The organism is Rhodococcus sp. ARP2, from assembly GCF_001029585.1.
Taxonomy (GTDB): domain Bacteria; phylum Actinomycetota; class Actinomycetes; order Mycobacteriales; family Mycobacteriaceae; genus Rhodococcus_F; species Rhodococcus_F erythropolis.
This window is the reverse complement of the sequence record NZ_LEKE01000001.1, coordinates 56,628-114,298: the sequence shown is the minus strand read 5'-3', so window position 1 is coordinate 114,298 and position 57,671 is coordinate 56,628. Positions and strand designations below refer to the sequence as shown.

General features: G+C 62.8%; 58 protein-coding genes, 1 tRNA gene and 1 other RNA gene (1 of these 60 only partly in view). 23 read left to right on the top strand and 37 right to left on the bottom strand.

The genetic code is table 11. From position 1 onward, the window contains the following. Positions 1–72: 72 nt before the first annotated feature. The 3 genes from ABX74_RS00590 to ABX74_RS00580 form a co-directional block, all read right to left on the bottom strand. Positions 73–345 (bottom strand): hypothetical protein, encoded by a 273-nt coding sequence (locus ABX74_RS00590; protein ID WP_223257792.1) that lies wholly within the window; start codon positions 343–345, stop codon positions 73–75. Positions 346–665: 320 nt separating this feature from the next. Next, on the bottom strand, positions 666–1,124 hold the full coding sequence (locus ABX74_RS00585; protein WP_003941615.1) for a DUF5994 family protein: 459 nt from the start codon (positions 1,122–1,124) through the stop codon (positions 666–668). Between the two features lie 96 nt (positions 1,125–1,220). Continuing rightward, positions 1,221–1,529, bottom strand: a complete 309-nt coding sequence (locus tag ABX74_RS00580) for a pyridoxamine 5'-phosphate oxidase family protein (protein WP_019748929.1) — start codon at positions 1,527–1,529, stop codon at positions 1,221–1,223. A 183-nt stretch (positions 1,530–1,712) separates the two neighbouring features. On the opposite strand from ABX74_RS00580, the gene ABX74_RS00575 reads away from it, so the two are divergent. From ABX74_RS00575 to ABX74_RS00555, 5 genes are all read left to right on the top strand, one after another. Continuing rightward, positions 1,713–2,900 (top strand): inorganic phosphate transporter, encoded by a 1,188-nt coding sequence (locus ABX74_RS00575; protein ID WP_047887988.1) that lies wholly within the window; start codon positions 1,713–1,715, stop codon positions 2,898–2,900. 14 nt (positions 2,901–2,914) lie between these two features. Further along, complete coding sequence (locus ABX74_RS00570; protein WP_003941641.1) at positions 2,915–3,196, top strand: hypothetical protein; 282 nt, start codon at positions 2,915–2,917, stop codon at positions 3,194–3,196. A gap of 34 nt (positions 3,197–3,230) precedes the next feature. Beyond that, the gene (locus ABX74_RS00565) at positions 3,231–3,557 is read left to right on the top strand and encodes a DUF3349 domain-containing protein (protein WP_020908123.1); all 327 of its coding nucleotides are present in this window, start codon (positions 3,231–3,233) and stop codon (positions 3,555–3,557) included. Positions 3,558–3,568: 11 nt separating this feature from the next. Then, positions 3,569–3,934, top strand: coding sequence for a DUF3349 domain-containing protein (locus ABX74_RS00560; protein WP_020908124.1), 366 nt, complete (start codon positions 3,569–3,571; stop codon positions 3,932–3,934). A gap of 150 nt (positions 3,935–4,084) precedes the next feature. Next, positions 4,085–5,128: an alpha/beta hydrolase gene (locus ABX74_RS00555; protein ID WP_020969902.1), complete on the top strand. Its 1,044-nt coding sequence runs from the start codon at positions 4,085–4,087 to the stop codon at positions 5,126–5,128. Positions 5,129–5,200: 72 nt separating this feature from the next. Here the strand turns inward: ABX74_RS00555 and ABX74_RS00550 are convergent, their stop codons facing one another. Beyond that, entirely contained in the window at positions 5,201–5,593 is a 393-nt protein-coding gene (locus tag ABX74_RS00550) for a VOC family protein (RefSeq protein WP_019748934.1), read from the bottom strand. A 56-nt stretch (positions 5,594–5,649) separates the two neighbouring features. Between ABX74_RS00550 and ABX74_RS00545 the strand changes: the two genes are divergently transcribed. Both ABX74_RS00545 and ABX74_RS00540 read left to right on the top strand, forming a co-directional pair. Beyond that, on the top strand, positions 5,650–6,429 hold the full coding sequence (locus tag ABX74_RS00545; protein WP_202022306.1) for a helix-turn-helix domain-containing protein: 780 nt from the start codon (positions 5,650–5,652) through the stop codon (positions 6,427–6,429). Between the two features lie 2 nt (positions 6,430–6,431). Next, positions 6,432–6,782 (top strand): inorganic pyrophosphatase, encoded by a 351-nt coding sequence (locus ABX74_RS00540; RefSeq protein WP_047887987.1) that lies wholly within the window; start codon positions 6,432–6,434, stop codon positions 6,780–6,782. Here ABX74_RS00540 and ABX74_RS00535 read toward each other — a convergent pair. The 3 genes from ABX74_RS00535 to ABX74_RS00525 are packed head-to-tail and all read right to left on the bottom strand — an operon-like array spanning position 6,775 to position 9,693. Continuing rightward, complete coding sequence (locus ABX74_RS00535; RefSeq protein ID WP_047887986.1) at positions 6,775–7,884, bottom strand: LLM class flavin-dependent oxidoreductase; 1,110 nt, start codon at positions 7,882–7,884, stop codon at positions 6,775–6,777. The genes ABX74_RS00540 and ABX74_RS00535 overlap by 8 nt on opposite strands. Further along, complete coding sequence (thiM, locus tag ABX74_RS00530; protein ID WP_047887985.1) at positions 7,884–8,729, bottom strand: hydroxyethylthiazole kinase; 846 nt, start codon at positions 8,727–8,729, stop codon at positions 7,884–7,886. The genes ABX74_RS00535 and thiM overlap by 1 nt, the downstream gene beginning before the upstream one ends. A gap of 43 nt (positions 8,730–8,772) precedes the next feature. Beyond that, positions 8,773–9,693 carry a sulfurtransferase gene (locus ABX74_RS00525; RefSeq protein WP_082148433.1) on the bottom strand — a complete coding sequence of 307 codons (921 nt, stop codon included), beginning with the start codon at positions 9,691–9,693 and terminating at the stop codon, positions 8,773–8,775. Between the two features lie 128 nt (positions 9,694–9,821). Between ABX74_RS00525 and ABX74_RS00520 the strand changes: the two genes are divergently transcribed. Next, on the top strand, positions 9,822–10,508 hold the full coding sequence (locus tag ABX74_RS00520; RefSeq protein ID WP_021344625.1) for a GntR family transcriptional regulator: 687 nt from the start codon (positions 9,822–9,824) through the stop codon (positions 10,506–10,508). A gap of 48 nt (positions 10,509–10,556) precedes the next feature. Here ABX74_RS00520 and ABX74_RS00515 read toward each other — a convergent pair whose 3' ends face one another. The 4 genes from ABX74_RS00515 to ABX74_RS00500 all read right to left on the bottom strand — a co-directional run bounded on the left by ABX74_RS00515 (position 10,557) and on the right by ABX74_RS00500 (position 14,310). Next, entirely contained in the window at positions 10,557–11,078 is a 522-nt protein-coding gene (locus ABX74_RS00515) for a hypothetical protein (RefSeq protein ID WP_021344626.1), read from the bottom strand. 18 nt (positions 11,079–11,096) lie between these two features. Beyond that, positions 11,097–12,128, bottom strand: coding sequence for a cupin domain-containing protein (locus ABX74_RS00510; protein ID WP_047887984.1), 1,032 nt, complete (start codon positions 12,126–12,128; stop codon positions 11,097–11,099). Positions 12,129–12,171: 43 nt separating this feature from the next. Continuing rightward, on the bottom strand, positions 12,172–12,993 hold the full coding sequence (locus tag ABX74_RS00505) for an alpha/beta fold hydrolase (protein ID WP_047887983.1): 822 nt from the start codon (positions 12,991–12,993) through the stop codon (positions 12,172–12,174). Positions 12,994–13,182: 189 nt separating this feature from the next. Further along, positions 13,183–14,310, bottom strand: coding sequence for an NDMA-dependent alcohol dehydrogenase (locus ABX74_RS00500; RefSeq protein WP_047888015.1), 1,128 nt, complete (start codon positions 14,308–14,310; stop codon positions 13,183–13,185). A 166-nt stretch (positions 14,311–14,476) separates the two neighbouring features. On the opposite strand from ABX74_RS00500, the gene ABX74_RS00495 reads away from it, so the two are divergent. Next, complete coding sequence (locus ABX74_RS00495; protein WP_029255610.1) at positions 14,477–15,337, top strand: spermidine synthase; 861 nt, start codon at positions 14,477–14,479, stop codon at positions 15,335–15,337. Positions 15,338–15,346: 9 nt separating this feature from the next. On the opposite strand, the gene ABX74_RS00490 is transcribed toward ABX74_RS00495, so the two are convergent. The 3 genes from ABX74_RS00490 to ABX74_RS00480 all read right to left on the bottom strand — a co-directional run bounded on the left by ABX74_RS00490 (position 15,347) and on the right by ABX74_RS00480 (position 21,377). After that, complete coding sequence (locus tag ABX74_RS00490; protein ID WP_019748946.1) at positions 15,347–18,361, bottom strand: bifunctional [glutamine synthetase] adenylyltransferase/[glutamine synthetase]-adenylyl-L-tyrosine phosphorylase; 3,015 nt, start codon at positions 18,359–18,361, stop codon at positions 15,347–15,349. Further along, entirely contained in the window at positions 18,358–19,698 is a 1,341-nt protein-coding gene (locus tag ABX74_RS00485) for a glutamine synthetase family protein (protein ID WP_003941637.1), read from the bottom strand. The genes ABX74_RS00490 and ABX74_RS00485 overlap by 4 nt, the downstream gene beginning before the upstream one ends. A 107-nt stretch (positions 19,699–19,805) precedes the next feature. After that, a complete protein-coding gene (locus ABX74_RS00480; RefSeq protein WP_047887982.1) occupies positions 19,806–21,377 on the bottom strand; it encodes an alpha/beta hydrolase in 1,572 nt (523 codons plus the stop codon). A gap of 207 nt (positions 21,378–21,584) precedes the next feature. On the opposite strand from ABX74_RS00480, the gene panB reads away from it, so the two are divergent. Genes panB through pip form a run of 3 tightly spaced genes read left to right on the top strand, consistent with a single transcriptional unit; the run spans position 21,585 to position 23,911 of the window. Continuing rightward, a complete protein-coding gene (panB, locus tag ABX74_RS00475) occupies positions 21,585–22,436 on the top strand; it encodes a 3-methyl-2-oxobutanoate hydroxymethyltransferase (RefSeq protein ID WP_003941624.1) in 852 nt (283 codons plus the stop codon). A gap of 51 nt (positions 22,437–22,487) precedes the next feature. After that, positions 22,488–22,928 carry a hypothetical protein gene (locus tag ABX74_RS00470; RefSeq protein ID WP_020969914.1) on the top strand — a complete coding sequence of 147 codons (441 nt, stop codon included), beginning with the start codon at positions 22,488–22,490 and terminating at the stop codon, positions 22,926–22,928. Next, positions 22,928–23,911, top strand: coding sequence for a prolyl aminopeptidase (gene pip, locus ABX74_RS00465; protein ID WP_047887981.1), 984 nt, complete (start codon positions 22,928–22,930; stop codon positions 23,909–23,911). Before ABX74_RS00470 ends, pip begins: the two co-directional genes overlap by 1 nt. A 4-nt stretch (positions 23,912–23,915) precedes the next feature. Here pip and ABX74_RS00460 read toward each other — a convergent pair whose 3' ends face one another. The 3 genes from ABX74_RS00460 to rnpB all read right to left on the bottom strand — a co-directional run bounded on the left by ABX74_RS00460 (position 23,916) and on the right by rnpB (position 26,337). Next, positions 23,916–25,325: an RNB domain-containing ribonuclease gene (locus ABX74_RS00460; protein WP_047887980.1), complete on the bottom strand. Its 1,410-nt coding sequence runs from the start codon at positions 25,323–25,325 to the stop codon at positions 23,916–23,918. Between the two features lie 92 nt (positions 25,326–25,417). After that, positions 25,418–25,603, bottom strand: a complete 186-nt coding sequence (locus ABX74_RS00455; RefSeq protein ID WP_007735457.1) for a hypothetical protein — start codon at positions 25,601–25,603, stop codon at positions 25,418–25,420. 319 nt (positions 25,604–25,922) lie between these two features. Further along, positions 25,923–26,337: RNase P RNA component class A (gene rnpB, locus ABX74_RS29625), an RNA gene on the bottom strand. 54 nt (positions 26,338–26,391) lie between these two features. Here rnpB and ABX74_RS00450 point away from each other — a divergent pair. Together ABX74_RS00450 and ABX74_RS00445 are read left to right on the top strand one after the other, a co-directional pair. Further along, complete coding sequence (locus ABX74_RS00450) at positions 26,392–26,919, top strand: DUF1697 domain-containing protein (RefSeq protein ID WP_047887979.1); 528 nt, start codon at positions 26,392–26,394, stop codon at positions 26,917–26,919. A 28-nt stretch (positions 26,920–26,947) separates the two neighbouring features. Next, positions 26,948–28,183, top strand: a complete 1,236-nt coding sequence (locus tag ABX74_RS00445) for an SLC13 family permease (RefSeq protein ID WP_047887978.1) — start codon at positions 26,948–26,950, stop codon at positions 28,181–28,183. A 28-nt stretch (positions 28,184–28,211) separates the two neighbouring features. Here the strand turns inward: ABX74_RS00445 and ABX74_RS00440 are convergent, their stop codons facing one another. The 4 genes from ABX74_RS00440 to cobC all read right to left on the bottom strand — a co-directional run bounded on the left by ABX74_RS00440 (position 28,212) and on the right by cobC (position 32,343). Further along, the gene (locus ABX74_RS00440) at positions 28,212–29,336 is read right to left on the bottom strand and encodes a bifunctional RNase H/acid phosphatase (RefSeq protein WP_020969918.1); all 1,125 of its coding nucleotides are present in this window, start codon (positions 29,334–29,336) and stop codon (positions 28,212–28,214) included. Next, the gene (locus tag ABX74_RS00435) at positions 29,333–30,070 is read right to left on the bottom strand and encodes a zinc ribbon domain-containing protein (RefSeq protein WP_020908144.1); all 738 of its coding nucleotides are present in this window, start codon (positions 30,068–30,070) and stop codon (positions 29,333–29,335) included. The genes ABX74_RS00440 and ABX74_RS00435 overlap by 4 nt, the downstream gene beginning before the upstream one ends. 108 nt (positions 30,071–30,178) lie before the next feature. Further along, positions 30,179–31,312 carry a Nif3-like dinuclear metal center hexameric protein gene (locus tag ABX74_RS00430; RefSeq protein ID WP_019748956.1) on the bottom strand — a complete coding sequence of 378 codons (1,134 nt, stop codon included), beginning with the start codon at positions 31,310–31,312 and terminating at the stop codon, positions 30,179–30,181. Beyond that, positions 31,309–32,343: an Rv2231c family pyridoxal phosphate-dependent protein CobC gene (cobC, locus tag ABX74_RS00425; RefSeq protein ID WP_047887977.1), complete on the bottom strand. Its 1,035-nt coding sequence runs from the start codon at positions 32,341–32,343 to the stop codon at positions 31,309–31,311. Before cobC ends, ABX74_RS00430 begins: the two co-directional genes overlap by 4 nt. A 56-nt stretch (positions 32,344–32,399) precedes the next feature. On the opposite strand from cobC, the gene ABX74_RS00420 reads away from it, so the two are divergent. Genes ABX74_RS00420 through ABX74_RS00410 form a run of 3 tightly spaced genes read left to right on the top strand, consistent with a single transcriptional unit; the run spans position 32,400 to position 34,560 of the window. Then, a complete protein-coding gene (locus tag ABX74_RS00420; protein ID WP_019748958.1) occupies positions 32,400–33,095 on the top strand; it encodes an HAD hydrolase-like protein in 696 nt (231 codons plus the stop codon). Then, positions 33,082–33,573 (top strand): low molecular weight protein-tyrosine-phosphatase, encoded by a 492-nt coding sequence (locus ABX74_RS00415; RefSeq protein ID WP_047887976.1) that lies wholly within the window; start codon positions 33,082–33,084, stop codon positions 33,571–33,573. The genes ABX74_RS00420 and ABX74_RS00415 overlap by 14 nt, the downstream gene beginning before the upstream one ends. A 48-nt stretch (positions 33,574–33,621) precedes the next feature. After that, complete coding sequence (locus tag ABX74_RS00410; protein ID WP_047887975.1) at positions 33,622–34,560, top strand: SURF1 family protein; 939 nt, start codon at positions 33,622–33,624, stop codon at positions 34,558–34,560. Here ABX74_RS00410 and ABX74_RS00405 read toward each other — a convergent pair. From ABX74_RS00405 to ABX74_RS00380, 6 genes are all read right to left on the bottom strand, one after another. Then, positions 34,501–35,520 carry a cobalamin biosynthesis protein gene (locus ABX74_RS00405; RefSeq protein ID WP_082148436.1) on the bottom strand — a complete coding sequence of 340 codons (1,020 nt, stop codon included), beginning with the start codon at positions 35,518–35,520 and terminating at the stop codon, positions 34,501–34,503. The two genes, ABX74_RS00410 and ABX74_RS00405, sit on opposite strands and share 60 nt — an antisense overlap. Positions 35,521–35,585: 65 nt before the next feature. Continuing rightward, positions 35,586–35,810 (bottom strand): hypothetical protein, encoded by a 225-nt coding sequence (locus ABX74_RS00400; RefSeq protein WP_003941648.1) that lies wholly within the window; start codon positions 35,808–35,810, stop codon positions 35,586–35,588. Between the two features lie 93 nt (positions 35,811–35,903). After that, positions 35,904–35,975, bottom strand: a tRNA-Val gene (locus tag ABX74_RS00395). Between the two features lie 32 nt (positions 35,976–36,007). Continuing rightward, positions 36,008–36,472 carry a peroxiredoxin gene (locus ABX74_RS00390; protein ID WP_003941619.1) on the bottom strand — a complete coding sequence of 155 codons (465 nt, stop codon included), beginning with the start codon at positions 36,470–36,472 and terminating at the stop codon, positions 36,008–36,010. Positions 36,473–36,507: 35 nt separating this feature from the next. Beyond that, entirely contained in the window at positions 36,508–36,933 is a 426-nt protein-coding gene (locus tag ABX74_RS00385) for a DUF3052 domain-containing protein (protein WP_003941575.1), read from the bottom strand. 177 nt (positions 36,934–37,110) lie between these two features. Further along, positions 37,111–37,524, bottom strand: coding sequence for a hypothetical protein (locus tag ABX74_RS00380; RefSeq protein WP_223257791.1), 414 nt, complete (start codon positions 37,522–37,524; stop codon positions 37,111–37,113). Between the two features lie 380 nt (positions 37,525–37,904). On the opposite strand from ABX74_RS00380, the gene aceE reads away from it, so the two are divergent. The 6 genes from aceE (at position 37,905) to ABX74_RS00350 (ending at position 46,384) form a co-directional block, all read left to right on the top strand. Next, positions 37,905–40,760 carry a pyruvate dehydrogenase (acetyl-transferring), homodimeric type gene (gene aceE, locus ABX74_RS00375; RefSeq protein WP_047887974.1) on the top strand — a complete coding sequence of 952 codons (2,856 nt, stop codon included), beginning with the start codon at positions 37,905–37,907 and terminating at the stop codon, positions 40,758–40,760. Positions 40,761–40,859: 99 nt separating this feature from the next. Beyond that, positions 40,860–42,188 carry a PucR family transcriptional regulator gene (locus ABX74_RS00370; protein ID WP_019748966.1) on the top strand — a complete coding sequence of 443 codons (1,329 nt, stop codon included), beginning with the start codon at positions 40,860–40,862 and terminating at the stop codon, positions 42,186–42,188. Between the two features lie 127 nt (positions 42,189–42,315). After that, positions 42,316–43,224 (top strand): ACP S-malonyltransferase, encoded by a 909-nt coding sequence (locus ABX74_RS00365; RefSeq protein WP_020908154.1) that lies wholly within the window; start codon positions 42,316–42,318, stop codon positions 43,222–43,224. Between the two features lie 84 nt (positions 43,225–43,308). Continuing rightward, the gene (acpM, locus tag ABX74_RS00360; RefSeq protein WP_003941649.1) at positions 43,309–43,584 is read left to right on the top strand and encodes a meromycolate extension acyl carrier protein AcpM; all 276 of its coding nucleotides are present in this window, start codon (positions 43,309–43,311) and stop codon (positions 43,582–43,584) included. 7 nt (positions 43,585–43,591) lie between these two features. Next, positions 43,592–44,842 (top strand): KasA/KasB family beta-ketoacyl-ACP synthase, encoded by a 1,251-nt coding sequence (locus ABX74_RS00355; RefSeq protein ID WP_003941591.1) that lies wholly within the window; start codon positions 43,592–43,594, stop codon positions 44,840–44,842. Between the two features lie 108 nt (positions 44,843–44,950). After that, entirely contained in the window at positions 44,951–46,384 is a 1,434-nt protein-coding gene (locus ABX74_RS00350; protein WP_003941597.1) for an acyl-CoA carboxylase subunit beta, read from the top strand. 125 nt (positions 46,385–46,509) lie between these two features. Here ABX74_RS00350 and ABX74_RS00345 read toward each other — a convergent pair whose 3' ends face one another. The 10 genes from ABX74_RS00345 to ABX74_RS00300 all read right to left on the bottom strand — a co-directional run. Beyond that, positions 46,510–47,019, bottom strand: a complete 510-nt coding sequence (locus ABX74_RS00345; RefSeq protein ID WP_003941617.1) for a DUF3145 domain-containing protein — start codon at positions 47,017–47,019, stop codon at positions 46,510–46,512. 128 nt (positions 47,020–47,147) lie between these two features. Then, positions 47,148–47,987 carry a serine hydrolase domain-containing protein gene (locus ABX74_RS00340; RefSeq protein ID WP_047887973.1) on the bottom strand — a complete coding sequence of 280 codons (840 nt, stop codon included), beginning with the start codon at positions 47,985–47,987 and terminating at the stop codon, positions 47,148–47,150. 36 nt (positions 47,988–48,023) lie between these two features. Beyond that, complete coding sequence (locus ABX74_RS00335; protein WP_019748970.1) at positions 48,024–49,151, bottom strand: NDMA-dependent alcohol dehydrogenase; 1,128 nt, start codon at positions 49,149–49,151, stop codon at positions 48,024–48,026. 310 nt (positions 49,152–49,461) lie between these two features. Beyond that, entirely contained in the window at positions 49,462–50,766 is a 1,305-nt protein-coding gene (locus ABX74_RS00330; protein ID WP_047887972.1) for an HNH endonuclease signature motif containing protein, read from the bottom strand. Positions 50,767–50,830: 64 nt separating this feature from the next. Beyond that, entirely contained in the window at positions 50,831–51,505 is a 675-nt protein-coding gene (locus ABX74_RS00325; RefSeq protein WP_019748972.1) for a response regulator, read from the bottom strand. Next, positions 51,502–52,704 carry a sensor histidine kinase gene (locus tag ABX74_RS00320; protein ID WP_047887971.1) on the bottom strand — a complete coding sequence of 401 codons (1,203 nt, stop codon included), beginning with the start codon at positions 52,702–52,704 and terminating at the stop codon, positions 51,502–51,504. Before ABX74_RS00320 ends, ABX74_RS00325 begins: the two co-directional genes overlap by 4 nt. An 18-nt stretch (positions 52,705–52,722) precedes the next feature. Beyond that, positions 52,723–54,939, bottom strand: a complete 2,217-nt coding sequence (locus ABX74_RS00315; RefSeq protein WP_047887970.1) for an MMPL family transporter — start codon at positions 54,937–54,939, stop codon at positions 52,723–52,725. A 95-nt stretch (positions 54,940–55,034) separates the two neighbouring features. Beyond that, positions 55,035–55,952, bottom strand: coding sequence for a carbohydrate kinase family protein (locus ABX74_RS00310; RefSeq protein ID WP_019748975.1), 918 nt, complete (start codon positions 55,950–55,952; stop codon positions 55,035–55,037). A gap of 95 nt (positions 55,953–56,047) precedes the next feature. Continuing rightward, complete coding sequence (locus ABX74_RS00305; RefSeq protein WP_019748976.1) at positions 56,048–57,142, bottom strand: ABC transporter ATP-binding protein; 1,095 nt, start codon at positions 57,140–57,142, stop codon at positions 56,048–56,050. Positions 57,143–57,169: 27 nt separating this feature from the next. Next, positions 57,170–57,671: the 3' portion of a carbohydrate ABC transporter permease gene (locus tag ABX74_RS00300; protein WP_020969937.1), read on the bottom strand. Its footprint extends 365 nt past the window's final position; 502 of the gene's 867 nt are visible here — the last part of the coding sequence; its start codon lies off the right edge, out of view; the stop codon is at positions 57,170–57,172.

Below are 57,671 nucleotides of genomic sequence, written 5' to 3'. Positions count from 1 at the left end.
CAAATCGCCTCGGATCCAACAAGTTACCGGGCTCCGGAAGCGCGTCTACCTCTCCGACTCCACTTTCGCGAGTTAACGAGAGCGTCGGAAAACAAGCCATGCACTCAACCCGGCGATGGGCACAAGCCAAATCCCGAAAAAGAAGGCGACTGCTCGCCACACACCGATTCGCCCGGACACGGAAACCACATCGGCCGTTCCGACAAGGCACAGGGAAATCCATATCAAGGCGAGAATGAATCCGCCGCCGTACAGAAGAACGAACGCCCCGAATCCGTCCATGCAGTCCATTCCACTGTCGGCGCAGTCCTGAAGCCCCGCCGCACCGAGTAGAGAAATGTTCACAGTGGCGATGCTACGGACCAGGGCGTCCCGAACTTCCGAACGACCCGGCGGATTCGGCGATGCGAACCCCGCTCAGCCCGAACAAAGTAGAAGCCCCACCCCCGTGGGGAGGGCGGGGCTTCATTCGATCCGGCGCTCACGCACAGTGGGAGGGTGGTGGACATGCCGGACCGACGACACGGCAGGGAGTCAAGCTGCCGCGCCCAAGCGCTGACCTGAAGGAATGCGCCTGAGATTGTGGTTACGAGAACCATCAAACCAGACAAACTGGACGCATGTTCAGGAATCGAAAGATTCGACCCCGCACGTCAGAAAAGATCTCACTGCACCCGATAGGTTTCGCTACGGCCAGGATCAACCAACCGCCGCATGATCTCGTACGCACGGTCCGGATCCGTGTACGGCGGAATCATCATCAGAACGAGTTGACGACCATAGATGTCGTCGAGATACATCAAATCGTGAGGCTGGCCAGGGTACGGACCCCGCACTTCCAGTCCGTCGACCTCGTCGATACGACGCTGCGCGCTGCTGATCGTGTTCCAGTCGAACGCAACCCGCGCGATCGGCCCCAACCTCAGCGAAAGTGCGGATATCAGATCGTGAAGCTCCGCCGTGACGTTGGTGGTCCATGGGAACCATGCGCCGTCTACCGATGCCTTGACGGCGCCTTGACCACGAAGCAGGAACCGCGGAGTCCGCGTCGGCGACGGGAAAGGTTGCCCGACATGGCGCTGCGGCGCTTCCATTGCATAGTCGAGAGTGCTGATGTGCGCCATGACGAGGCTCCTTAACGGAGGATTCGTGGAACCGTCAGGCAGAGGCGCCCGGTCGTGGGTTCCATACTTTCAGGCTACTCCGCTGCGCAATCCCGACTACGCATCGACGGAAATGATCACGCCGGTGTCGCCGTACGGGAACGGACCATTACCGATGTGACCGAGGGTGTTGAAGAATTTCGAAATAGGCACCATCACACCGTATTTCGCGTTCACTTTGCTGCGGATCTCGTCGAATTCAGGTCCGCCGCTCACCAAGTGAGCGGTCCCGGCAACCAGCAAAGAGCCGTCGGCAACCTTTCCGTGGTTGTTGCACGGCACGACGGTGACGCGTGGGTTGTTCCGCAGCCGCTTGGCCTTACCCGATTTCGAGGAAGTCCAGAACCCGATACGTCCGTCCGGCAATTGGCGTATGCCTCCACAAACTCCATGACCATGCACACGAATGAACTTTCTATGCCTCGCGCGTTTCGAAACGGACAATTATCCGGACGAAGATGAACAACAGGTGCCGAGTGATGGAAATGTCGCGGAACGACCACGTCTCAGGTCGATTTGTGGCCCGCAGGTGTTGGAACATGACTTCTCGTGAATGCGGAACTCATCGTTCTCCTCGTCGTCGTCGTAACCGCTCTGGGGTTCGACTTCACCAACGGTTTTCATGACACTGGCAACGCTATGGCCACGTCGATTGCAACCGGCGCCCTCAAGCCCAAGGTGGCAGTCGCTCTGTCTGCTTCCTTGAACCTGGTCGGAGCTTTCCTCTCGGTAGAGGTTGCTGCCACCGTGGCCAAGGGCGTGGTGAACCTCGGAAATGTGGGTGGCCAAGCGCTGCTCACCATCGTCTTCGCCGGCCTTGTCGGCGGCATCATCTGGAACCTGGCAACGTGGTTGCTCGGCATCCCCTCGAGTTCCTCACACGCACTGTTCGGCGGCCTGATCGGCGCCGCCATCGCGTCCCTCGGAATGAGCGGTGTCGCCTGGAGCGGCGTGCTCAGCAAGGTTGTCATCCCCGCAGTTCTCGCTCCCGTCGTAGCCGGCTTGGTTGCAGCGGCCGGAACCTGGCTCATCTACCGCATCACCTCCAACGTCGGTGAGGAAACCAAGGACAAGGGTTTCCGACTCGGCCAGATCGGTTCGGCTTCACTCGTTTCCCTCGCCCACGGCACCAACGACGCTCAGAAGACAATGGGCGTCATCTTCCTCGCCTTGGTCGCCCATGGAACCATCTCCGCCGACGCGGACATGCCGTTCTGGGTCAAGCTCACCTGCGCACTCGCGATCGCTGCCGGAACCTACCTCGGCGGGTGGCGAGTCATCCGCACACTCGGCAAGGGCCTGGTCGAGATCGCCGCGCCGCAGGGCATGGCGGCCGAAGCATCTTCTGCTGCCATCATTCTCACCTCCAGCCACCTCGGTCTTCCACTCTCGACCACCCATGTGGCGACGGGTTCCATCATGGGAACCGGTCTGGGACGCAAGGGCGCCGAGGTTCGTTGGGGCGTCGCCGGACGCATGGCGGTCGCCTGGTTGATCACTCTCCCGTCCGCTGCGATCGTCGGCGCTCTGTGCTGGGGACTGGCCAACACCGTCGGCGGCCTGCCCGGTGTCCTGGTCGTCTTCGCTGTGCTCATCGCATTGGCCGGTTGGATGTATCTGCGCTCCCGCAAGGAGCCCATCGATCCGAGCAACGTCAACGCCGAGTGGGACGGCGGCCTGGTGCCTGCAGAGGTCCCCGGTCCGGACGCCCGCGTCACCACCGACGTCAAAGCCTGAAAGAGGGAATCGACATGGATATCTTGAAAAACACCGTCGACTCGCTCTGGCAGGTCGTACTTGTCGGCCTCTTGCTTGGCGCCGGACTTCCGGCGATCTTCGCAATCGGCCTGAAGTCCCTCGATGCCGGGCAACGTGGCAGTGGCGGCGGGAGCACTGCCGTCGCGGCTCGCAGTCCGTTGGCCGTGGCAGGCGCAGTGGTGTGCTTCGCGGTAGTGCTCATCGCAATCGTCACCGGAATCCTCTTCATCATGCAGGGCTTCCTCAGCCACACATTCGGCATCGAGATCTTCTGATCCCTTGCGCCCTCACGAGCGGAAAGACATCACCGTGACTGCACCGACTCCATCCCTTCCTCAGTCCATTCTGGAATGGCTTCGCGCCGGCTACCCCGAAGGCATACCGCCCAAGGACCGCATTCCGCTGGTCGCATTGCTACGACGCAAGCTCTCGGACGCGCAAATTCGAGACATTGCCATCGGCGCTGCACTCGCAGAACTGAGCGACGTCAACAGCGACCAGGTGATCTCTAGCGACGAGATCAGCGCTCAGATCGCCGATCTGACGAGTCAGACTCCCTCGGACGAGGACATCGCGCGCGTTGCCTCCGTCCTGGCCGCCGCCGGGTGGCCCCTCGCTGATCTCGACAACGACTGAAGCTCGATTCGTTGAGTCTTCCACCACTTCTGGCTTCGATACTCGGCTGGCTGCGTGCCGGGTATCCGAACGGCGTGCCGGAGCAGGACTACGTCCCTTTGATGGCCCTGCTCCGGCGACAACTGTCCGACGACGAGATCGCCGTTCTTGCCGACGATCTCGTCGCCGACTTTCCGGTTCCGGTCGATCCGATCGACTTTCCCGGTTCGGTCGATCCGATCGACTTTCCCGGTTCGGTCGATCCGATCGACATCGGCGTCCTCATCACCAAGGTCACCGACGATATTCCGCACGAATCGGACGTCGCCCGGGTACGTGAACACCTGATTCGTGGAGGGTGGCAAATCGACGCGCAACCTCCGGTCGACGACGCATGACGGCACTACCTGAATCAGACCAGTTTGATAACGAAACGGTAACGGAGCCGTCGACGTCAATACAGACCACTTAGTGTCATCAGGAATTCCGTGCCTCGGGGGGCTCGGTCGGATTTCGGTGTGCAAGCACCTTTGGGGCGGGAGTAATACATGCACGAGGCTCACACAGATTTGGCGAAGAACCCAGATATTTCGAACCCGGATGATTCGAGAAACCGCATTTCGAAACGAATCAAGCGTCGGATCCTCGGCCTCGCCGCGACAGCACTCGCACTCCCCCTGACCGCAGGCCTGATCAGCGGATCAGTAGCGACCGCAGCGCCCGCGCGCACCGCCCCGGCCGGTGGATACGAGGAAGTGTTCGTCGACTCCTCGATGGGGCCGATCAAGGTTCAGATCCAGTGGGCTTCGCGCGGCGGCAACGCGGCGCTCTATCTTCTCGACGGTCTACGAGCACGCGACGACCGAAACGCATGGAGTTTCGAGACCAACGCTCTCGAGCAGTATCGCGGCGACAACGTCACCCTGGTCATGCCGGTCGGCGGGCAGTCCAGCTTTTACTCCGACTGGTATGCGAACAGCAATTTGAATCGCCAGCCGGTCACGTACAAATGGGAAACCTTCCTCACCCAGGAACTTCCCGCATATCTGGAATCGCGCGGCGTCTCCCGAACCAACAACGGTGTGCTCGGATTGTCCATGGGTGGCAGCGCGGCACTGACGCTCGCCGCCTATCACCGCGATCAGTTCAAGTTCGCCGGATCGCTCTCGGGATACCTCAACATCTCAGCTCCCGGCATGCGTGAAGCAATCCGCGTGGCCATGGTCAGCGCAGGGTCCTTCAATGTCGATGCCATGTGGGGACCGCCATGGAACCCCGCTTGGCTCCGCAACGACCCCTTCGTGTTTGCACCCGAGCTGGCTGGGCTCTCTCTGTACATCTCCGCCGCGAGCGGCCTACCCGGGCAGTTCGATCAACCGCGTCGTCCCGTCGACTTCGTGAATACCGGTAGCGCCATCGGCCTCGAAGCCCTTGCCCTGATGAACTCACGGGCATTCCAGCTGCGCATGAACTCCCTGGGAATTCCGGCAACGTACAGCTTCCCGGCCAACGGCACTCACTCGTGGCCGTACTGGGGCGCGGAACTGTGGAAGGCCCGAGGCCAGATCCTCGACACCCTCAACGCTTGGTGAACTGACAACGACTCGATCACCGACAATCGCAGGCCCCGACCGAATTTCGGTCGGGGTCTGCGTCGTTCGAAATCAGAGCGCGGCAAAGAGATCCACGGTATTGCCGTCGGGATCGAGAAGAACGGCGTAACGCTGGCCCCACACGGCATCAAATGGCTCTTTGTGTCCGGGGAAGTCGGCTGTGATGCGCTGATACGCCTCGTCGACTGCAGCGGGTGTCCCGAAATCGAAGGCCAAAGCGACGGGGTGTCGACCTTCCCCGACAACGAAGTCAGGATCGAAGCTCGCGATGGTGGACAGCGCGTCCCAGGCCAGCCGAAGCCCACTGTCGAAAGTGAACTCCACGTGTGGAGCGTCAGCGGGTGTTTCCGGAATGTCGAGCCCGAGGGTTCGGTAGAACGCGAGGGAACGCGCGAGATCGTTGGTGACGATTCCGACGAGATCGAGTCTCGGAGAGACGGACACGGTATTTCTCCTGTTTCGGGTCGAGAAGTGATCGGCGAGTGTGTGACGATGATCTGATGACCGGCACTGACACCCTCGCTCTTGACGGTAGTCGGACGGTAGCGTCGAGTCTTGAACAAAACGGCCACACCTATGTCGAGACTCGGATCACCGGTTCGGCCGGCCTCTTCAGTTGCGCGTGGAAAAGCACTACTGACCCCCATGCGCCCACGGAGGCAAAGCGGATTCTTCCCGATCTCTGCGCAGACTTCATCGTCGACAGCACCGGAAAGTCGTGGCTCGTCGGACCCGCAACCGGTGCCGATCTGGTTTCGGTCGCCGCCGGTACAACCATGTGGGGCATCCGGATCAATCCGCCGGCTCTGCGGAGCCTGCTCGGCACAGCGGCCGACGCGGTGCAGGATTCGAAGATCGCCTTCGACGACATCCTCACTTCCAGACAAGCGCGGGTACTTGCCGACGCCCTTAGCCACGAGGCAGTCGACGCTCACCTACTGGGCCAGTTGTGGCGCGGACTGGAACCCGACCACGGAATCGAGCGTGGTTACTCCGCGCTCATCTCCTCCCCTTCGACTCCGATACGAGAGATCGCCGCAGACCTCGGTGTTTCCGAACGTCATTTTCGACGCTCGATCACGTCGTCGATCGGGCTGTCCCCCAAAATGATTCAGAAAGTGCAACGTATCCAGGACGTGTTGACTCTCAGCCGCGATGCAAATCTCACGCTGTCGTCGCTGGCCGGTCGCGCCGGCTACGCCGACCAAGCCCACCTCGCGCGCGATACGCGAGCGCTGACAGGCCTGACACCGACTCAGCTACTGCGCGAGCACCGATAACGATGAGCGAAGACCTGTTCTCCGCCCTCGATCACCTGACTGCCACGTCAACTGTCGTGATCGATCGCCCCCGAGGGTCGGCACACCCGCGTTACCCCGCTGCGATTTATCCGCTCGATTACGGCTATCTCGACGGGACCGTCAGCGCGGACGGCGACGGGATCGATCTGTTCCGAGGCTCTGCCGTCGGCAACGGCGTTGTTGCCATGGCCGTTATTGCCGACATCGACAAGAAGGACGTGGAAGTCAAGATCCTTCTCGACTGCACTGCCGATGAAATCGGCACTGCCGCAGCATTTCTCCGCGACACTTTGGGTCTCGGTACCACTGTCTTGCGGCGCGAAGTCAGCTGAGTTCGTCGAATCGCGGAACAAGATGCTCCGCAACCCACTTCGCTTCCTCGATCAGCGGCCAACCTGCCAGGATCAGTGCAGTCAAACCGGTTCGGCCGCGAAGCGTGCGTACCGAGTCCGTGATCGAATCGGGATCGCCGACGTAGTACACCGCCGATGACCCGGTGCCGAAGATGTCGAGAGGCGACCACGCTGTGATACCCGCGTACAGCCCGTCACCGACGTACAACTCCTCCGGTTCCGGAAGTCGGCCGGAAGCAATCTTGTCGGCCCAGCCCTGTCGCTGTGCGTCGCGAGCGGTGAAAGTCTTGAGGTCTTGCTTCCCCTGAGTACGACGACGCACTGCGTTGTCCAAGACATGAGCGATCTGCTCGACGCCCGTCTTCTCGAACAACGAACGGAACCGGTCGTGCGCCTGCGCCTTGGTGGGGCGAACGATCACCCCGGTCAGCGCACCGAAGTCGGTGAACTCGCGCCCGGCTGCCTCCGCCGCCGCCCGTGCGGCAGAGAATTTGTCTTCGATGAACGAAGTCTCGCGCAACATCGCCAGATAGGTGTCGAGCACCTTGCCTGAATTCGCCAGGCCTGCAGGCGAATCACCGGTACCCCACAGCGGAACCTGATGCCCAGCGGGCGCATCGATACGCAGTGGTGTGTTGGGAAAGTTCGACTCCGTGCCTTCGGCGTAGATGCGGCGGAAGTCCGCCCAGTACTGCTCCCCCAACTCGTAACGCTCGTCGTGGGGCACGTTCATGTCGTACTTGGTCAGGATGTTTTCGCGTCCGTTGACCGAGTTGATCAACAGTCGGCCACCGCTGAAGGCGTCGAAAGTCAATGCCTTCTCCGCCAGCAGTCGCGCCGGCGTCATGTTCGCGTAGACGGCGACAAGGAACTTCATGCGCGTGGTGTGCGCTGCCGCCCACGTCGCCGAAATGAACGGATCGTTCGGCCAGGTGGCAACAAGCGCACCTTCGAATCCGCCGTCGTCGATGGTCTTCGCGAGCTCGATCTGCCTGGCCCCGTCCACGGGGAACAGCCCAGCGGGGCTCCACGGGTAGTCCCCGTCGGCCTGGGTGAGATACCAGAATGTCTTGACGCCCATCAGTTCTGCACTCCAGCCGGCAGGTCGAACGATTCGATTCGGGCACGTGAGCGGATGGTGTCCGCATTCACGGTGTAGAGCGCGTCGAGGTACGCGACCGCGAAAGAACCAGGACCTGAGGCATTTTCCTCGGCGATCTCCGATGCCACGGCAACATGCGTATGCGCGGCAACCAATCCGTCAAGCGCGGTCGGCGTCACGGCGAGGTAGGCAGCGACCAGGCCTCCCAGAGAGCAACCGGTACTGGTCACGCGCGGCAACAGAGCGCTGCCACCGGAGACTCGGATGCCCCGAACGTCGCCGCCACGATCGCGGCCGACGATGTAGTCGACCGGGCCCGATGCCGACACGGCACCCGCATGCTTCAGAAGTGACAGAGAGGCGGGCACTGCGTCGGCGGAGTCGGAGGCACTGTCGACGCCGCGGGTGTCACCGCCGAGTCCGGCCAGAGCGATGATCTCCGATGCGTTCCCGCGGATGGCGCTGGGGTGAAAGCGCAGCAGATCCACAGCGATACCGCTCCGCCAGGGTAGTCCGCCGACACCGACTGGATCCAAAACCCATGGCGTACCGGCAGTTCGGGCCGCTTCTGCGGCAATCAGGAAGGCTTCGGCTGTCCCGTCGTCCGGCGTTCCGAGGTTGACGAGCACTCCCCCGGCGATGGCAGCGAACCCACCCGCTTCATGAACGTTGTCGATGTGAGCGTTGCTTGCGCCGGCAGCGAGCAGAACATTGGTCAAGAAGTTCGCCGAAACGATGTTCGTCAGCGACTGGACGAGCGGTACCTGATCGCGGAGTGCGTCGATCGCCGACGCGACGGTTTCGACAGAGACAGTGTCAGACATGAGAATTCCTTCAGGACGGGAGGTATTTGGGGACTGCGGCGATTCAGGACCGCGGACATCGCACATCCGGATTCGCGCCACCGGGCTCACTGCCGACAACCATCGGCAAAACCGGATCTGCAGTCCATTCCTCTAACGAACCGTCGTAGACTTTGACGTCCGCGTGGCCGCTGCGGATCAGCGCAAGTGCGGTCAAACACGCCGAAACTCCGCCACCGCAATAGATCACGACAGGGCCGGTGGCGGTTGGTAGAACGTCGGCCGATTTCGACAAGACTTTCTCGACCGGAAGCATCCGGGAGTCGGAGTCGAGAAGACTCTTCGCGGACAGATTCACGCTTGACGGAATGTGTCCGCGTCGCGAGTATCGCGTCTTCTCGGTTCCCTCGTACTGCTCAGGCGCGAGAGCGCACACCAGCGTTCCGGCTTCGCCTCCGCTGGACAGCGACGCAACGCGAGGTAAATCGACCCACAGACCCAGATCCGTCACGCTCCAACGCGTCGACGCCGACGTGTGGGTTTCGTCGTCGCCGCTCGCGAGCGCGAAGCCGCGTCGAGTCCATTCGGCGAGGCCACCGTCGAGAACTCTTGCTTCGATGCCGGCGTTGCGAAACACCCACCAGAGCCGTGATGCCCAGGTGGTCGATCCCTGGTCGTAGATCACGATTGTCGCGCCCGGCTCGATACCACTGGATTGGAGATCGGAAACCAACTGCTCCGTTGACGGGCGTGTGAAATGCAGCGCCGCTTCCCTTTCGGAGAAGACGTCCATGAGGTCGACATGTCGCGAACCCGGGATGTGCGAGGAGACCCAGCCGCCGTATCCGGATTCCGGGCGGTAGTCGCCGTCAAATCGCGCGGGAGGAAAATGAACCGTCGCGTCGAGCACGGCGACGCCTCCCTCACGCCACATCGCGTCGAGTTCAGCGGCACTCACCAGCGGCGACGCGGTCTCTCCAGCCACTTCGGACCCTCTCCCTCGGAAACGAACAAGCACGAACCTAAATGAGTACTAGCGTATACGCAAGTACTCACTCGTCGTCGATGGCATAATCGAACGCGCTCTACTTGCATGCACAGGAATGGGGACACATGGATCTCGACGCCGATACGAGCACCACCGATCTGCTGGTGCCGGAGGCTGCGCTCGGCCGGTCCGATCAGACCTCGCGGCAGTACCTGCGCCTGCGAGCCGACATCCTGGCCGGCAAGTTCCCCCAGGGCGCTCCGCTGCACGAGACTCAATTGTGCGAATCGTACGGCGCATCCCGCACCCCGATCCGGGAAGCACTCAACTGGCTCGCACACGACGGACTACTCGAACGAGCCGCTCGCGGTTTTCGTGTCCGTTCCGGCACACCCGAGGACGTCATCGAGATCTACGCGGCGCGGGTAGCTCTCGAATCGGAAGCGGCAGGCGCCGCGGCACTACGCCACAGCGATCTCGACCTTGCTCGCCTGGACGGATTACACGAGTTCTGCTGCACTGCAACCGAAGGCACCGAGGCGCGTTCCGGGAACTTCAAGTTTCACGAGGCCCTCTGGCAGGCCGCCCACAATTCCACGATCACGGCACTGCTGATCCGCCTCACCACCCAATTGCGAATCTACGACAGCGGCCCGCCGTCGAACTACGGCGAACCGGACCTGCTCAATTCGGAACATCAAGAGATCCTGAACGCCATCCGCGCCAGGGACGAATCGTCCGCGCGTGGCCACATGCGCAACCATCTCGAGCGCAGTCGCGACCAGCGGATAAGGATGTTCGCCAGCCGCTGACTTCAGACAGCCCCGAGTTCTGCACACTGACGCCTACGCCGCCGTCAGTCAGGCGGGGAGCGTGCCGATCTCGACGTCGTACACGCTCTCGGCCGGGCTCGACATCACTCGGTCCGCCATCTCCTGTTTGAGCACTGTCAGCCGTGACTCGTCTTCGGCTGTCCGGTCAGTCTGGCGGGAGAGAGTGATCAACTCGTCGACGACAAATCCCTCCCGAACAGTCAGCGTGGCGCTCGCGCCGCGATAGCCGACCCGAAAGACATACAGTGCGAGCGTATTTCCTCGTTCAGGCCGGGCCAGGGAACTGTCGACGGTGTACCGCCCTTCGGTCACTGCGCGCGTGACCAACTCGAACGCGTCGCGCACTCCTGGTCCGCCGTGTGCAGTGGTGACGACCAACTCGCGACGCTCGACGGAGCCTTCCCCGCCGAGCACACCGAGTGCGCGCTCGAGGACTTTGTAGGCATGCGCCACGCCTCCCGGCGCCTGCGGCCCGTGATAGCGCAGAGCATCGTCGTACGTGAAGTCGAGCGTCGTACCGTGATCGGTCACGATCAGCGAGTCGGTCATGATGGGCGTCCTTGCCGGTCAGTGCTGGCGGTCGATCGGATTGTTACGCGAGACAATGAGCGGATCGACCGGCGTGAAAGGAAATTGCGGCAGATCGCGTTCCGGAACACCGAACGAGGCCGAGAGAACGCCGCGCGAGAACGCGGAAGCCGTTGCACGGTAGCCTATGTCGCCCGGCGTCGGCTGGTCGAAGAAGATGAGGAAGTTGATGTCCTCGTCACCTAGAACCTCGATGTGATGGGGATAGGCACGCGGAACGAAATACACCTGACCGGGCTCCAGTAGGTAGGTGTCGAGCGAACCGTCCGGATCGAGGACCGTCATCCGCCCGTGACCACGATGCACGTATCCCATTTCGGCAGTGACGGGATGCCAGTGTGGCTCACGCATTCCACTCTCGCGAATAGTCAACGAGTACATCGAAAGATCCTCCAGCGCCGCCCAATACTGCTTGCGTGCCACTTTCGCCTGTCCGTACGGGTATGCGAGGGGCGCGATCTGGCCGTCGAGATCGAAGAGATGCGCGTTGGGAAAGCCGGCGGTATCGGGAACGACGGCGGCGCCGTCCCGCCGAACTATCTGGGACGCATCGGCCCTACCGAAGACGTCGAAGGCTGACGCGGCGAGGTCGTAGGTATTGCCGAGCACCGCGTTCGACATTGCGCTGACGCTACTCTGCAACGAAAAGTGCTGCGGGAGTGAAGTACGCAGGGCAGCGATGATCTCCGCCTCCTCCTCTCCGACATTCTCGATGTGATAAATCGCGCCGGATTCGACGTGATACATCTGCCCCGTTCGCACCACGAAACTGGCGAACTCGTCGGCATTGCCCAACATCGAGACGAGCACGGTTCCGCTGGTGACGTAGGCGATCTGGTTCGCGTTGACGTTCCATTGTGGTTCGCGGATCGCACCGGGGCCGAGAACAATTCGTTTGATCGACAGACCGGACAGGATCGGCAACGAACTCGTGTCGAGTTGCGAGATCGATCCGAGTTCGTTCTCGAAGACACTGGGACCATCGCGCAGCGAGGCAACGTGTGTGGACATGGCCTTTGATCCGTTCGACTCTTATCCTTCCGAATCGCTGACGTCAGTCCTCGATGAAGGCAAGAATGTCCCGGTCCAGGGTCTCCTGATACGAGCCGCAAATTCCGTGCGGTGCGCCCGGATACACCTTCAGCGTGCCCTTCTTCACCAGCTTGATCGCCTTCTCCGCCGCTGCGCCGATCGGCACGATCTGATCGTCGTCGCCCTGAGCGATGAGGAACGGAACGTCGATGGCTTCGAGATCGGAGGTCTGATCCGTCTCCGAGAATGCCTTGATGCAGTCGTAGGCCGCGGCGAGGTTGACCAACATCCCCTGTCGCCAGAAGTCGTCCTTCGCCCCTTGCGAGACGTCGGCCCCTTCGCGGTTCGCGCCGTAGAAGCTCTCGCTGAGATCCTTGTAGAACTGCGATCGATCTCGCAGAACTCCCTCACGAATGCCGTCGAACACCTCGATCGGTGTGCCTTCGGGGTTGCCGTCCGACTTGACCATGATCGGCGGAACGGCGCCGGCGGTGATCACCTTGGCCACACGCCCTTTGCCGTGCTGCGCCGCGTAACGGACCACTTCCCCGCCGCCGGTCGAATGGCCCACCAGGATCAGGTCTTTCAGGTCGAGTGTGTCGATCAGCTCAGCCAGGTCCTTGGCATATGTATCCATGTCGTTGCCGGTGTACGTCTTCGACGAGCGACCGTGCCCTCGACGATCGTGCGCGATGGTCCGGTATCCGGCGTCGGCGAACAGCTTCATCTCGACCTGCCACGCGTCAGAACTCAGCGGCCACCCGTGGCTGAGGACGATCGGCCGGCCGACGCCGTGCTCGGTGTAGTAGATCTCGGTTCCGTCGGAAGTGGTGATGTAGGGCATGTTCTGCTCTTCTCTGTCGAGTCGTGGACTGAGGTCCGGACGCGGCGCCCGGTTTCCTCACTCTGCGAGTGCCCACTACGGGGGCAGTCGACTCATCGATCGACAGAAATCTGCATGGGGGCAGACGACTCCGGCCCGACACCACGAAGTGTGGTGTCGGGCCGGACCCTTCAGTCAGAGGGGGAACGATCAGTAATCGTCCTCCGTGTAGACGATCATTCCGCGCAGGTTCTTTCCCTCGAGCATGTCGGCGTAACCCTCGTTGATCTCCTCGAGCTTGTAGGTCTTGGTCACCAACTCGTCGAGTTTGAGTGCGCCGCTTCGGTAGTGATCGAGCAACTTGGGAATCTGGGACCGTGGTCCTACCCCGCCGAAGATAGCTCCCTGCAAACGCTTCTGTAGAAGGGTCAGCTCGAAGAGGCTGAGCGTCACCTGCGAATCCGCGTAGTGCCCCATTCCGACGACCACGACCTGCCCGCCCTTGCCCGTCGCGCTGAGCGCGGGCTGAATGATGTCGCCGTGAATCTCGCCCACGGTGATCACGGTGACGTCGGCCATCTTGCCCCAGGTGATCTCGCCGATCACCGGTAGCGCTTCCGCGAGGGAGGCAAACGTGTGTGTGGCGCCGAATTCCTTTGCCTTGTCACGCTTGAACTCGACGGGATCGATCGCGATCACAAATCGTGCTCCGGCTGACGCCGCACCCTGCACCGAGTTGATTCCGACGCCGCCGACGCCGACGACCACCACCGTGTCACCGACCTTGGCTCCACCGATCGCGGTGGCCGATCCCCAACCGGTGGCAACACCGCAGCCGAGCAAGGCCGCCTTGTCGAGCGGGATGTCCTTCTCGATCTTGATCACCGACGCCTCGTTGACGGTCACGTACGGCGAAAATGTCCCGAGCAGGCACATCTGGATGACCGGCTCGTCGTTGAGGGTGACGCGGTACGTCTTGTCCGAGATCGCCTGCCCGGTCAACAGGCCGGCTCCCTCGTCGCAGATGTTCTGCAAACCCTTCGCGCAAGACGGACAACGTCCGCACGCCGGAATGAAGGCGAGAACCACGTGGTCGCCTTCTTCGACGCTCGCGACACCCGGGCCGACCTTCGTCACTACTCCGGCGCCTTCGTGCCCGCCCAAGGCCGGGTAGAAGGGCAGCGGGCTGGCGCCCGTACGCAAATGTTCGTCCGAATGGCACAGCCCCGATGCGGCGAGTCGGACCTGTACCTCACCCGAGACGGGGTCCCCCAGCTCGACCTCTTCGATCTCCCATGCCTGACCTGGCGCCTTGACTACCGCTGCCTTGACCTTCACCTGCACTCCTCGAAATTCTTCGTGATGCACGGACGACGAAAGAACGCGCCGGCATTTGTGTCGCCGATCACACTCCACCTACGAGTGTGCCTGAAACTACTCGAGAATACCGCCGGTCCGTGCGCCTTTTTGGTACTCGGCGCTACCGGAAACGCGCACGGCTAGTATCAACACAGTGGCCAAGGGAACTCGCAAGACAAGAACTCGCAGCGGTACTCCCGAGCGAGGCGAGTCCGGTCCCGTCGCCGGTACTTTTCCGATCGATACCGGGACGTGCGAGCTTGTCCGCGACCAGTACTCCGACGACAGCTGGATCATCCAGATCAACGGAGTGCCCAGTTCCCACGTGAACGTCGCAGATCCGACGGTGCTCGATTTCGAGTACATGCGGTGGATCGCGCATCTGGTCGATTCCGAACGTGACAAGACCGAGCGTCTGCGGGTTCTGCATCTCGGCGGCGGAGCCTGCTCAATGGCCAGGTACTTCGCCGCCACCTACCCCGACGCGCGTCAGGTGGTTGTCGAAATCGACGGCGCCCTGGCCGAACTGGTGCGCGATTGGTTCGACCTACCGCGCGCACCGCTGCTGCGCATTCGTGTCGGTGAAGCCCGCGCCGTCACCGAAACTCTCACCGAATCCACCCGAGACGTCGTGATTCGAGATGTCTTTGCCGGCAACACAACTCCGACTCCGCTGACGACAGCGCAATTCACCACCCACGTACGACGCGTGCTGGCACCGGGCGGTATCTACATCGTCAACTGCGGCGACACCCCGGATCTTCAGGGCGCGCGCAGTGAAGCCGCAACGATCGGTGCGCAGTTCGAACACATGGCGATCATCGCCGATCCCGCGATGCTCAAGGGCCGCCGCTACGGCAACATGATCATCGCGGGCAGCGACGTACCGATCGGCGGGCAACCCGCGCTCGCGCGCGAGCTACTCGGCGGCGGCGTTCCCGCCCACGTGTGGCAGGACGCCGAAGTCCGCAAGTTCGCCGCGAACGCGCCGGTTCGGCAGGACTGAGCGAAAACGCTACTCCCCGCCGAAGACCCTCTCCACCACAGCTTTTGCCCGTCGCGTGATGCGCAGGTAGTTGTCGAGGAACTCCCCTGCGTCGTCGCCGTATCCGGCAACCTGCGCCACCGCCGCGAGAACACGGCCCGGGCCGGGAAGCTGATCGGTCGGCTTGCCTCGCACCAGAACGAGGCAGTTGCGTGCCTTCGTCGCGGTGATCCAGGCGTCACGCAGCAGTTCGACGTCACCTTCGCTGAGCAGTTCCGCGGCGCCGATGGCGTCGAGAGTCTCGAGCGTCGATGTGTTGTGCAGCGACTCGATCTTGTCGGCGTGGCGCAGCTGCAGTAGTTGCACAGTCCACTCGATGTCGGCCAAGCCACCGCGACCCAGTTTGGTGTGCGTCGCCGGATCGGCTCCGCGCGGGAGCCTTTCGGAATCGACGCGCGCCTTGATGCGCCGGATCTCGCGCACCGCCGCGTCACTGACGCCGCCTTCGGGGTAGCGCGTCTTGTCGATCATGTGCAGGAACCGCAGTCCCAGTTCAGGATCACCGGCAACCGGGTGCGCACGAAGCAGCGCTTGAATCTCCCACGCCTGAGCCCACTTCGCGTAGTACGCGTCGTACGACTCGAGCGTGCGAACCATCGGTCCGTTGCGGCCTTCCGGACGCAATCCGGTGTCGACTTCGAGCGGAGGATCCGTGCTCGGTGCCCCGAGAAGCTTGCGCACCTTGTCGGCAATGCTGTTGGCCCACTTGACCGCAACGGTCTCGTCGACGCCCTCGCGGGGTTCGCACACGAACAGCACGTCCGCATCGGATCCATAGCCGAGTTCGCCGCCGCCGAGTCGGCCCATGCCGATGACGGAGAAACTGGCCGGCGCCTCGGTCCCGAGTTCGGTGACGCTGGCCTTGATCACCGCGGAGAGCGATGCATTGAGCACCGCGGCCCACACCGAGGACAGCGCCTTGCAGACGGCGGGAACATCGAGCATGCCGAGGATGTCGGCCGACGCGATGCGCGCAAGTTCGTGTCGCCGCAGCGAGCGGGCCGCGGCAACAGCACGATTGGGATCACTGTGTCGGCCGGAGGCGGTGAGTATTCCGCGAGCGACGTCCTCGGGCTTCGGCTCGACAAGGCGCGGTCCACTCGGCGAATCCGCGAACAAGCGAATCACGTCGGGAGCCTTGATGAGCAGGTCGGGTAGGTACGCCGACGAGCCAAGCACGGTCATCAGACGCTCGGCCACCGCAGCCTCGTCGCGGAGCAGGCGCAGGAACCACGTCTGGTCGACGAGCGCGTCCGAGAGCCTGCGGTAAGCGAGCAGACCTGCATCGGGATCCGGTGTGTCCGCGAGTGATTCGAGCAGAGTCGGCAACAGGAGCGCTTGAATGCGACCCTTGCGTGAAGCGCCACTCGTCAGTGCAGTCAGATGTCCGAGAGCATGCTCGGGCGCCGTGTAACCCAGAGCGGCCAACTGCCGAACCGCGGCTTCTGGTCCCAGGACAAGTGCTTCCTTGTCCATCCGCGCCACCGATTCGAGAAGCGGGCGGTAGAACAACTTGGCGTGCAGGCGGCGAATCCGATGCGAATTCCGCTTGATCTCGGCGCGCAGGACTCCCAGGGAATCCAGCCGACCGTCTGGCCGCATGTGCGCGGCGCGGGCCAGCCAACGCAGCGCTTCCTCGTCGTCCGGCGGCGGCAGGGTGTGTGTGCGCTTGAGCTTCTGCAACTGCAGACGGTGCTCGAGCAGGCGCAGGAATTCGTACGACGCAGTCAGGTTGGCGGCGTCGTCGCGGCCGACGTATCCACCCGCCGCCAATGCGGTCAGTGCATCGACCGTGCTCTGGACATGCAACGAACTGTCGGCGCGCCCGTGCACCAATTGCAGGAGTTGGACGGCAAATTCGACGTCGCGCAAACTTCCGCGGCCGAGTTTGAGTTCACGCTCACGCAGTTCGGGGGGAACCATTTCCTCGACGCGTCGACGCATGGCCTGGACTTCGGGGACGAAGTCCTCGCGCTCGGAGGCGATCCACACCATCGGGCTCATCGCCTCGGAGTACTGGCGACCGAGCTCCATGTCGCCGGTCATCGGACGAGCCTTGAGCAGTGCCTGGAACTCCCAGGTCTTGGCCCAGCGCTTGTAGTACGTGATGTGGGATTCGAGGGAGCGAACCAGTTCTCCGCGCTTGCCTTCGGGGCGCAGCGCAGCATCGACCTCGAAGAATGCGGAAGTACCGATACGCATCATCTCGCCGGCAACGCGACTGGCCGTCGCATCGGCCGGTTCGGCGACGAACACGACGTCGACGTCGGAGACGTAGTTCAGCTCGCGCGCACCACATTTGCCCATGGCGATCACGGCGAGCCGGATCGGACAACTGCCCTCGGGACACACCGTTGCGATAGCCACCGCCAGTGCGGCGGTCAGGGCAGCGTCCGCGAGATCGGAAAGCTGGTGACCCACAGTCTGATAGGGCACTACTGGTTCGTTCTCGACGGTCGCCGCAAGATCAGCCGCAGCCAGCAGCATCAGCTGGTCCTTGTAGCTCTTACGCAGAGCAACAACAGCTTCCGGCCCGGTCAGGGTGGCGCGGTAGGTCAGCGAGCCTTCGGTAGCGCCCTCGTCGAGGGTGGCGCCCACGGCCTCGAGCAACGCTGCGGTGGCCTCGTCCTTGGTCGGCAGAGCGGTTCCGTCGAGCAATTTCCAGCCGATCGGATCCGCGGCCAGGTGATCGCCGAAGGCCGACGACGCACCCACGAGTGCGAACAAGCGGCCTCGCAGGCTTTTGTCCTTGCGCAATGCCTGATCGAGTTCGCGCCACCCGTCGTCGAGCCCGTCCTTGATCCGCACAAGGGTGCGCAGAGCGAGGTCGGCATTCGCGGCACGCGAAAGCGACCACAAGAGTTCGATGCTCTCGGCGTCGACCCAACCGAGCTGACGCAACTCGTCGGCAGCGGTGGGCTCGACCAGCCCGAGTCGACCCGGTCCTGGAACTGCTGATCTCGCAGCGGGCGGTTTCACCGTCACAGACCGAGGTAGGTCTTGAGCTCGAACGGCGTCACGTGGCTGCGGTATTCCTCCCACTCACGACGCTTGTTGCGCAGGAAGAAATCGAAGACGTGTTCGCCGAGTGCTTCGGCCACCAGTTCCGACTTCTCCATCTCGCGCAGAGCGCTGTCCAAGTTGCTCGGCAGTTCCTTGTAACCCATGGCGCGGCGCTCGGCGGAGGTCAACGACCACACGTCGTCTTCTGCCTCGGGCGGCAAGGTGTAGCCCTTCTCGATGCCGCGAAGACCGGCAGCAAGCAGGACCGCAAAAGTCAGGTACGGGTTGCAGGCCGAGTCTGGGCTTCGGATCTCGACGCGGCGCGAGGACGCCTTGTTGGGCGTGTACATCGGGACGCGAATGAGAGCCGATCGGTTGGACGGGCCCCACGACGCAGCAGTGGGCGCCTCTCCCCCGTGGACGAGTCGCTTGTACGAGTTGACCCACTGGTTCGTGACCGCACTGATCTCGTTGGCGTGCTCGAGGATGCCGGCGATGAACGCCTTGCCGGTCTCGGAGAGCTGCATCGGATCGTCAGGATTGTGGAAGGCGTTCGTGTCGCCCTCGAACAGGCTCATGTGGGTGTGCATCGCGGAGCCGGCCTGATCACTGAACGGCTTGGGCATGAAGCTCGCCCGGACACCTTCACCGATCGCGACCTCCTTCACGACGTATCGGAACGTCATGACGTTGTCGGCCATCGAGAGCGCGTCGGCGTAGCGCAGATCGATCTCCTGCTGACCCGGCGCGGCCTCGTGGTGGCTGAACTCGACCGAGATGCCCATCGACTCGAGTGCGTCGATGGCGTGGCGGCGGAAATTCGGAGCCGAATCGTGCACGGCCTGGTCGAAGTATCCGCCCGAGTCGGCCGGGATCGGCGGAGTGCCGTCGATCGGGCCGTTCTCCAGAAGGAAGAACTCGATTTCCGGGTGGACGTAGCAGCTGAAGCCCAAGTCGCTGGCCTTGCTCAACTGGCGACGCAGTACGTGGCGCGGATCGGCCCACGACGGCGAACCGTCGGGCATCGTGATGTCGCAGAACATGCGCGCGGAATGTTGCGCACCGTCCTTGTGGGCCCACGGCAGGATCTGGAATGTCGAGGCGTCGGGCCGAGCGACGGTGTCGGCTTCGGAGACTCGTGAGAATCCCTCGATGGCGGAACCGTCGAATCCGATTCCCTCCTCGAAGGCGCCTTCGAGTTCGGCGGGGGCGATCGCCACCGATTTGAGGTACCCGAGAACATCGGTGAACCACAAGCGGACAAACCGAATGTCGCGCTCTTCCAGGGTACGAAGCACGAATTCTTTTTGGCGATCCATGCACGCGAGACTAAGCAAGCCACGTTAAATCTGTGTTACATCAGTGGTCCCGGTTAACAGAGTGATTGGTCACCATCGAATAGGCGCAGCGTACGGCGTCGCGCCGGTTAACATGTCAGACCCTCTTCCGGTGCCTTCAAGTAAACGAAGTAGTCGACGACGGCATCGTCGACGCAGGAGTTTCCGTCCAGAACCACCGTGTGTTGGGTTCCGTCGAACGTGATCAGGGCAGCGCCCAACTGCTTGGCGAGATCCACTCCGGCCTGATACGGCGTTGCCGGATCCTGCGTCGTGGAGACGACGACCAACTGAGGCAGGCCGGCATCGGCGAGCGCCTGGGGGTCGAGGGCGTGGGGGCTGCCGGTAGCCGGAACGGGCCAGAACGCGCACAGGTCGAGCGGCGCTTGACCCGTCCCGCGGCCGTCGTCGAGGAACGGCGCCGCCTCGCGGTACCGAGTGTCGGATTCGCCGGCCTCGGCGCGGTCGGTGGTTGCCGGATCGTCCACGCAGCGAATGGCGTTGAACGCGTCGTTGATGTTGGAGTAGCTGCCGTCATCCTCACGGCCTTCGTACATGTCGGCGAGATTGAGCAGCGAGTCGCCGCGTCCGTCGGCCAGACTCGACAGACCCCCACGCAGCGGCGTCCACAACTGTGGCGAATACAGAGCCTGCTGCACGCCCGTGATCGCGTCGGAATAACTCAGCCCGCGCGGATCGGTGGTCTGTGCCGGCTTCTCGATCAACGGATCGACGAGTGCCTGAAAGCGTGCCCGCGCCTGCGCCGGATCATCACCCAGCGGGCAATCCGTTCGCGAGACACAGTCGGCGACAAAGGCGTCGAACGCGCCTTGGAAGCCCTGCCCCTGCAAGACCACTTCGTCGACCGGATCCTGCTCGGGGTCGAGCGCGCCGTCGAGGACCATCGCTCGGACGTTCTGCGGAAAGGTTTCCGCGTACGTGGATCCGAGCCGGGTCCCGTACGAGAACCCGAGGTAGTTCATCTTCGGATCGCCGAGAACGCCCCGAATGACGTCCATATCTCGCACCACCTCGTAGGTACCGACATGAGCGAGGAACTCCGTACCGGTCCGCTCAGCGCACTTGGCGGCGTAGTCCTTGCTGTCCGCCTCGGCGAGAGCGATGCCCTCCGGCGTCATGTCGACGTTGACCTCCGCACGCTCCGCGTCGGTCTCCTCCGGCGTCAAACACCGAACCTGCGGGGTCGATGCCCCGATCCCCCGCGGATCGAAGCCGATCATGTCGAAACGTTCCTGCAGTTCGGTGCCCGAACCCGATGTCGCCATCGACAGCCCGGACCCACCCGGCCCGCCGGGGTTCAGCAACAGTGAGCCGATGCGGTCGCCGGTTGCCTTCGAACGCGAGATCACCACCTTCGCGGTGTCGCCGTTCGGATTCGCGTAGTCGACGGGAACGCTCACCTCGGCGCAGTCGACCCCACGCCCCAGCGGCGCAGTTCCTTCTTCGACAAATTGGTCGCACGACCCCCAGTCGAGCGTCTGCTCGTAGAATTTCTCGAGGCCGGACGGCACCGCGGACGCGGCAGAACCAGCAGGTTCCACTGATTCGGGCGTGCCTTCCGAACTGGTGCAACCGACAACCAACACGAGCACTGCTGCGCTTCCGGCGAGGGCACCGGAGAGGCGAACGAACTTCGACATGCCATTGATGGTGCCAGGAAACCTCGGTAGCCAGCGGTTCGCCTCGGTTCGGCACCTAACTGACAGGCACGCGGCGATGTGACCCATTGCACCCCGTCAACTATTCGTGTCGGCGATGTCCGGTGGCAGACTGAACACGTCATCACCCACACCCGGGGACCCGAAGGCGATCAACGCTCAGGGCCTCGAGGCCAGAAAGGGACAACGATGTCCGAAACACCTCTCTATGGTTCTGTACCCACTGCAAGCTCTACCGATGCACCGAAGCGTAAGACGCGCATTCACCACCTCGCCGAGATGAAGCAGAACGGCGAACGCTGGTCGATGCTCACCGCTTACGACTACTCCACGGCACGCATCTTCGAAGACGCAGGCATCCCGGTGCTGCTCGTCGGCGACTCTGCCGCCAACGTCGTCTACGGCTACGACACCACCGTGCCGATCACCGTCGACGAACTGCTCCCGCTCGTGCGTGGCGTGGTTCGCGGCGCCCCGCACGCACTCGTCGTCGCCGACCTCCCCTTCGGCACCTACGAGGGTTCCGCCGAGCAGGCCCTTGCGACTGCGACACGGTTCATGAAGGAAGGCCTCGCGCACGCCGTCAAACTCGAGGGCGGCGAACGGATGAGCAAGCAGATCGCGGCTATCACCTCGGCCGGCATCCCCGTCATGGCTCACGTCGGATTCACCCCGCAGAGCGTGAACTCGCTCGGCGGATTCCGCGTCCAGGGTCGCGGCGACGCGGCCGAGCAGCTTGTGGCGGACGCCATTGCAGTCCAGGAAGCCGGGGCGTTCTCCGTCGTCATGGAAATGGTTCCGGCCGAGATTGCGGGCCAGGTCAGCCGCAAACTCACCATCCCCACCGTCGGCATCGGGGCCGGTTCCGAATGCGACGCTCAGGTACTCGTCTGGCAGGACATGGCGGGTTACACGAGCGGTAAGACAGCCAAGTTCGTCAAGCGTTTCGGTAACGTCGGTGACGAACTGCGTTCCGCAGCCGCAGCCTATGCATCAGAAGTTCGCACTGGCGCTTTCCCGGCCGCAGAACACAGTTTCTGATCCGAGACCGGCGAACGCCGCCTGTCTCTCAACCAGCCAGGGGTGCGTTCAATGATCGGTAACCGTCGAAGTTCTACTGCCGCAGCTGTAGTCGGCGCGGCAGCTCTCGTCACGGTGCTGAGCGGATGCGCGGGAGGGTCCACCAACTCTCCCGCGCCCAGCAGCACTACGCCCGCGAGTTCCACCAAGACGGCGCCGGCAACAACCTCCGCGTCCGGTTCGACGTTCACCGACGCTCAGGTCCAGCAGTTGTGTTCGGATATGGAAGGGCAGCTGCAGAACTGGCGGACCGTCACCCCGACGCTCGGCAAGGGCGGACTGAACACGATCGTCATCACGTGGGCGACGCAGAACGGCATCAACCTGCTCGATCTCGCCCAAAATCGCGAAAGCATCGACGCGGCAACCTCGGCCGCGTGCCCCGACGTCCGGGGCGGCGCGATTTCCGCACTCGAGATCCCCGATCTCGCCTCCGGGCTGGTGGGCTTCTGATGAGCGAAACGTCAGCACCGCCGTCGGCTCTGCGGAGTCTCTATCCCCCGATCGAACCCTTTGTCATCGGCTTCCTCGACGTCGGTGACGGCCAGAGCATGTACTGGGAAGTCAGCGGAAATCCGGACGGCAAGCCGGTGGTGTTCCTGCACGGTGGCCCCGGTGGCGGTGCACAACCGGCGGTACGCCAGTTCTTCGATCCGGCCGCATACCGCATCGTTCTACTCGACCAGCGCGGCTGCGGGCGATCCACCCCGCACGTTGCCGACGGCGCCGACCTGTCGGTGAACACCACGGACAAGCTGCTGGCCGACATCGAAGCCCTGCGCGAACATCTCTCGATCGACAAGTGGATGGTATTCGGGGGGTCCTGGGGTTCCACGCTTTCCATCGCCTACGCCGAAACGTTTCCCACGCGCGTCACGGAACTGGTTCTGCGCGGGATCTTTCTCCTGCGTCGTAGCGAGATCGACTGGTACTACAACGGCGGCGCGGGAAACATCTTCCCGGAGCGCTGGGACAAATTCCTCGAACCGGTACCCGAGGCGCAGCGCGGCGAAGACCTCGTCGCGGTCTATCACCAACTGCTCCATTCCGAAGACCCCGACGTCGCAGCCCGGGCAGCGATCGCCTGGTCGGCCTGGGAAGGATCGACGAGCTACCTGTACCCCCAGGCGGACAAGATCGAACAGAACTCCGAGACCAGGTTCGCCTTGGCCTTCGCTCGTATCGAGAACCACTACTTCGTCAACGGCGGATTCTTCGACGAGGGTCAGCTCCTACGCAAAAGCTCCGCACTGCACGGCATTCCGGGGACGATCGTCCAGGGCCGCTACGACGTCGTCTGCCCCGCCACCAGCGCCTGGGCGCTGCACAAGGCGTGGCCCGAATCCAAGCTCGTGATCGTCGACGACGCGGGACACTCCGCGATGGAGCCCGGCATCGCACATCACTTGGTGGAAGCCACCGATTCGTACCGGTAGCGCCCTACGCCGGGAACGTGAATTCCACCGTCCGTTTGACCGTGTCGACGGCGGTGAGTCGCACCTTTGCGCGCTCACCGTCATCGGGCGTTCCGACGCATTTCGCAATCACTGCGACCGACGGGACAAACACTTCCGCCGAGCGCTTTCCGTCCTTGGCGCGCATCACCACCGCGTCGAAGACCTCGCCGACCCGACCGTCGAGCAGCGTGGACTCGGTCAGATCGATGCACGCGCGGTCGACCTTGTTCGCCAGTGAGTCGGACCCACTCATGATGTCGGGCAACTCGGGAAGGGCGGTGCGCACCCATTCCGGTACCGGCGTACCAGCTGTGATCGCCAGACACACCTCGGTGCTGAAGCGATCGGACAGCCGGCGCAGTGGAGCCGTCACATGAGCGTAGGGCGCTCCGATCCCCGCATGCACCGTCAACTCCGGTAGCTGGCCGTCGAAGGCCGCGTAGTCTGCGCCGCGCAGCAACGACGGCGCAACCGACATCAGCGCCATCGTCGACGGCTCGTTGGAATCGAGTCCGGCAAGAATCTGCCCGACGCTTCGACCCTCCGGCCACGTGATACCCAGCGCCACTGCAGTTCTCCGCAGGGTGCGAACCGCGGACTCCTCGGCCGGCGGCAGCGTGCGAAGCAGCCCGATACCTGCGTCGATCATCATGCGGCCGGCACACATCCCGGTCAGCAGCGACACTTCTGCGTTCCAGTCGTCCGCTTCGGTGCGTGGCTCGAGCTCGATCCGCCAGCGAGCCGAGGACTCGCCCTCTGGCTGATCCCGAACCACTGACTGCTCGGGCAGTTTCAGCTCGATGGCGCCCCTGGCAACCGCCGAGGCACTGCGCAATCGTCCGAACTCCGGTAGTGCGGCGATCGACGGATGCAAGGTGCCCGCGTCGGCGTCACGTTGCACGGTCGAATAATCCAGACGCGCCACCGATTTCACCAGAGCGCGTCTCACCTGCCATGACGTGGGCTCGGCCTGGGCGTCCAACTCGATACGCCACAGTGCGGCGGGGCGAACCACGTCCGGCAGCAGACTCGCCGATCCCTCCGACAACGCCCGAGGATGAAGCGGAACGGAACCGTCCGGGAGATAGAAGGTTTGGCCACGCTTGCGGGTTTCGACGTCGAGCGCACCGCCCGGCGTCACCACCGCCGCGACGTCGGCGATCGCGTAGTGCACGACGTACCCGGTCGAGGTCTTCTCGATGTGCACTGCCTGGTCGAGGTCCATCGATCCGGGAGGGTCGATGGTCACGAAGGCGATACCCGTTTCGTCGACACGCCCGGCACCGAAACGATCCACGGCATTCTCGGCCTCGGCCTGCGCCGCGGCCGAGAATGCTCCCGGCAAGTCGAACTCCGCCCGAACCACTCCGAAGTCGATTCCCTGCACCATCATTCGACTTGCGGGCACGCATCCTCCACGATCGGTTCGGGCCGGTGTAGCTGCTGTACCGGTCCCAGTTGTTCGAGTCCCAGTTGTTCCAAGTCTCAGTTGTTCCAGTCTTCGTCTGCCCGATCGGCGGCTTTGTTGCGTTCGGCAGCGATCTTCAATGCATGCTCGGCAGAGTCCCGATCAGGGTACGGCCCCATCCTCGTCAACGAGGACGCGCCCTTTCCCTGCGTGACGGAACCGTCGGACACGTCGAAGTACCAGAGTCGATCTTCATCAGTCATATCCACAGTGTGACATCAGAGTGAGATAGAAGCTTGTAGATCGCTGTGAGACTGATATTCTTTCTACTTGGCCTGGCAGGTGAGAACCGGACATTCGAACGGTGAGTTCTGCTTGAATGCCCAACACAAGCTACGAACAGAAAATGGAGTGCGCATGTCCGCAATTCTTTACGATTACCTCCTCCCGCTCATGGGCCATGACGCGGCAACGTACTGGGCTACGCTGCTGGTCATCAAGCCTGTCTGACAGCTTTTCGAACAAAAGAAGACCCCCACCGATCCGGTGGGGGTCTTCTTTTCTCACTGTGCAGATCGCGGGCGGACGAGTCGGCGTGTAAGCCGGATCCTGTCCTGCGGCACCGAAGTGCCGAGTGGCGACCATCCATCTGGGCACACCGTCGCCGGGTGCCTCGAGCGGTTCACCCGCAGGCTCGGGCGAGCAGCCCTCGAACACCTGCGCAGCCGCACCGCGAGCGATGCGACCTTCAACCTTGCTCCGGGCGGGGTTTACCTAGCCACCCCGGTCACCCGAGGTGCTGGTGCGCTCTTACCGCACCGTTTCACCCTTACCTGCCTCGAAAGGCAGGCGGTCTGTTTTCTGTGGCACTGTCCCGCGAGTTGCCTCGGGTTGCCGTTAACAACCGCCCTGCTCTGTGGAGTCCGGACTTTCCTCGGCCCCAGGCCTGTGCGTGGTACACGCTGGTTCCAGAAGCCGCGGCCGCCCGGCCAACTCGTCCGCCCCCGTATGCTACCGGGCGCCTGTCGGTGGCCGGCACTATGGTCACCTTATGACTCGGTACGTGGCCCTGCTACGCGGTATCAACGTGGGCGGCATCAACATCAAGATGGCGGACCTCGCGAGAGTCTTCGGCGACCTCGGATTCCAAGGCGTGAAAACCGTCCTGGCCTCGGGCAACGTTCTGTTCGACAGTCCGAGCACCGACATCCCGTCGCTGAAGAAACAGATCGAATCCGCCCTCGCCCGCGAGTTCGGCTACGAGGCTTGGGTATTCGTCCTCGACATTCCGACACTGCAAGCGATCGTGGACAACTACCCGTTCGACCGAGAACGCGAGGGTTGGCATGCTTACGCGATGGTTGCCTCCGAGCCGGAAATCCTCGAGGAATTGAGTGCTGCGGCAGCGCAACTCGATGCCTCGGTCGAACGCGTGGTGGCCGGCGACGGAGTCCTGTACTGGGAGGTCGAGAAGGGGCAGACCGTCAAGAGCGCGTTCGGCCGGAACACCGGAAAACCGAAGTTCAAGGCGTTCACCACAACCCGAAACCTGAACACGCTCTACAAACTGCTCAAATGACGCTTGCCCCGACACGGAGCACCAGCGCGTGACTCTTCTACCGATCCTGCTCGTCGCCGTCGTCCTCGTCTTCGCGATAGTGCGTCCACGTGGGCTTCCCGAGATCGTCATCGCCGGGCCGGCAGCTGTCGTCGTTCTCCTGACCGGTGTCGTCACTCTCGACGAAGCCCGCGAAGAACTGACGAGCATGGCACCCACCGTCGTCTTCCTGGTTGCCGTGCTGGTTCTCGCTCATGCCGCGGACGCTCTCGGCGTCTTTCGCTGGGTCAGCCAGATCCTGCAGCAAAAATCCCTCGCCGATCCGCACCGGTTGCTGATTTACGTATTCGGCGCGGCTGCCCTGACCACGGCGGTCCTGAGCCTCGACGCCACCGTCGTACTTCTGACACCCGCAGTGATCGCGGCCGCACGATCCATCGGAGCAAGTCCGCGGCCCCATTCGTATGCCAGTGCGCACCTGTCGAACTCGGCGTCGACGCTCCTGCCGGTGTCGAACCTGACCAACCTCATCGCTTTTGCTGCAACAGGTTTGACGTTCTTGCACTTCACCGCATTGATGGCGTTGCCGTGGGTCGTGACGATCGCTGTCGAATATCTGATCTTCCGACTGTTCTTCCGTTCCGAACTCGTCCGCTCGGAAAACACAGAGCCACCGGCAAGTAAAACTTCCTCGCCTGCGCCGAGTCTGCCGCTGGCGGTGATCGGACTGACGCTTGTCGGTTTCGCGGTTTCGGGTTTCTTCGGGATCGAGCCCGCCTGGATCGCTGTGGTGGGTGCGAGTGTTCTGGGAGCGATCGCTCTGGCTCGGCACCGTACGACCGCCGCCAAGATGCTCTACGCTGCCGACCTCTGGTTCTGCGCGTTCGTCCTGGTTCTCGGGATCATCGTCGCCGGAGTCGCGAACGGGCCGGTGGGAGAATGGATTGCGCAGATCCTGCCAGGCGACACCAGCTACGGATCACTGCTATTCGTCGCCGTGGTCGCCGCGCTCGCGTCCAACCTCGTCAATAACCTGCCGGCAACCTTGCTGATGATCGCGGCGCTCGGGACGGGAGCACCTCCAGGCCTGGTGCTCGCGATGTTGATCGGCGTCAACCTCGGGCCCAACCTCACCTACGTGGGCTCTCTCGCGACAATGCTCTGGCGACGAGTTGCCACCAGCGCGGGCACACCGCCCACGCTGGCGACGTTCACTCTGCTCGGGGTCATCACGACGCCACTGACGCTGCTCGCCGCCGTGAGCGCCCTGTGGTTGGTGATCTGATCAACGGCTGATCAGCAGTCGGGGCATTTCAGCGAAGATGTGACGTGTCGTTGACCAACCGGACCGAGGCTCCCCCGTCTGGATAGAACTCGGTGATACTCAGCGACGCCAGATCCAGATGCAACCGGTACAGCAACGACGGCCCGGCATCGAGGGCCAGCTGCACCAACGTCTTGATCGGGGTGACGTGAGAAACGACCAACAGCGTCGCGCCGCCGTAGGTCGAGATCAGGTCGTCACGCGCGGCGACGACTCGTTCTCGTACCTCGTCGAAACTCTCGCCGCCGGGTGGGCGCACAGAAGTGTCCGAGAGCCATTCGCGATGCAGGTCCGGATCGCGCTCGGCTGCCTCGCGGAAGGTGAGTCCGTCCCAGTCGCCGAAATCGGTTTCGATCAAACCTTTGTGCTCGACGACGGGAAGACCGAGCACGCGGGCCGATGCCTCTGCCGTCTCACGGGTTCTGCCGAGGGGTGAGCAGACGATGGCGTCGATACCGCCGCGGTTCCCGAAGCGTGCAGCCGCGCCGGCGGCCTGCGCGCGGCCCAATTCCGTGAGCTCAGGATTGCCGCGTCCGGAGTAGCGGCGATCGACCGACATCGCTGTCTGTCCGTGACGTAGCAACAACATTCGTGTCGGCTTGCCGGTGGTGGCGATCCATCCCGGAGAGCCGGCGATCTGCGGTTCCGACGTCTCTTCTGACGGCGCGGCGGGTGCAGCTGGTGCGGGGGCCGCGGTTTCGATGCCGGCAGCAGCGTCCATCGCCTCGTTGGCAAGACGATCGGCATGAGAATTCTCGCCGCGCGGAATCCACGTGTAGGTCACTCGCGAGAACTGCGTCGCCAACTCGGCTGCGCGTCGCTGCAGCGGAATCATGTCCGGGTGCTTGACCTTCCAGCGCCCGGACATCTGCTCGACGACCAGCTTGGAGTCCATACGGACGTCGACCGTCGACGCTCCGAGTTCACCGGCAGCGGCCAACCCTGCGATCAGCCCGCGGTACTCGGCGACGTTGTTGGTCGCAATTCCGATGCTTTCCTTGCGTTCAGCCAACACCGAGCGGGTGGAGTCGAAGACCACGGCGCCGTAGCCGGCCGGGCCGGGGTTGCCGCGTGATCCACCGTCGGCCTCGACGATGACCTGCGTGGGAGTCACAGACCGGACTCCTTGGTACGCACCATGATTGCATTGCACTCTGGGCAACGAACGACGACGTCGGCCGGTGTCGCGGCGATTCGGGAGATCTCGCCGCGGTCGATCTCGATCCGGCAAGCGCCGCATCGGCGTGCCTGCAGAAGCGCCGCGCCCGGTCCGCCCAGGGTGCGCTGCTTCTCGTAGACAGCAAGGAAATCGGCGGGGAATTCACCGACAAGTCGTTCACGATCGGCGGCGCAACGCTCTTGCGCCTTGTCCAGATCGGCGACGGCGTCGTCGCGGCGACGCTTGGCGTCGATCAGCTCTTCTTCGGCCTGGGACAGCTGGGCACCGGCGTGATCGTGATCGGCCTGCAACGCCTCACGCTGCTCCATCACTTCGAGCAACTCGTCCTCGAGGAGCCCCTGACGCCTGACCAGGCTGCCGAGTTCGTGTTCGAGTTCGGTGAGCTGCTTCGCCCCGACCGACCCACTCTGCAACAGAGTGCGGTCACGATCCTCGCGCTGACGAACCGCGTCGACCTCGCCTTCGAGCTTGCGGATGTCGCGATCGATGTCGTCGATCTGAATTTCGACGGCTACGGACGCATCTTTACGGCTGATTCGCTCGGCCTCGAGACGTTCGACTTCCTTCTGCTCGGGAAGCGCTCCGCGTCGGTGGGTGATCCGAGTGAGCTCAGCATCCACCCCGGCGAGGTCGAGAAGCTTGGATTGCACCTGTGGTTCGACGTTCACGCTGTATAACTCCTGCTGTAAGTCCGATGTCGGCAGTGCTCGCGAAGGACGGCTCTCGAAGAACTGCTCTTGAATTGTTCGTGCAACCGTACCTTGCAGAGCGCTGCACTAATGCGCACTCAAACACCACGGATCGGTGCGAATTGTCGAAACCCGGCTTTCCCACCCCGGATTGTCGGCAAACGCGGCGTCGAGCACCGATTTCGCCTGCGCACACCACGGGTATTCACTAGCCCAATGGGCGACATCGACCAGTGCCGGGCCACCGGCACGAAGATGCTCGTCCGCGGGATGATGCCGCAGGTCCGCAGTGACGTAGACGTCGGCGCCCAGCGCCGCCACCACGTCCAGATACGAGTCGCCGGAACCGCCGCACACCGCCACGGTACGAACGGTCGCGTCCGGATCTCCGGCAGCGCGAACACCCCACTCGGTCGAGGGCAGTGAGCGCGCCACTCGCGCCGTGAACTCTCGCAATGTTTCGGGGTGCTCGAGCTCACCCACCCGCCCCAGACCGAGCGAACTGGGGAACGCTGCGAGTTCGAAGACATCGAAGGCTGGTTCCTCGTACGGGTGGGCGGCACGCAATGCGCCCAACACCGCACTTCGCTTTCCGCGCGGGGCAATCACTTCCACACGATCCTCGCGAACCTGCTCCACAGCGCCGACAGTCCCGATCGTCGGATTCGCACCGTCGGCTGGCAAGAACTGACCCGTACCGGTGACCGTCCAACTGCACTGGCTGTAGTCGCCGATCCGCCCAGCCCCGGCCTCGAAAAGTGCATCCTGCACGGCCGATGCATTCTCCACCGGAACCATGACGACCCACTTGTCGAGCGGCTGCGTCGGCTTGGGTTCGATCGGGCGCAGCACGGTCAGGCCCAGAGCCTGCGCCAACGCGTCGGACACTCCAGGGTCGGCGGAGTCCGCATTGGTGTGCGCCGAGAACAGTGCGCACCCCGCCTTGATGAGCTTGTGGACCAACGCACCTTTGGGTGTGTGAGCACCGACGGTGTCCACCCCACGCAGCAGAAGTGGGTGGTGAACGACCAGAAGGTCGGCACCGGAGGCGATGGCGTCGTCGACCACTGCCTCGGTCGGATCCACCGCGAAAACCACTCTCGTCACCGCGTCCGCAGGATCGCCGCAGACCAGACCGACCGAATCCCACGATTCCGCCAGGGCGGGCGGATAAGCAGATTCCAGCACGGCTATGACGTCCGCAAGAATTGGGCCGCTCACAAGATCTCCTTCATCGCTTCGATCAGTACCGAGACCTGCTCGGCTGGACGGACGGCAACGCGCAACTGATCGGGCCCGAGTCCGGGAAAGGTGTCGCACCGGCGGACGGCGATACCGCAGGCACGCAGGTGCTCTCGCATCGAGGCGCCGTCGCGGACGTCGATGAGCACGAACGGCCCCGCAGCGGGTTCGTGCACGGCAATCCCGATCTCGGTCAGTCGCCGGGACATGTCTTGGCGGTCTGTGGCAATCGATTCGGCTTTGATCCTCGACTGGTCGACCGCGAACGGTTCGCAGCAGGCCGTGATGGCCTCGATCTGCAGACTGCCCAATGGCCAGTGGGCTCGGCCCTGAGCCAGTCGAGCGAGAAGATCCGGAGAGCCGATCGCGTACCCACACCGCAATCCCGCCAGTGCCCACGTCTTGGTCAGGCTCCGAAGCACCAGTACATCCGCCGACTCGACACCTGCGATGCTCTCCGCTTCGCCGGGGATCGCGTCGCCGAATGCCTCGTCCACCACCAGGATCCGGCCCGGCCGACGCAACTCCAACACATCGGCCTTGGGGTGAAGCACGGACGTCGGATTGGTCGGATTGCCCAGAACGACGAGGTCCGCGGATTCTGGTACCTGCGCGGCCCGAAGCTCGAAAGGCGGCTCCAGAATCACCTGCGTCACCGGTACACCGGCCTCTCGCAGCGCCAGTTCCGGCTCGGTGAAGGACGGATGGATCAGCGCTGCCGAACGAGAGCCCAGGCGCGGCAGCATCGCGAATCCCTCGGCACCACCCGAGAGCAACAACACCTCTTCGGGCCGGCGCCCGTGCCGCTGCGCGACGGTTTCGCGGGCTTTCAGTTCCGCTGCAGCCGACGGGTACGAACCGAGCGTCGACAGCCCTGCGGCCAGCCGATCCCGCAACCACTCCGGTGGGCCCGAGCCTTGAACGTTGACGGCAAAATCGAGTAACCCGGGCTCCACTTCGACATCGCCGTGATGTCGCAAGCTCTCCAGGTCAACCGTTCCGGTACTCACCCGGTCAGCCTACGGTCGAGCACCGTGCGCGGACATCACCCCTGCCGTCCGGGACAATGAGTGCCGTGACGACACCACCCCTCGACCGTTTTCCTGTAGTTCTGTTCGATCTGGACGGAACCATCACCGATTCCGCTCCCGGCATTCACGGCGGCTTCCGACATGCGTTGGCAACTGTCGGCCATCCGGAGCCGACGGAAGCGATGTTGGCATCGGTGATCGGCCCGCCGATGGTCGATACCTTCAGGTCACTCGGCATGGCCCCGGCGGACGTGGATCGGGCGATCGCCGCGTACATCGAGCGTTACGACGCGACCGGGTGGCAGGAGAACTCGGTGTACGAGGGTATGGACGTCGTCCTTGGTAAGGCTCGCGCGAGCGGCACCCGACTGGCCGTCGCCACCTCGAAGTCGGAGCGATTCGCCATTCGCATCCTCGAGCATTTCGGCCTGGCCGAGCACTTCGAGTTCATCGGCGGCGCAAGTGACGACGGAACTCGTCGGGCGAAACCCGATGTGATCGCGCACTCGCTGACTTCACTCGGGATCACTCCCGTCCTCGCCGCCGACGGCGGAACCCCCGACGTACTCATGATCGGCGATCGTGATCACGACGTGCTCGGCGCCGCGAAGTACGGCATCCCCACCGTCGTCGTCGAATGGGGCTACGGTTCCGCCGAGGAAGCGCGGCAAGCGTTTCGCTCCGTATCGTCGGCATCCGAACTGGGAGGACTTCTCGATGGCCGCCTCTGAACCACTCCGTGTGACTGAACCACTCCACGTGACGTTTGTGTGCACCGGCAATATCTGCCGGTCACCAATGGCCGAAAAGATCTTGCTCGCGCATCTGGGCCGTGAAGGCCTTGCCGACCGGGTGCGTGTCAGCAGCGCCGGTACCGAGGGGTTTCACACCGGTAGCGAGGCCGACGAGCGGACCAACGTCGTGCTCCGAGCGGCCGGATATCCGACGGGCCACAGCGCCGCGCAGGTCAATGCAGATCATCTCGCCGCCGATCTTGTCGTCGCCCTCGACACCGGGCACGAACGTGAGCTTGCTCATCTCGGCGTGCCCACCGAGCGTCGGCGCCTACTGCGATCGTTCGACCCCGAGGCGGACGGAGAATCGGTTCCGGACCCGTACTACGGGGATCAGGAGGACTTCGAACTGGTTCGAGACCAGATCGAAGCGGCCATTCCCGACATGCTCGACTGGATCCGCGAGCGAGCCTGAACCCGGAGCAAAATTCACTCCCGTTCGGGCAACGGATACCGTGGACGTGTGCGAAGACTGAAATTCCTGTTGCGGCCCGGTTGGTTGGTACTGGCAGCTGTGGTCGGGCTCTTCGCCTACCTGTGCTTCACCGTGCTCGCTCCGTGGCAGCTCGGCAAGAACACGAAGACCGAGCACCGCAATGATCTGATCTCGAACTCGATCAACGCGGAGACCGTGCCGATCGGTGATGTCATCGCCGATTCGACGATCGCACCGGACGACGAATGGCGAAACATCACCGCGGCAGGTACCTATCTGCCCGACGCCGATATCCTCGTCCGCCTGCAGTCCATCGAGGGCGCGCCGTCGTACGAGATCCTGACGCCTTTCCGCCTGGACGACGGCCGCACGATCCTCGTCAATCGCGGATACGTTCGGCCGATCAACGGCGCCGAGGCACCGCCCATCGCTGCGCCGCCGACCGATCCGGTCACTCTCAACGGCCGTGTGCGCCTGTCGGAAGGCACTGCTCCCGGCCGAGTTCCGATGTTCGAGGACGGCGCGAAGCAGGTCTACTCCATCGACGCACAGCCGATCGGCGAGTTCATCGGAACGGACCTGATCGACGCGTACATCCAACTCGAACCCGACCAGCCCGGCGGTCTCGGCACGATCCCGCTCCCCCAACTCGACGCGGGCCCCTACCTCTCGTACGGGTTCCAATGGCTGGCGTTCGGCATCATGGCGCCGCTCGGACTGGCTTACTTCATTCGCGCCGAGTGGCGCGAACGTCGCAAGGAAAAGGCAGTTCAAGCAGCTGTGGACGGTTTCGCAGCCGACGACGCCGCTGCCGAGACGACCCCGGAAGCGGCAGTGTCCGCGCCTGCCGCACCCCCCGGCGAACCGGCTCGAACCTTCAGCCGTCGCAAGAAGCCCGAGCCGGAATCAGTGCCGCTCACGGCGCAGGAAGCCAAACTTGCCGATCGATACGGCAATACCCGCTGAAATACCCGCTGACACCACAGCTGCACTGATCTGCACCGCCGACGAAAGCCTCGCCGCGCGGCGCAGATCGTTCGGCGTCGGCACAGGCCCGCGGCCGAGGACGGGACGCATCTCCACCCCGTGCGCGTACTCGGTCCGACCACCCAACGAAATGCCCAACGCCCCTGCCGCCGACGCTTCCGCGACGCCCGCATTGGGGCTTGGATGAGCCGCTGCGTCGCGTTTCCACGCTGCCAGTGATTCCTGAACCGAGCCGCCCACCACCGGTGCACACGCAGCCGTCAGCGCACCTGTCAGCCGAGCGGGGACGATGTTGACCAGGTCGTCGAACCTCGCCGCAGCCCACCCGAATCTGAGGTACTTCTCGGAGCGGTACCCGATCATCGCGTCGAGTGTGTTGGCAGCGCGGTAGACGAACAGACCTGGCACGCCCCCAATTGCACCCCAGAACACTGCGCCGACGGTTGCATCCGAGGTGTTCTCGGCAACCGACTCCAGCGCTGCACGCGTGAGGCCGTCCTCGCCCAGCACCGAGGGATCGCGTCCGCACAGTGAAGGAAGTAGCTCACGCGCTTTCGTCAGGTCGCCGTCGACCTGTGACGCCTCCAATCGAGCGGCCATGTCGATGCCGGTGCGTGCAAGCGACGTCCCGCCGAGCACGGCCCAGGTAGCTATCGCCGTCGTACCCGTGACGGCCACCCAACCGGCCCGGCGCGACGCTGCTTCGGCTGCGAGCCCAAGTCCTGCGGTGCCGGCCAAGAGCACGGCGACATGAAGTGTTCCGGCTCCGCGCGAGTCCCGGTAGGACATCTTCTGCAGCGCGATAGCCGCGGTTCCGAAGCCGGCGACCGGATGGAACCGCCCCGGATCGGCGAAAGCCCGATCCGCAACGAAGCCGAGGAGAAGCCCGGCAGCTCGCGCATTGAATCGAGATTGGGACGAACGAACCGAAATCTGCACGAGCGTAGTTGTAGCAGCGACGCTCGTTCTCTGGCCAACCGTCACGTGTCTGCCCGAGCTGATATCTACCCGTCCCAGTCGATCGTCAGGTAGATCAAGCGGTGCATTCGGTTGATTTCCCAGACTCGGGCAATCCCGGTCGCCAGTGCGTCGCTTTGGGAACGAACCCGGATCGTCTGCCCCGGGAACAACGCAACACTGAGACTGGGCATCTCGGCGATGTGTATGTGCGGACGGGTGGGATGCACGCGCGTCGGGTCGACGGCTACTTCGATCACAGAACTGGACATGCGTCCAGAATGGCGTATTGCGGACAATTCGTTGCCGAAAATGAAAAAACCCCGATCTGCGTCGACATGCAGATCGGGGTTTGAATTCTTCGGTGGGCGCGGAGGGTTTCGAACCCCCGACCGCTGGTGTGTAAAACCAGAGCTCTACCACTGAGCTACACGCCCGAACTCCCGGTGAGACCCTCACCGGGAGTGCTCTAAGACTCTAGCGCGGCAAGCGCGTTTGCCCAAAGTCCGTGGTCACGGGCTTCTCCGGGGCCGTTCATCTCGGCAAAACGAATGATTCCGTCTTTGTCGATGACAAAGGTGCCACGATTCGCGAAGCCCAACTTGTCGTTGAACACCTCGTACTTCTGAGCGACTTCACCGTGCGGCCAGAAGTCCGACAGCAAGGGAAATGTGTATCCCTGCTCAGCCGACCAGATCTTGTGAGTCGGCGAAGCACCGACAGAAATCGCGAGAATGGCAGTGTCGTCGTTCTCGAACTTCGGAAGCTCGTCACGGACCTTGCAGAGTTCCCCCTGACAAGTCCCGGTGAAGGCCAACGGATAGAAGACCAGCAGAACATTCTTCTTACCGCGGAAATCTGCTAGCGAGACTTCCTGGTTGTTCTGGTCCTTCAAGGTGAAATCCGGTGCCTGGGCACCAACTTCGAGAGGCATGTGCAATTCCTTGGGAAAGTGCGGAAAGGGCCGGGTCAGCGCTTGTTGGCCGGACGAGCCTTCGGCTGAACCAGTCGACTTCCCGACCAGTCACCGAGGTTGGCTGCCGATGTCTGCGTCAAGCCGGCAGTCGGCGCCGATTCGGCGATCTCGCTGGGCTCGACATGTCCGTCGAGACCGGTCTTGGGAGTGAGAACCCACACGAAGCCTTCGTCGGCGAGGGGCCCGATGGCATCCATCAAGGCATCCACCAGGTCACCGTCCTCGTCGCGCCACCACAGCAGCACGACGTCGATGACCTCGTCGGAATCCTCGTCGAGCATTTCCCCGCCGATGGTTTCCTCAACCGCGGCACGAATGCCGTCGTCGGTATCCTCATCCCAGCCCAGTTCCTGCACCACCATGTCAGTGGTAATCCCGAGTTTCTGAGCGTAGTTCTGGGCATCCGCCGCGGCGACCACGGTGGGGTCCTCCTTTTGTTGATGGTGTGTGGCGACCCCGCACACCTACCGTTTGACGATCAATTAGGGAAAGCGAACATGGTCTGAGGCGTTAGCGCAAGCCGACCACGCCGAAAACTTTCACCAAAGATCGTCTTCTGACACACGGCGAACCTTACGCCTGCGGATTACCGCAGGTCACAGGGATCCACATTCATCGAAGATCGACTTGCGAATCGAATTGCTCGTATCGCTGATCGAATTGATTTCATCCGCCGAATGATCACTCTCGATCACGACTGCAGATGAACGTAGGTTCGCGGCCAATTCGTCGAACAGTCCGGAAAGTTGCGCCGGAAGTTCACTCGCGACCGAGTCGAACCACGAGGCGGTGTCCCTGGCCGACGAAGCAGCAGCGCTTGCTTCGGCTCTCAGGTCGGTCTCACCATGATTTCCGGCGTCGACGTAGGCATTGAACGCGACCACGTCGTTTTTCGATCGAGAGACCGCTTCCTCACAGATCGCGAAAGCTGCCTCTGCCGCATCTGCCGCCGCTTTCGACGAGGACGCGGCGGCCATCGAAATACTCACCTCGGATTGGTATGCAGCCACGTGCGCTTCATTGGGTACTGCCGATCCGGTCACCGCCGCCGAACATCCCACGATCACCGACAGTCCCACTGCGATCGATCCGACCGAGACCCACGCCCCGACCCTGCCGTAATTGATTTCTTTGTTTATTTTTTCCCACCCCTTCATACGTTCCGATCGATCCCCCAAGCCTGTGACTACGGGGAACCATCACACCCCTGCGTCACGCCGAAAAACGCTACCCGAGAGTAACCAGAGGCGAGGTGTGCCGGACCGACCGGGATGGTGAAAGATGAGGTACGCGCCATATTCACGATGGAAGTGCGTCGGACCTAACAAGGCCTCGATCACCTATGTAAGGACGCCCCACCACGCGTCCCCAAACCAATGAGGAGCACACGTTGTCTGACCTGATCCAGGGTCCCGCGTCCGGGCAGAACGCCGATTCCGGCGCTGCCGGCGAGTCGGGTTCGCCCGCGTCGAACACGCCGGGGGGAACCGACGGTCGCGTTCGCGTCATTCGCGAAGGTGTTGCGTCGTACCTGCCGGACATCGATCCGGACGAGACCACCGAATGGCTCGAATCATTCGACGGACTTCTGGATCGATCCGGACCCACGCGTGCCCGCTACCTCATGCTCCGCATGCTCGAACGCGCCGGTGAGAAGCACGTCGCACTCCCCGCGCTCACCTCGACCGACTACGTCAACACGATTCCGACCGAAAACGAGCCGTGGTTCCCCGGCGACGAAGAGGTCGAGCGCCGCTATCGCGCCTGGATCCGTTGGAACGCCGCGATCATGGTCCACCGCGCGCAGCGACCGGGCGTCGGCGTCGGCGGTCACATCTCCACCTACGCATCCTCGGCAGCGTTGTACGAAGTCGGCTTCAACCACTTCTTCCGCGGCAAGGACCACCCGGGCGGTGGCGACCACATCTTCATCCAGGGTCACGCCTCCCCCGGCATCTACGCACGCGCCTTCCTCGAGGGCCGCATCCCCGCGGAACAGCTCGACGGATTCCGCCAGGAGAAGTCCCACGCCGACTTCGGCGGAGCACTGCCGTCCTACCCGCACCCGCGGCTGCTTCCCGACTTCTGGGAGTTCCCGACGGTCTCGATGGGCCTCGGCCCGATGAACGCCATCTACCAGGCCCGGTTCAACCACTACCTCAACGACCGCGGCATCAAGGACACCACCGATCAGCACGTGTGGGCATTCCTCGGCGACGGCGAAATGGACGAGCCCGAATCACGCGGCCTCGCTCACGTCGCGGCAACCGAAGGCCTCGACAACCTCACGTTCGTCGTGAACTGCAACCTCCAGCGCCTCGACGGCCCGGTCCGCGGCAACGGAAAGATCATCCAGGAACTGGAATCGTTCTTCCGCGGTGCCGGCTGGAACGTCATCAAGGTCGTCTGGGGTCGCGAGTGGGATGCGCTGCTGCACGCCGATCGCGACGGCGCACTCGTCAACCTGATGAACGTGACGCCGGACGGTGACTACCAGACGTACAAGGCCAACGACGGCGCGTTCGTACGCGATCACTTCTTCGGACGTGACCCCCGCACCAAGGAACTGGTCAAGGACCTCACAGACCAGGAAATCTGGAACCTCAAGCGCGGTGGCCACGACTACCGCAAGGTCCACGCCGCCTACGCAGCGGCCATGGCACACAAGGGCCAGCCGACGGTCATCCTGGCGCACACCATCAAGGGCTACACCCTCGGTAAGCACTTCGAGGGCCGCAACGCCACACACCAGATGAAGAAGCTGACGCTGGACGATCTCAAGGCGTTCCGCGACATGCAGCACATCCCGATCTCGGATGCCGAGCTCGAGAAGGATCCGTACCTGCCTCCGTACTACCACCCGGGCGCGGACGCTCCCGAGATCAAGTACATGCTCGACCGTCGTAAAGCACTCGGCGGGTTCCTGCCTTCCCGCAACACCGACGCTGCTCCGCTCAAGCTCCCCGAGGACAAGACGTACGACGTCATCCGCAAGGGTTCGGGCAAGCAGGAAGTCGCCACCACAATGGCGATCGTGCGCATCCTCAAGGAACTGTTGCGCGACAAGGAGATCGGCAAGCGGATCGTGCCGATCATTCCGGACGAGGCCCGCACGTTCGGTATGGACTCGTGGTTCCCGTCGCTGAAGATCTACAACCGCAACGGACAGCTCTACACCTCTGTCGACGCCGAACTCATGCTCGCCTACAAGGAGAGCCCGATCGGCCAGATCCTGCACGAGGGCATCAACGAGGCCGGTTCGACGGCATCGTTCACCGCAGTCGGCACGTCCTACGCCACCCACGGTGAACCGATGATCCCGCTGTACATCTTCTACTCGATGTTCGGTTTCCAGCGCACCGGCGACGGCCTGTGGGCGGCCGCCGACCAGATGGCTCGCGGATTCGTTCTCGGCGCGACCGCCGGTCGTACCACTCTGACCGGTGAAGGTCTCCAGCACGCCGACGGACACTCGCTGCTCCTGGCATCGACCAACCCGGCCGCTGTCACGTACGACGCCGCGTTCTCGTACGAGTTGGCGCACATCGTCAAGGACGGCTTGCGCCGCATGTACGGCGGCACCGAGGGCGTCGACGGTTTCGGTGGCGAGAACATCTTCTACTACCTGACCATCTACAACGAGCCGTACGTTCAGCCGGCCGAGCCCGAAGGTCTCGACGTCGAGGGCTTGCTCAAGGGCATCTACCTCTACAAGACGTCCGAAGTAGCCGGCCCGAAGGCACAGATCCTCGTATCCGGTGTCGCGATGCCCGAGGGTCTGCGTGCGCAGAAGCTGCTCGCCGACGAATGGGGCGTCTCGGCCGACGTCTGGTCGGTCACGTCCTGGGGTGAGCTGCGCCGCGAAGGCGTCGAATGCGAACGTCAGGCGCTGCTCAATCCGTCCGAGGATGCTCCGGTTCCGTTCGTCACCACGGCGTTGTCCTCGGCACAAGGCCCTGTCGTCGCGGCTTCGGACTGGATGCGGGCGGTCTCGGATCAGATCCGTCAGTGGGTTCCCGGCGACTACACCACGCTCGGCACGGACGGGTTCGGGTTCTCCGACACACGCACTGCAGCGCGTCGCTACTTCAACGTCGATGCCGAGTCCATCGTCGTTGCCGTGCTGATCGGTTTGGCGAAGGAAGGATCGATCGAGCGGTCGAAGGCCGTCGAAGCAGCGAGCCGATACCGCATCGACGACGTGAATGCTGCTCCCGAGCAGACCGGGGACACCGGTAGCGCCTAAGTCGTAGGGCAACAGTCCCAGCGATCGAAAACAGACCTACGCCCATCGCCGCGGGTGTCATCTCGACATCCGCTGCGGCGATGGGCGTAGGTTTTTCTCATGCCCGAACCTGATCCCGAGAAACCCGAAGAGGGCGTACGCCGCACTCGACCACAGTCGTCCGGGTTGCAGGCTGTACTCGCCCGCCGTCGTCAGGTTCGCGATCCACTTCCAGAAGCCTTGCTCCGCCGCGTCAAACAGTTCTCCGGTCGGCTCTCCACCGAGGCCGTGACCGTGATGGAGGAGCAGCTTCCGTTCTTCGACAGTCTCGACGCTTCGCAACGTGCCGACGTTCAACTCTTGGTGCAAACGTCGGTGGTGAATTTCCTGGAATGGCTGCGGCAACTCGACTCGGAGATCAGCTTCGGATACGAGTCGTTTCCGGTCATCCCTCAGGATCTTGCTCGACAGCTCACGCTGCGCCAGACCGTCGACATGGTCCGGGTGGCGATGGAGTTCTTCGAGAAATGGCTGCCCGCTCTCGCCCGCAACGATCAGCAGCTGATCGCGCTGACAGAAGCCGTCCTGCGCTACGGGCGTGAACTCGGTTTCGCAGCAGCGACGGTGTACGCAAGCGCCGCCGAGTCGCGAGGCGCCCTGGACACGCGGCTGGAAGCGCTCGTCGTCGACGCCGTCGTGCAGGGAGACACCGGATCGGACATGCTCTCCCGCGCAGCCACGTTGAACTGGGACGCCACGGCTCCGGCCACCGTCATCGTCGGGTCTCCCCCGCCGGACGAGCGGGTCTCGGTTGCCGGCACCGTCCACGCGACTGCCGCCGCGCACGGGCGCGCTGTTCTCGCCGTGGTACAGGGTCCGCGACTGGTGATGATCGTCAGCGGCGAGCTGAGCAGTAAGACGGAAGGCAGCCAATTCCTTCAAGACCTGCTCATGAGTTTCGCCGACGAGCCGGTGGTGATCGGCCCGACAACGCCCTCGTTGAGCGCAGCACACTTCAGTGCGTCCGAAGCTCTCGCGGGAATCAAGGCCGTCGCCGGGTGGCGCGGCGCACCTCGTCCCGTTTTCGCGACTGAACTGCTCCCGGAACGGGCACTACTCGGAGACGACGCTGCCGTAAAGGCTCTTCGCGATTTCCTGGTCGCACCTTTAGCGGAATCCGGCACAGTCTTGACCGATACTTTAGACAGTTATCTCGACTGTGGAGGTGCGGTTGAGACTTGTGCACGTCTTCTGTTTGTTCATCCAAATACCGTTCGGTACCGCTTGAAGCGAATCGCGGAAGTTACCGGCCGGGATCCTACGAATCCACGCGACGCATACGTACTACGGATCGCCGCTACCGTGGGCCGATTGACACAAATCGATCTCAAATCGAACAATTCGGTTACTTCAGTCACATCTTTAACATCCGGACAAACAAACCTGTAACCCCCGAGCGTCCAATTTCGATGGCCGGGCGCGACGTGGGATTTTGTGGGAACCCTACAAAACACTTCGCCAGAGTTCATCGCGACCGACATCTCGCAGGTCACTCGCGGCGGTGTTCTCTTAATAAGTGATTTCGTTGCTCGCCCCGGGACAGGGCTCTCAGACACCCGGCATGCTCAGCCCATGGCTGGCACTGCCCGGAGCGCAAGACCGCCTCGAAGTGTGGTCGAAGGCAGCCGGCCTTGACCTCGTCCGACTCGGCACGACCGCGACTGCAGAAGAAATCACCGACACCTCGGTAACCCAGCCCCTCGTCGTTGCCGCTGCTCTGCTGGCGTACGAGGAAATCGAATCACGTGGGCTCCTCGGCGCCGACGTCATCGCTGCCGGCCATTCAGTGGGTGAACTTGCCGCTGCTGCGGTCGCCGGTGTTATTTCCGCTGACGACGCGGTCGCGCTTGCCGCCCTCCGCGGCGCCGAGATGGCCAAGGCTTGTGCGCTCGAGCCCACCGGCATGTCAGCCGTTCTCGGTGGCGACGAAGCCGAAGTGCTCGCACGACTCGAAGAACTCGGGTTGGAAGCGGCCAACCGCAATGCGGCCGGCCAGATCGTGGCTGCCGGACTGCTCACCGCGCTCGAAGAACTCGCAGCAAACGCACCCGAAAAGGCCCGAGTCCGCGCACTGCCCGTCGCCGGCGCTTTCCACACCCGCTTCATGGCACCTGCACAGGACGCCGTCGCAGCTGCTGCCGCCAAGATCACCCCGTCCGATCCGACGCGCACGCTGCTTTCCAACTCGGATGGCGCCCCAGTCTCCTCGGGCGCCGACGCCCTCACCAAACTTGCCGCGCAGGTAACCCGCCCCGTTCGTTGGGACCTCTGCTCCGCGTCGTTGCGGACAGCAGAAGTCAGCGCGATCGTGGAACTCCCGCCGGCCGGAACCCTCGTCGGAATTGCCAAGCGCGAAATGCGTGGCACACCGACGGTGGCCCTCAAGAACCCGGAGGATATCTCCGCACTGTCCGAGCTGACCTAGCTCGGACGCCCACCCGGCCGATCAGCCCGAACGGCGGCCGGACGTTTCACCCCACCTCAATCGATCAAGAAGGGAGCCACACCAGTGGCCCACACTCAGGAAGAAATCATCGCGGAACTCGGCCAGATCGTGGAGGAGGTCACCGGTATCGAGCCTTCCGAGGTCACCGTTGACAAGTCCTTCGTGGACGACCTCGATATCGACTCCCTGTCCATGGTCGAGATCGCTGTTCAGACCGAAGACAAGTACGGCGTGAAGGTCCCCGACGAGGATCTCGCAGGCCTGCGCACCGTCGGCGACATCGTCGCGTACATCCAGAAGCTCGAAGCCGAAGGCGCCGAAGCCAAGAACGCAGAGTGAGCCGACCGTGACTTCCGCTTCTACCCGCAAAGGGAAATTCCCCGACATCGTCGTCACGAGCCTCGCGACGTCGACCTCGGTGGCTGGTGATGTGGATGGCACGTGGAAGGCGCTACTCGCCGGCGAAAGCGGCATCGGAATCCTCGATGACCCGTTCATCGACGAGTTCGACCTTCCCATTCGCATCGGCGGGCACCTGAAGGTTTCACCAGACGAGGGCTTGTCCCGCGTCGAAATTCGACGGATGAGCTGGGTGGAACGCCTTGCCCTCACGTTGAGTCGCACGGTCTGGAGCAACGCCGGCAGCCCCGAAGTCGATCAGGACCGCCTCGCGGTTGTCATCGGCACCGGACTCGGCGGCGGCGACACGCTCATCGACGCCGTCGACAAACTCCGTGGCGGCGGATACCGCAAGGTGTCCCCGTTCTCGGTGCAGATGGTCATGCCCAACGGACCGGCCGCAACGGTCGGGCTCGAACTCGGGGCCCGCGGCGGCGTCATCACCCCGGTGTCGGCATGTTCGTCAGGTTCCGAGGCAATTGCTCACGCTCACCGCATGCTTGTCATGGGTGACGCGGACATGGTTGTGGCTGGTGGAGTCGAGAGCTTCATCGACGCGGTTCCGATCGCGAGCTTCGCCATGATGCGTGCAATGAGCACCAACAACGACAATCCGGCCGCAGCTTCACGTCCTTTCGACAAGGACCGCGACGGATTCGTCTTCGGCGAAGCCGGCGCACTGATGATCCTCGAAACCGAGGAACACGCAAAGGCACGCGGGGCCACCATTCATGCCCGCCTGCTCGGTTCCGGAATCACTTCGGACGGGTACCACATCGTGGCACCGCATCCGGAAGGCCTGGGCGCGGCGCGAGCCATGACCCGAGCAATCGAGATGGCCGGACTGACGAAGTCCGACATCAAGCACATCAACGCCCACGCCACTGCGACGCCGATCGGTGACATCGCAGAGGCAAAGGCAATCAACGCAGCGGTCGGCAATCACGCTGCGGTGTACGGCCCGAAATCCGCGCTGGGACACTCGATCGGCGCTGTCGGCGCCCTCGAATCAGTCCTCACGGTTCTGGCAGTGCGTGACGGGATCATCCCGCCCACGCTCAATGTTGACAGCCAGGATCCAGAAATCGATCTCGATGTCGTCAAGGGTGAACCCCGAACCGGCTCTTTCGATTTCGCACTGAACAACTCGTTCGGTTTCGGTGGGCACAATGTCGCGCTCGCCTTCGGTCGGGCCTAGCCCGAACCGCGGTTTGCACCTGTCCGCGGGTGTCGTTGCAACACAACGTCACCCGCGGACAACACCGACCTTTCGTTCCACCCAAGGCTCGTACTGAAGGAGGACGCGATGACCATCCTGGCCCCCGTGACAAAGTCCGAATCATCGACAGACCCGCGCGATCCTCTTGCGCGCCTGGAAAATCTGTTCGACCCCGGCACAACAGTGCCGCTCCACGCCCGTGACAAGTCCGGCGTGCTCGCTGCGTCCGGAAACATCGACGGCGTCCGCACCATCGCATACTGCTCCGATGCCACCGTCATGGGCGGCGCAATGGGCGTCGACGGTTGCAAACACCTCGTCAAAGCCATCGATACCGCCATCGAGGAAGAGTCCCCCATCGTGGGTCTCTGGCACTCCGGTGGCGCGCGTCTGGCTGAAGGCGTCGAAGCACTCCACGCAGTCGGACTGGTCTTCGAGGCCATGGTCCGTGCGTCGGGTCTCATACCTCAAATTTCCGTCGTGCTCGGCTTTGCCGCTGGTGGAGCCGCGTACGGTCCAGCCCTCACCGATGTCGTGATCATGGCGCCGGAAGGCCGAGTGTTCGTCACCGGCCCAGACGTAGTTCGCAGTGTCACCGGTGAACAGGTCGACATGGTGTCACTCGGCGGTCCGGACACACACACCAAGAAGTCGGGTGTCGCGCACATCGCCGCACACGACGAGGCCGACGCATTGCACCGCGCACGCCGCCTGGTCTCGATGATGTGCGAGCAGGGCGAATTCGATCAGCGGGCAGCGGAACTCGGCGACAGCGATCTGCGCGCCATGATGCCTGCGTCCGCAAAACGTGCATACGACGTTCGTCCCATCGTTCACGAAATGCTCGACAACGTCGAAGGCGAGTCGAGCTTCGAAGAACTGCAAGGCAATTACGCGCGGAGCATCGTCACCGGTTTCGGCCGGATGGCCGGACGCACGGTTGGCGTCATCGCGAACAACCCACTGCGACTCGGGGGGTGCCTGAACTCCGAAAGTGCAGAGAAGGCCGCTCGATTCGTGCGACTGTGCAACGCATTCGGCGTGCCGCTCGTAGTCGTCGTCGATGTTCCCGGGTATCTGCCTGGGGTGTCGATGGAGTGGGAGGGCGTTGTCCGGCGCGGCGCGAAGTTACTTCACGCCTTCGCCGAGGCGACTGTCCCCCGCGTCACCGTCGTCACTCGAAAGATCTACGGCGGCGCATACATTGCAATGAACTCGCGAGCACTCGGAGCCACGGCCGTTTTCGCCTGGCCCAACTCCGAAGTCGCCGTGATGGGGGCGAAGGCTGCTGTCGGCATCCTGCACAAGCGGGCTCTCGCTGCGGCACCGGACGACGAGCGTGAAGCATTGCACGACCGTCTCGCTGCCGAACACGAGGCGATCGCAGGCGGCGTCGACCGCGCTGTCGAAATCGGCGTCGTCGACGAGGAAATCGACCCGGCGAAGACTCGCAGCATCGTCACCGCTGCGCTCGCGTCTGCGCCATCTGTCCGTGCGCGGCACAAGAACATTCCGCTCTGACAACCCTGGACAGCAAGGTGGGCCTCGCCGATACGGCGGGGCCCACCTTTGTCATTCAAGTCTTTGTCGTTCAAGTCTGAGTCATTCCAGCTAAAGGGTCACTCAGGGTTCAGGATGGACCCGAATCAGCTGACACGCCTTCGCAGCCATGTCACTTCGGCACCTTCGCCTGAACTCCGGAAGGGTTCGAGTTCCTCGTCCCACGGTGCGCCTATCGCCCGATCGATCTCCGCGGCGATGTCTCCACCGGAATTCATGATGGACCGCAGTTTCATCTCCCCAACAACGACATCACCGTTCGCACTGGTGGATCCGCGCCACAAGCCCAGACCGGGCACATGGCTGTACCGTTCGCCGTCGACGCCATGGCTCGGGTCCTCCGTGACCTCGAACCGCAACATCGGCCACGCGCGTAGCGAATCGACCAGGCGGGCACAGGTTCCGACGGGACCTGTCCAGTCCGTCGTCGCACGCAGAAGTCCGTCGTAGGCAGGCTGTGAGGTCCATCTGAGCTTGGCAGGGCTGTCCAACGTGGCGGACAAAGCCCAATCCACGTGCGGGCACAGCGCCGCGGGCGACGAGTGGATGTAAACCACACCAGTCGTCACGTCCGCGAATTGATTCATTTCGCGCACTCGAGCCTCCTGCTTCGACGAGGGACGTCTTCCCCAACGACCTCTGTCGAGTTCGTGCAGCACGCTCGATTGAACAGTGTGCCTTGTGTTACCCGTGTTGCGCCAGTGGAAGGAGAGAAATTTGTGCTCTATCGCGAAACTTCACCGACTACGCCATCTGACAATTCAGTCCACAAAGGCTTGGCCCAATGACCGAAGTCGCGATCGGTAAGCACGACGCACGCAGTATCGATCGTGGGATCGACCCACAGGAACGTCCCGGACTGGCCGAAATGACCGAAAGTTGCGGCCGAGTTCTCGAGACCTGTCCAATGCGGACGCTTCTCGCCGCGAATTTCGAATCCGAGTCCCCAGTCGTTGGGGCGCTGAGAGCCGTATCCCGGAAGAATTCCGTTGAGCCCCGGGAACTGCACGGTTGTCGCCTCTGCGAACGTCTGCGTCGAGATCAGGGTCGGCGAGAGCAGTTCAGCCGCGAACTTGGCCAAGTCGTCTGCCGATGCCTGCGCACCGTGACCGGCAGGACCGACAAGAGCCGCGCTGGTCATCCCCAACGGCGCGAACACCGCCTCGGCAAGATAGTCGGCAAATTCGATCTCGGTCTCCCGGGAAACCAACTCGGCAAGCACCTCGAATCCCGCACTCGAGTAGATCCGCTTCGACGCCACCGGCGCCTGAACAACACGTTCGGCGAATGCCAACCCGGAAGCATGTGCGAGGAGATGACGAACGGTCGACCCCTCAGGCCCGGCCGGCCCATCCAACTCGACCGCCCCTTCCTCCACCGCCACGAGAATCGCGTAGGCGCACAACAGTTTTGTCACCGAAGCCAGGGGGAAAACATGCGACTGGTCGCCGCTGAAACCACGAATGCGGTCGCCCTCACCCGGATTCTTCCCGGAGAGGACGACCGCTGCCGCATTGTCGACCGGCCACTGCTGAATTACGTCGAGACTGTGAGTACTGGGCACCCGATCAGACTACTGGCACAAGAGTTGCGCTTTCGATCACCAGTCAGCTTCGGTGTAGCGGATGACGCCGCGGATGTTCTTGCCATCCAACATGTCCTGGTACCCGTCGTTCACGCCTTCGAGCGTGTAGGTCCGAGTGACCATGTCGTCGAGGTTCAGCTTGCCTGCCTTGTACATCGCGAGGAGGTTAGGCACGTCCTGGCGAGCGTTGCCACCGCCGAAAATGTTGCCCTGAAGGTCCTTCTGAAGCATCGACATCAGGAACAGGTTCAGCTTCACATCCATGTCCGTCAGGTGCCCCATTGCAGTGACAACACAACGACCAGCCTTTGCCGTCAGAATCATCGCTTCTTCGACGTACTCACCCTTCATTTCGCCAACGGTGATGATCGTCTTCTGCGCCATGCGTCCATACGTAGCGTCGATGATCGGCTGAATGGCAGCGGCAGCGCTTTCGAAAGCGTGCGTTGCGCCGAACTTCAGAGCCTGCTCACGCTTCCACGGCACAGGGTCGATGGCAAAGATGTACCGGGCGCCCGATGCAACTGCACCCTGTAGCGCACTGATACCGACGCCGCCGACGCCCATGATCACAACGTCTTCGCCGGGCTTCACATCGGCGATGTGGGTTGCCGATCCCCAACCGGTCGGGACGCCGCAACCGACGAGTGCGGCAACCTCGAACGGAATGTCCTTGTCGATCTTCACCACTGACGACTGGTTCACGACCATGTAGGGCGAGAACGTCCCTAGCAGGCACATCGGGATCACGTTTTCGCCGCGAGCCTGGATCCGGTACGTGCCGTCGCTGATGGCTTGGCCGCTGAGGAGGCCCATCCCGAGGTCACAAAGATTCTGATGCCCGGCCGAACACGCCGGACAGGTTCCACAAGCCGGAATGAAGGACAGAACGACGTGGTCGCCGACCTCCAGTCCCTTGACCTCAGGGCCGAGCTTGGTGATGACGCCCGAACCCTCGTGCCCGCCCATGACCGGGAACGACGGCATCGGGGTCGCGCCGGTGACGATGTGGTGATCGGAGTGGCACATTCCGGCCGCTTCCATGCGAATTTGAACTTCGCCGGCTACCGGCTCGCCGATCTCGATCTCCTCGACGGACCACTTCTCATTGAGGCCCCACAGGATTGCACCCTTGGTCTTCACGTCACTTCACCCTTTCATTCGCACACCCGCATCTATCTCTGTGACCATAGCCACAAATCCGCGAAATTGGAACGTGTTCTAACGAAAGATTTTGCACTGCAGGTCAGACGTCCAAATGACCTGGCACAACCGGCTTGGCGACGACGAAGGAATGACCCACTGAGTGGGACAGGCCACACGGGCACCCGAAAGTAGAGTCACCCCGAAAGCACGCACCCATTCGACTCCACCTCCCACCAATCGGTCGGACACAGAGCAGCGGGTCTGAAACAGGCCTGGCCATGTTCTGGTGCATGTGAGGTTTGACCCCTCAGGTTTTGAATGTCGTGTTCGCCGGCCGCGGATGCTGCCCGGGGTCGATCGAGGGCGGCGGGATGAACCACGGTTTGTTGTCGACCCCGATCCGGATCACCCACTTCCCGACGAACCCGGATTTCCGGTGCATCAGCCGGTGATGTGAACGGCACAGCAGGACAAGGTTGTTCATCACCGTCGGGCCACCGTTCGCCCAGTGCCGAATATGGTGCGCATCGGTCCACGCGGGAACACACGTGCAGCCGGGGAAGGCGCAGCCTTTGTCCCGGGCGATCAACGCCACTCGCTGTTCGGCGGTGACCAACCTCTTTCCGGGTTTCGCATCCAAGGGCGCCCCGTGGTCGTCGAGCAGCACCGTGGACAGGAAACAATCGCACCCAAGGAGTCTGGTCTGCGAGACCGAGAGTGGTCCGAGCCACGGCATGTGCCCGACATCGAGATCCGACACAGCCACTCCGTCACCAGAAGCAGCGGGTGTTGCGGCGCAGTCCCGATGCTCAGCCAGATCACGCGCGTTGATGTGCACGTTCACGTGCGGACGCTGCCCACCATCGAAACCGGTCTTCGCGCAGTCCAGATAACGCCGAATCAGTTCGGTGAACCCATCCGCCGTGCGTTTCGCCGCAGACCGAGAATCCGGGGTTCCATCCGGTGCCGGGGTGGGCATCGTCAGATTCGACAGGGCGGAGAGCAGCATTTCACCGGTGAGGGCGTCGAAATCTCCGCGCACCACCACCCGGCCGTTCAGTGTCGACGCGATCCGGAGCTCGTTGCGGTCGATATCTTCGGCGGGCGGAATCTCGTCGGATTCGAACACTCGCTCCAAGGTCGCGATCACGTTCCGTACCTTCGTGGTCGTGGCCTCCACTCCGGAAGCGGCAGCCAGCAACAAGTCGATACAGCGAGGGAGCGCTTCCTCCGGCATCCCCTTCGGTGGTGACTCGCAGAACGCCACGATCAACACCGCGTGCTCGAACGAGCAATCCCCGTCATCGAACCGGGCAGCCACCGCCGGAAACGGCCGCAGCGCAGCACCCAACGCGGCGATCTTCTTCCCGTCCCGAACCTGCAGCATCGTGTTCGCCGCCAACCAGCACCCCACCCCGCGGCTGGCAATCACCTGATCATCGGGACGCATCGACAACTCGTCCACCACCGCCACACGAACGGCCTCGAGACGAAGAATCTCCGCACTCGCCTCGATAGCAGCGGTACGTAACTCCGCAGCAGACAACCGCCACAGTCGTCCGCGCAACCCCACCGCAGAACCAGACACCACATCCGACAACAGAACACTCATTGAATCCCCCGATCCCCACCCCAGACAATACTCGAACACCCGTTCGAGTCAAGAGTTTCTCGAGTCAATCCACCGAGCGTCCCGGAATCACCACACCGCATTGATAGGCGAGAACCACCAGTTGCGCGCGGTCGCGGACATCCAGTTTCGTCATCGCCCGGTTCACATGGGTTTTTGCCGTGACCGCGCTGATCACCAATTCCGCGGCGATTTCGTCGTTGGACATCCCGAGGGCAACGAGGGTGACCACTTCGAGTTCGCGTGGTGTCAATTGACCGAAAATCCCGGAAGTCGAGTCGGCCCGCGACGGAGTGGAAAGGAATCGAGAAATCAACGCGCTGGTCGCAATCGGCGACAACAAAGAGTTCCCACCTGCGACCGTCCGAACAGCATCAAGTAGATCCTCAGCTCGGATTCCTTTGCCGATGAAGCCGCTCGCTCCCGCTCGGATCGCCTGTGCCACATGCTCATCCACTTCGAAGGTCGTCAGGATCAGTACGTGTACGTCGGACAAATCCGGATGATCGGCGATCATGGCGGTCGCTTCGACTCCGCTGGTGCCCGGCATGCGAATGTCCATCAGTACAACGTCGGGTCGGTGCTCGAGCGCCGCCTGGAATGCCTGCTCTCCGTCTGCCGCCTCGGCGACCACCTCCATGTCGTCTTCCGAACCGATCAGCAGCGCAAGCGTTTGACGGAAGAGCGCCTGATCGTCTGCCACTACCACCCGAATACTCACGACTCCTCACGCTCCGAACCGCTGGAGACCGAGACCAGCGGCAGTTGGGCGTCCACACGAAATCCCCCGTCCGCGCGGAATCCTGCTGAGACCTCGCCTCCCATTGCCTGTGCCCTCTCCTTCATTCCCAGCAGTCCGTACCCGGGCGGTGACGTCGAAGGCACTGCCGTTCCGGAGTTTTCGACCGACAGCACCAGAACCTCGGCTTCGTACGACAACGACACGGTGACGGCCCCTGGCAACGCATGCTTGCTCGCATTCACGAGTGCTTCCTGGATAATTCGGTACGCCGTGAGGTCTACTGCTGGCCCGAGAGGGCGCAGCGAACCCACTGCGCGCACTTCGATTTCCATTCCCGCACTGACGAATTGATCCACCAGTGCCGGTAGATCCGAAAGCCCCGGAGCCGGTTTCATCGAGCGATCACCGTCCTGAGCGTCACGGAGAACTCCGACCGTGGCCCGAATTTCATCGAGTGCCACCTTGGACGTTTCCTCCACTCCGCGTAGTGCAGTCGTCGCCTTCTCCGGGTCTTTCCCGATCAAGTGCGACGCGACCCCGACTTGCAGGTTGACCAAGGCAATGTGGTGCGCGACAACGTCGTGCAGGTCTCGCGCAATCCGCATCCTTTCTTCGACGACGCGGTGTCGGGCCTCGTCCTCGCGCATTCTTTCCGCTTGCACCGCGCGCGCCTCGACGGACTCCAGATAGGCTCGGCGAGAACGGACCTCGGCGCCGGCGAAACTTGCCATCAGCAACCAGGCCAACAACCCCAGTGCCTCCTGCAGGAGATTGTTCCCCACTCCCAGGAAGATTGTGACGAGCATCAGCGAGCTGACTGTGCTCGCCGCTGCGATGAAGGTCCTCCGGCGGTCACTCGTGCTGGCAACGTAGTAGAGGCACACCATCGCCGCGGAACCTGTGCCGGCATTCGGCGGCGCTGACAGTGTAATCATCAATACGCCGAGAAGTACTGCCACCGCCAGCGCCGAGAACGGGTAGCGCCTCCGGAATACGATGGTTGCAGCTGCGATCGCTGTTACAAGGACTCCCACAACTGTTACTTCGCGGGTGTCATTGCCATCGAGCGCGATGCGGTGCGCCGTCCACGTGGCAAGGAGCACGAGGATCGTCAGTGCCAGGTCGATGGTGCGCGGGTGTTCCGCACACCATCGACCCCACGTCGATGTCGAAGTCATCGATCTACCGTATCCGGGTCATACCGACAACTTGTCGCTCGTGGGTTCACTGGATTCCTTCGAATCTGCGAGCAGCGCAGTCAACTGCTCCCCCTCGACATCGACGTTCGGGACCAACCGGTCCAGCCATGAGGGGAACCACCATGCCTTCGAGCCCAACAGGGACATGACGGCCGGTACGACGGTCATACGAATCACGAAGGCGTCGAACAGAACCGCGAACGAGAGTCCGAGTCCGATCTGCATGATGAAGGCGTCGCCGCCGAAGATGAAGCCCGCGAAAACGGCGATCATGATCAGCGCCGCGGCCGTGACGACTCGCGCGCCCTGGTCGAAGCCCTTCACGACTGCTTCGTCCGGTCCGTCACCGTGGACGAACGCTTCACGCATTCTGGTCACCAGGAACACCTGGTAGTCCATCGCCAACCCGAAGACGATGCCGATCATGAAGATGGGCAACATCGCCACAACTGATCCGGTTTGGCCTTCGATTCCGAGAATGCCGGCGAACCAACCCCACTGGAAGATCGCAACCAGCACACCGAACGTCGCGCCGATCGAGAGCAGAAATCCGAGAGTTGCCTTGAGCGGTACCAAGATCGAGCGGAACACCAGCATCAAAAGAATGAAGGCGAGGCCGACGACCAATGCGAGGTAGGGAACGAGGGCATCGGCCAGGCGGTCCGAGACGTCGATCGTCAACGCTGTCTGACCGGTGACCGACATCGTGGCCCCGGTCTCGTCGGTCAGTGATCCGGCGACCTCACGTATATCTGCGACGAGCGCCTTTGTTGCCTCGGTTTCCGGGCCACTCGAGGGAACCACCGTGATGACTGCTGTATCGCCGGCCTGATTGAGTGCTGGCGGCGTCACTGCCGCTACGTCGGGCAGAGCACCGAGCTTTTCCTGGGCGCCGCTCAATGCCGCTGCCGGATCGGTGGCGTCGGAAACGTCGACGACCACCATGAGCGGACCGCTGAACCCCGCACCGAACCCCTCGGATAGTCGGTCGGTAGCCCTGGCGGCAGTTGTGTCGGGCACTGGTGGGCTCGCCAAACTCAGGTTGATTCCGAAGGTGGGGATCGCCAGCAATCCCAACCCGAGGACTGACGCGAGCAAAACCGGAACTCGACGCCGGATCACGAACTTGGCCCATCGCGAGCCCGCCCCCTCCGACTGTTTCCGGTGTGTCAGTTCACCGCCGGACGCCAGCAGTCGACGATCAGACCGACTCAGGACGCGCGACCCTGCAAATCCGAGTGTGGCGGGCAGCAGCGTCAGTGAAATCACCACTGCAACAGCAACTGCGAATGCTGCAGCCAGACCCATGCTCGTCAGGAACGGGATGTTCACGACGAACAGTCCGGCCAGTGCGATGAGGACGGTCAACCCCGCGAACACTACGGCCGAACCCGCAGTCCCCGCTGCGCGGCCCGCAGCAATTTCCGGATCATGTCCGTCACGTAGTTCGGAGCGGTAGCGCGAGACGATGAACAGCGAATAGTCGATCGCCACGGCGAGCCCCAGCATCATTGCCAGGACGGTTGTGCTCGAACCCAATTCGATGAAACCAGTTGCGATGGTGATCGTGCAGATCGCGATGCCGATGCCGATCAACGCGCTGATCAAAGGAAGCCCCGCCGCCACCAAGGAACCGAAGGTGACGGTCAGCACCACCGCGGCGATCGCGACTCCGATCACCTCTCCCATCGATTCGGCGCTGCTTTCCATCAGCACGTTGCCGGCAACATCGACTGCCAGCCCTGAATCCGCGGCGTCGTGGACGGCGGACTCGAGCAGTTCTTTCGAACTGTCCGGCAAGTCCATCGAGTCGGCGGTATAGGAGACCTGCATGTATCCGATCGTCCCAGTCGGAGACACTCCGCCGGAGGCATACGGATCCGATACCGCTGCAACCTCGGGGTCCTTCCCGAGCGCAGAGACCAATCCACTGACGGATTCTCGAATGGCCGGATCGGCGAGCGTCGTACCCGCCGGAGATTCGAAGACTATGCGAGCACTGGCTCCGCCGGTGGACGATTCCGGGAACCGTTCAGCCAGAAGATCCTGTGCCGCTTGCGATTCTGTGCCCGGGATCGACAATGTGTTGACGGTCGGACCGGACAGCGTTGCTGCGCCTACTCCGCCCGCCACCAGCAGGACGACCCAGAAGCCCACCATTGCCCAGCGGCGCCGAAACGCGAGTCGCGAGAGTTTGTACAGGAATATCGACATGCGTATCACTGTGCCGATACACGACCCCGTCGCACATCGTGCACAGGTAGGCAGTTCGACGTACTGCGCTCGCAGTAGGGCGGTGGTCCCCAGTGCTAGACGGGCAGGCCCAACTCCCTTGACCACGGCGGATCCGCCCCTGGTCGTGACACGGTGACGGCTGCCGCGCGTGCGGCAAAGGTCAACGCGGCCGACCAGTCTGCCTCGGAGAACCCGCGCACAACGGCGACGTCGAGTGCATCGTGACGATCAAGGTAGGCCAGCAGGGCTCCGTGAACGGTATCGCCCGCACCGATCGTGTCCGCGACGTCGACCGCGGGCGCCGGCACCGAAACATCGAGTTCCTTGGTGATCAACCGCAACCCGTCACCACCACGGGTGAGCAGTACGGCGCCGACGCCTTCGTCGAGCCACTCGGCGCCGTCGACCGAACCCAACCACTTCGCGTCGTCGTCGCTCACTTTGAGAATATCGATGGCGGGCAACCACGAACGAAATCGTCGTCGATATGCTTCCGGGTCCGAGATCACCGCCGGACGAATATTGGGGTCCACCATGGTGAGTCGACCGCGGGCGTGTGCTTCGTGCAGCATGGCTTCGTAGGCAGAGGCCCCCGGCTCGAGCACCAGCGACAGCGTTCCGAACGAGAATGCCCGGGCAGAGGGAAGCTTCGGCAGCGCGAACTGTCGATCCGCCGTTCCCTCGAGGTAGAAGGAATACCGCGCACCTCCGTCCGCTGCAAGGTTCACGACGGCCAGAGTTGTCGGCTCGGGCCCACGTTCGACTCCGGTCGTGTCGACATTCGACGCGGCCAGCGAGTCGATCATCCGATCTCCGAAGGCGTCGGTGGACAAGCGAGAGACGAATCCCACGTCGGATCCGAGTCGACCCACCGCGATCGCAACGTTGAACGGTCCACCGCCCAACTTGGGTGAGAAGTTCTCCCCCACCGGAACCAGATCAACCAGTCCCTCACCACACACCACGACGGATCGTTCGCGTGTATCACTCATCGGTAGACCCTAACCTTCTCACCAGTCGAAGATGGATGTGACCTGCTCGGCACGAACGAGTTCGGGTGCCGAGCAGGTCACGATTGTGGTGGGATTCAGCTACCCACGCGCTCACCCGTAGTCGGGTCGAAGAGGTGAACAGGACCGTCCACCCGCTCGAAGCCCAGCGTCTGGCCGTACTGCAGCTTCGATCGCCCGCCGGTGCGTGCAACGAGCGAGATCGGGTCGGCTTCGGTTCCAGGCACGTGTGCGTAGATGTACGACTCGTTGCCCAGTTCCTCTACCAGGTCGATCTGAGCTGCGATTCCGTCTCCGGCAGCAACCACCTGGAATTGCTCGGGCCGAATTCCTACTGTGACCGAAGCCAGACCGGCCGCGGCGATTGCCGCCATCTGCTCGCGGTCCAGCGGAACCTCGACGTCGCCGAAACGCACCCCACCCGAACTGACCGGCGCCGTTACCAAGTTCATACCGGGAGATCCGATGAAGCCTGCAACAAACGCATTGGCCGGCCGATCGTAAAGTTCGGTCGGAGAAGCGAATTGTTGCAACTTGCCGCCCTTGAGCACTGCCACGCGATCACCCATCGTCATCGCTTCCACCTGATCGTGCGTGACGTAGACGGTGGTGGTTCCGAGACGACGCTGCAACGCCGCGATCTGCGTGCGGGTCTGGACGCGTAGCTTTGCGTCGAGGTTGGAGAGCGGCTCGTCCATGCAGAACACTTGCGGTTCACGAACGATTGCTCGGCCCATGGCAACTCGCTGCCGTTGGCCGCCGGAAAGCTTGGCCGGCTTGCGGTCGAGGTATTCCGTAAGGTCAAGCAGTTTGGCCGCTTCGGCAACTTTCTTCTTGCGCTCCTCGACGGGCACACCGCGCATCTTCAACGCGAACCCCATGTTTTCGCCGACGGTTTTATTGGGGTACAGCGCGTAATTCTGGAAGACCATTGCGATGTCGCGATCCTTCGACGGGACATCGGTCATGTCCTTGCCGTTGATGGTGATCGCACCGGAATCGATGTCCTCGAGCCCTGCCAACATGCGCAGGGCCGTGGACTTTCCGGAACCTGACGGACCGACGAGCACGATGAACTCCCCGTCCTTGATGTCAAGATCGAGTGAATCTACAGCGAGGGTCCCGGCACCTTCGTAGATGCAAGACGCTTTCTGGTACGAGATTTCAGCCATGACGAACTCCTGAGAGGGTGAGGAGAATTATTTGATTGCACCGAAGGACAGGCCGCGCACCAGTTTGTTCTGGGCGAACCAACCGGCCAGGATGACGGGCAATGCCGCCATGGTCGCTGCCGCGGAGAGCCGAGCCCAGTACAGGCCCTCGCCGGTGATGAACCCGACCAGGAAGACCGGAATCGTCTGCGCTTGAACAGCTGTCAGGTTGACTGCGAAGAAGAATTCGTTCCACGAGAAGATCACGCAGATCAGCGCAGTCGCAGCAATTCCGGGCGAGATCAGCGGGAGGATCACCTCTCGAACCGAGGTCCACAAACTCGCGCCGTCCATGCTGGCGGCTTCGAGAAGCTCGCCGGGGACTTCGAGAAAGAACGAACGCATCATCCACACTGCGATCGGCAGATTCATCGATGTGTACAAGATGACCAGCGCCCAGATGTTGTCGAGCAATCCGATGTCGTTGACGATCACGTACAGCGGCACGATTGCGGCGACGACTGGGAGCATCTTGGTACTGATGAAGAAG

Coding starts and splice junctions, on each gene's coding strand:
- ABX74_RS00585 (WP_003941615.1), bottom strand. CDS start 1,124: ATGGCGCACATCAGCACTCTCGACTATGCAATGGAAGCGCCGCAGCGC.
- ABX74_RS00570 (WP_003941641.1), top strand. CDS start 2,915: ATGGATATCTTGAAAAACACCGTCGACTCGCTCTGGCAGGTCGTACTT.
- ABX74_RS00555 (WP_020969902.1), top strand. CDS start 4,085: ATGCACGAGGCTCACACAGATTTGGCGAAGAACCCAGATATTTCGAAC.
- ABX74_RS00545 (WP_202022306.1), top strand. CDS start 5,650: ATGACCGGCACTGACACCCTCGCTCTTGACGGTAGTCGGACGGTAGCG.
- ABX74_RS00540 (WP_047887987.1), top strand. CDS start 6,432: ATGAGCGAAGACCTGTTCTCCGCCCTCGATCACCTGACTGCCACGTCA.
- ABX74_RS00535 (WP_047887986.1), bottom strand. CDS start 7,884: ATGGGCGTCAAGACATTCTGGTATCTCACCCAGGCCGACGGGGACTAC.
- thiM (WP_047887985.1), bottom strand. CDS start 8,729: ATGTCTGACACTGTCTCTGTCGAAACCGTCGCGTCGGCGATCGACGCA.
- ABX74_RS00520 (WP_021344625.1), top strand. CDS start 9,822: ATGGATCTCGACGCCGATACGAGCACCACCGATCTGCTGGTGCCGGAG.
- ABX74_RS00515 (WP_021344626.1), bottom strand. CDS start 11,078: ATGACCGACTCGCTGATCGTGACCGATCACGGTACGACGCTCGACTTC.
- ABX74_RS00510 (WP_047887984.1), bottom strand. CDS start 12,128: ATGTCCACACACGTTGCCTCGCTGCGCGATGGTCCCAGTGTCTTCGAG.
- ABX74_RS00505 (WP_047887983.1), bottom strand. CDS start 12,993: ATGCCCTACATCACCACTTCCGACGGAACCGAGATCTACTACACCGAG.
- ABX74_RS00485 (WP_003941637.1), bottom strand. CDS start 19,698: ATGGATCGCCAAAAAGAATTCGTGCTTCGTACCCTGGAAGAGCGCGAC.
- ABX74_RS00480 (WP_047887982.1), bottom strand. CDS start 21,377: ATGTCGAAGTTCGTTCGCCTCTCCGGTGCCCTCGCCGGAAGCGCAGCA.
- panB (WP_003941624.1), top strand. CDS start 21,585: ATGTCCGAAACACCTCTCTATGGTTCTGTACCCACTGCAAGCTCTACC.
- ABX74_RS00470 (WP_020969914.1), top strand. CDS start 22,488: ATGATCGGTAACCGTCGAAGTTCTACTGCCGCAGCTGTAGTCGGCGCG.
- pip (WP_047887981.1), top strand. CDS start 22,928: ATGAGCGAAACGTCAGCACCGCCGTCGGCTCTGCGGAGTCTCTATCCC.
- ABX74_RS00460 (WP_047887980.1), bottom strand. CDS start 25,325: ATGATGGTGCAGGGAATCGACTTCGGAGTGGTTCGGGCGGAGTTCGAC.
- ABX74_RS00455 (WP_007735457.1), bottom strand. CDS start 25,603: ATGACTGATGAAGATCGACTCTGGTACTTCGACGTGTCCGACGGTTCC.
- ABX74_RS00450 (WP_047887979.1), top strand. CDS start 26,392: ATGACTCGGTACGTGGCCCTGCTACGCGGTATCAACGTGGGCGGCATC.
- ABX74_RS00420 (WP_019748958.1), top strand. CDS start 32,400: ATGAGTGCCGTGACGACACCACCCCTCGACCGTTTTCCTGTAGTTCTG.
- ABX74_RS00415 (WP_047887976.1), top strand. CDS start 33,082: ATGGCCGCCTCTGAACCACTCCGTGTGACTGAACCACTCCACGTGACG.
- ABX74_RS00400 (WP_003941648.1), bottom strand. CDS start 35,810: ATGTCCAGTTCTGTGATCGAAGTAGCCGTCGACCCGACGCGCGTGCAT.
- ABX74_RS00390 (WP_003941619.1), bottom strand. CDS start 36,472: ATGCCTCTCGAAGTTGGTGCCCAGGCACCGGATTTCACCTTGAAGGAC.
- ABX74_RS00370 (WP_019748966.1), top strand. CDS start 40,860: ATGCCCGAACCTGATCCCGAGAAACCCGAAGAGGGCGTACGCCGCACT.
- ABX74_RS00350 (WP_003941597.1), top strand. CDS start 44,951: ATGACCATCCTGGCCCCCGTGACAAAGTCCGAATCATCGACAGACCCG.
- ABX74_RS00330 (WP_047887972.1), bottom strand. CDS start 50,766: ATGAGTGTTCTGTTGTCGGATGTGGTGTCTGGTTCTGCGGTGGGGTTG.
- ABX74_RS00320 (WP_047887971.1), bottom strand. CDS start 52,704: ATGACTTCGACATCGACGTGGGGTCGATGGTGTGCGGAACACCCGCGC.
- ABX74_RS00315 (WP_047887970.1), bottom strand. CDS start 54,939: ATGTCGATATTCCTGTACAAACTCTCGCGACTCGCGTTTCGGCGCCGC.
- ABX74_RS00310 (WP_019748975.1), bottom strand. CDS start 55,952: ATGAGTGATACACGCGAACGATCCGTCGTGGTGTGTGGTGAGGGACTG.
- ABX74_RS00305 (WP_019748976.1), bottom strand. CDS start 57,142: ATGGCTGAAATCTCGTACCAGAAAGCGTCTTGCATCTACGAAGGTGCC.